We start from the raw sequence: 51,042 nt of genomic DNA on the forward strand, positions 1-51,042 counted from the left end.
CGAAACAATCCGCGAAGTACTCGCGCGGCGTGACTCCCACCTCGGCCTGCCCCCAATCGGCCGCCTTCCCATCCCAGAACCAGCCGTCGAACATGGCGCCGGCATTCTCGATCACCGCCGGCTCCGGTGCGGGTGTTTCCAGCCAGCGCTCGAAAGCATCCCGCCCCATGGGAATTCGCGCGGCAACCACGAACGTGTCCGACACAATCGGCTCCTCATCGATCTCTCCGAACCCATCGTCTCGGGCCCTGGGCAATCGTAGATCCCGCGCCCGACACGATCTCGGCATCGGATTCGATCCGAGCGCAACGCCCGGCCTCGAGGGCCGTGCGCGGCGTCCGGCAGCACCCGGTCTAGGATCGATCTCGCGGCGGTGGGGCTCGCCGCTCCGAACCTGGATTCGGAACAACCGCGGGAATCTCCGCCAACAGTCCCTACCCCACATCCGCGTGCGCGGCCATGGAGTAGGAGACGTCATGCCCGGCGAACCAATGCCCATCGATCCCGATTTCGACGCGACCGATGCAGGTCAGAAGCGGGAAATCAGCGGAACACACGGCGCTGTGCTCGCCGTCATCGCAGCCGGGGGAGCACTCGGCGCACTGAGCCGATACGGCCTCACCCTCGCCTGGCCTGCCCCCGCCGAAGGATTCCCGTGGGCGATATTCGTCATCAATGTGGTGGGCAGCTTCCTGCTGGGTGTGCTGATGGTCGTCATCACCGAAATCCGCCCCGCGCACCCCCTGGTCCGCCCATTCCTGGGCGTCGGAATCCTCGGGGGCTTCACCACGTTCTCCACCTACGCCAACGACATTCGAGCGCTATTGAATCCGGACACGGTCGTCACCGCCGCGGCCTACCTCATCGGCACCCTGACCGCAGCCCTCACGGCCACCGCCTGCGCGCTGATTCTCACCCGCTACGCCGCACGGTCCATCCGGACGGAGACGATCTGATGGACGCACTGCTGGTAATCCTCGGCGCCGCGCTCGGCGCACCTTCCCGCTACCTCCTCGATCGCGCCATCCAATCCCGCCACGAGAGCCGATTCCCCTGGGGCACAGCAATCGTCAACATCTCGGGCTGCCTACTGCTGGGCGCGCTCACCGGCGCGGGTCTCGCGCAATCCTGGATGCTGTTGGCGGGAACCGGATTCTGTGGCGCTTTCACCACCTACAGCACTTTCAGCTACGAGACGATTCGCCTGACCGAGCAGCGCGCCTATCGCCCGGCGGCTATCTATGCCATCGGCAGCGTCGTAGCCGGGCTTATCGCCGCCGTTGCGGGCTACGCCGTCACCCATGCGCTGTGGGGTTAGTCGGCGAGTAAGCCACTCTTACAGACCGGACGGCATTATCTTTGCTGAATGGGCACAACATCCGCTGTACCGCCGCGGGAGCGGCCCGCGCGTCGTCTGACCTACCTGGGTTTCGCGGCGATCGTCGTCGTTTACCTCGCAATCATCCAGGGCGGCGGGATTCTGCTGTCGAAACTCTCCGGGGAAGACGATTTCTTCACCACCCGGGGCGTCTTCTTCGGCATGATCATCCCACTCGGCGTGGCCTTGGCCTTCACCTACGGCATTGCCGCCTATCTGGGCTGGCTGCGGCCGGTGCTGCGGGATGACCGGCCGGTTCAGCCGTGGGTGCGCGTGGTGCCGATCGTATTTCTCATCGCCATCGCCCTCGGCATCGACTACAGCGCTCTCGCGGACAAGGGCTGGGTGTATATCGTCGTTCTTTTGCTGGCGACGCAATTCGTCGGCTGGGGCGAAGAGGGCATGTTCCGGGGCATCGGTGTCACCGTACTGCGCCGGCACGGGCTGACCGAAGGTCGCGTAGCGCTGTGGTCGAGTGTGATATTCGGTGCTGTTCATCTGACGAATGTTGTCGGGCATGGCATCTCCGCGCTGCCGCAGGCTGTGATGGTCAGTCTCGCGGGGTATTTCTTCTATCTGATTCGGCGTGTGTCCGGGGGGAATGCGCTGAACTCGGTCATTCACGGGTTGTTCGATTTCGCGCTGCTCAGTGGGAGTGCTGTGGTGGCGGATCAGCAGTCGTATGTGGGGACGTTGCTGCCGGTGTTGGTTTATCCAGTGTTGGCGATCGTCTTGTTCGTCAAGCGGCGTGACATTGAGGTCGAGAGTGGGGGTGTGTCAGGGGCGGGCAGGTAGGGGGCTGTTCGGTATGCGTGGCTGGGTTTCGGGGGGATCGGAGCGTTGGGTGGGTGGTTGCGGTTCGGGACGACTGGATAGCGAGATACCAGCGTTGTGCGGTAGGGGACTTGCCTGCGGTTCCAGCCCTGCCGGGGCAGAGCAGCCTGGATAACGGGATACCAGCGGGGACCGGTGGGGAGCCTCGACTGCGGTTCCAGCCCTGCCGGGGCAGAGCAGCCTGGATAACGGGATACCAGCGGGGACCGATTGGGAGCTTCGACTACGGTTCCAGCCCTCCCGAGGGAGAGCAGCCTGGATAACGGAATACCAGCCGGGCCCGGGTTGGGAGCCTCGACGGCGGTACCGGCCCTACCGGGCCGATAAACGGAATCCACCACCGGCGGGGGTACAAGCAAGCCTCGAATCAACTATCGCTCACCACAATCACCACCTCGGGCAGAACCAGCATTCAGAGATGACGAGTCTTTGTCTGTAGGTCTCGAGAAGGTTCCCACGGCCATCCAGCCACGCTGGAAGGGCGAAAGCGCTCCCAGCTGGGGAGCCGAAATCGGGTACGGCAGGCGAAGTAACCAGCACTGCCGCGTTGTACTTGCTTGTTCTCCCGAACCCCGCCGGAACGCGAAGGGCGCGTGCGGGTCTCGGCTACGTCGGCCACTGGAGTGAACACCGATGCCGCTCTCAGCCCTTGGGGTTGGGCTTTGAGGTTTGGGGTTTGGGTTCCGGCTGGAGGGCGGCGCTTTAGCAGAGTCGCCGCGCCGGGATACCCGGCACACCCGAAGGACTCGGCACACGCGGGTGATGACTGAAATTCACCCGAGGTCTACGAGCGGGGTCGATATGCGGTGGGGGTATCCACCCCGTTTTGCCCGGATGCTCCGAATCGGGCGGCATGACGATCGTTTTCCAGCCGTTTGGGCCAGTGTTGATCTGTGCGTGGCAGGCATCGCACGCGAAAGTCAGGTTCTCGATGTCGGTGTCGCCGCCATCAGCCCACTCCTTGATGTGGTGGACTGCGGAGCGGGTGGCGGGGGCGTCGCATCCGGGTCGGGTGCACCCGCGCTCGACCGCGGTGAGTGCCAGGCGCTGCTCTACCGATGCCAGGCGTTGACCACGGGAGAGGTGCAGTGGGCGGCCGTTGGCGTCCACGATCACCAGGTACGGGGTCGACCGCGCGGCCAGTTTGATCGCTTCGGTGATCGAGAGCGTGCCACCGGTGTTCGTGGTAGCGAGCCCGGTACGCTGCTCCAGGTCCGTCAGGCGCATGGTCACCACGGTCGAGACCGGCAGCCCCCGGTGATAGCCGAGCTTGGTGGGCCCCATATCGGGCTGCAGGAACCGCAGCAGCGCATCATGATTGCGTTGCGCTTCACTGCGGTGGTCACGCTTGGCAGCAGCCCGCAACACCGCACGCGCGGCGACGGTCGCAGCATCGGCGTCACTGTCATCGGCGTCGATTTCGGTGTCGATCCCGAGTTGCGCGGTGGTGTGCGGGCTCTCGGGATCATCGGGGTTACACATGCCGGGGCGCGCGAACTTGGCGAACATGGGCAGGAACACCGCACCCAACTCCGGGGTGAGCAACCCCGAGATCGGGAACATCCCATCCGCGCGTTGACGCCCGATGTAGATCCCGCGCATGCGTTGCCGGTCCTTGTCCGCGGTCAACACCCCGTCGGGGTCGGTGTATGCCAGGACCCGGACTCCGAGTTGGGTCACGCCTTTGGGGTCGCCGGTGCGTGCGTAGTCGGTCAGGGAGCGTTCGGCGAGTTCCTTGAGCTTCGGTTCCACGCTCGCGGGGATCCGGTCCAGGACCTTCACGATCGCTTGCACGTGCTCGGCGGAGATCTCTCCCGCGCGCTGAGCGTCAGCAATGTGGGGAAACACGGGCGGCCGCTGGAGACTGCCTTCGGACACCGTGGAGAGCCGGTCTGCGTTCCGCACCCGAGCAGCCGCGTCGAAGTGGGAGATCCGGAGGGTCTGTTGCAGGAACACGATCAGACTCTTCACTCCGGCCTGCGTGTTCAACCCCCGCACACCGCATTCGAGGACGAAGCGTTGCTTCACCGCTTCGAGCATGCGGAAACTGGTCTCGAGTTCCTGCATCTTCTCGACGAACTCGGCATCGGGCAACGAGAACAGAGGCGATTCGAGCAGGTTCTCCACAATGGCAGCGTGCGCGGTGACACTCTGCGCGATGGTGGTTTCCCCTCCCGAATTCATACCCCTATTCTACTCCGCGATAGCAGCCCGCAATAGCCCAATTGCATTGTGATACAACAATATTCAGACGCATTCGCAGTTCAGAACCGCACGGATGTTCAGCAGCCGCAAATAAACGCGTCCCCGCGCCCCACTCACCTCACACGCCCGTATCGCAGATAGACCACACGCGAACTGAACGTCCGCGATTCGAGCAATTGCAATTCCAGCGACTGCGGCAGCGGCGGAAAGTACGAGATCCCACTCCCGATGATCACTGGGCACACGAACAACCGATACTCGTCGATCAGATCCTCGGCAATGGCCGCGGCGGTGAGCTGCGCTCCGTCGATGGCCACCACGCCATCTCCCGACCGATTGCACAGCGCGTTCAGCTCGTTCGCGAGATCCGTTGTGGCGAGCCGGGCGTTGCCGCGCACCGCATTCAGCGTGCGGGAGAACACCACTTTGGGAATCGGCTGCCAGATGCGCGCGAACTCGAGGTCGTCGGCCTCGGTCATGGTCTGCTCCGCAGTCTCCCAAACCAGCATGGTCTCGTACAGTTTGCGGCCGCACACGTGCGCGGCCACCTGCCGCGTCTGCTCATTGTGGAAGCGCATGAGCTCGGTATCCGGTGCTGTCCAGCTTATGTCGTCGTGTGGACCGGCGGTAAAACCGTCCAGGGACACACTCATCGAGTAGATCACGGGCAGCATCGGTGGCTCCTCGGCGACTGGCGGTGCGAGTCGGTCGAAGGCGGACGAGACCCCCGGCCGGATCGCGATCATCACGAATGTACGCAGGAGGCGGGGGAAATCGCGCCAGGCGCAGCGAATGTCGTGTTCGCTGTTCGGATTCAGACCGCGACCGCGTGCATCTCCCAGATGAGGATTTCGGCGTCGGTATGTGCGCGTACCTGCTGTCCGCCGGTCGCGGTGAGCCGCACCGCATCACCCTGTTCGAGGATGCCGGATCCTTCGAACTCGACGCTGCCGCGCGCGATGAACACGTGCCCGTGTGGCGCGTCGGGTACCTGAATCGCGGACCCGGCGTCCAGGCGCGCCGCGTGGAAGGCGGCGAACCTGTTGCCGAGACCGATGGCTGTGTCGTTGCGGTAGCGCTCCATGCCGGAGGCGACGGTCAGCAATTCGTTGCGCCGCAGCGCATCACCGATGTCCATCTCCTGGTATCCGGGCACACTCCCCGGTGTGTCCGGCGGCACCCACATCTGCACGACGTGCAGCCGCTGCCGCTCCGCCCGGCCCGCGCCGTTCTTCTCCGAATGCAGGATTCCGGTCCCCGCGCTCATCCGCTGTGCCAGCCCGGGATGGATCAACCCCGAATGCCCCTGCGAGTCCTGGTGTACGACAGTTCCTTCCAGCACCCAGGTAATTATCTCGGTATCCCGGTGCTGATGGGTGTCGAAGCCCTCCCCGGCGTCGACGAAATCCTCGTTGTGAATGAGCAGCATCCCGTGCGCGTACCGCGCATGGTCGAAGTTGCCGGTCGCGGGAAACGACTGCCGTGATTCGAGCCACTCGTTGCGCCACCGTCCCCGCTCGGCGCTGCGCACCACCTGGACCTCGGACATCTGCAACCTTTCGACGTCGGGTGCAATGCCGATCGGTTGCCCGCTATTCCCGGGCCGGCCGCGTCCGCCACCGAAATTGCATTGCGGGCCCCTGAGAGAATCGTTGCGACCGTCCGGGAGGGGCGGTCGTGGGGAGGGGGACTTGTGAGCGGTGTGACCGATCGGGAATCGGATGAGGCGGTGTGGTCGCGGCAGCCGACGCTCAACGTGCTGACAGCGATGACTTTCGTGGCGCTGGTGTTCGTGCAGTATCGGTGGTGGCACGACCACGGCCGGCCGTTCTCGTGGTGGCTGCTGCCGGCGACGCCGTTGCTCGCGTTCCTGCCGGCCGGGATCATCGTGAAATCGCTGCGCAAACGGTGGGCCGAGGGTTGGGCGCGGGGGAACGGGTTCGAGTATCGGCGCACATCGGAGTGGCCGGTGCCCACCTGGGACTTCCCGCCGTTCAATATCGGGCGGGCCCGGCGGTTTCGCGTCCGCGACACCATGCGGGGCACGGTCGGCGACTACCCGGCGAGCTTCTTCCATCTCACCTGGCTGCACAACAACCGCATCAATGTCAGCACGCACTGCCGAAACGTCTTCGTCGTGGAGCTGCCCGCCGCACTGCCTCGGCTGACGATGGGCGCCACGGTGGACATCACCACCGGGGGACGGGTGGAGTTCGAATCGGCGGACTTCAATCGCCGATTCTTCGTCTATTCGAAGAATCCGGCGTTCGCCCACGCGGTCCTCACCCCGCGCACGATCGACACACTGCTCGAGCTGGCCCGCGCCCACGGCGGTGCGGTGACCGTGACCAAGTTCGAGATCGTCGGCAACCTGCTGGTCGCCGTGACCACGCTGGGCAATCGGCCGCACGAGATCACCGGTGTGTACGAGGTGATGCGTGCCCTCGCCGACGGCATTCCGCGTTTCGTCTGGACCGACCACGGCACCCCCGCCACCCACTCGTACCCGGCGCTGTCCGGCTCGCACTCGGAAGGGACCATCGCATGAGCACCACCGTCACCGTCCTGCTGGTGATCGCCGTCGTGGTGATCGCCGTCCTGTGGTACTTCGCCGTGTACAACGATTTCGTCCGGCTGCGGAACCTGGTCGCCGAGTCCTGGCGGCAGGTCGATGTCGAACTGCAGCGCCGCCACGAGCTGATCCCGAATCTGGTCGCCACGGCCGAACGCGCCGCCGCCTTCGAACGCGGCACCCTGGAAGCCGTCACCGCGGCCCGCGTGAACGCCGCCGCCGCATCCGCTGCCGGTTCGGAAGTGACCGGCGTCGTCACCGCCGAAACCGCCCTGACGAACGCCCTGTCCCGTCTGTCGGCCGTGGCCGAGCAGTACCCCGACCTCGGCGCGATCCACAATTACCTGTCCCTGCAATCCGACCTGGGCGACGCGGAGGACCGAATCGCCGCGACCCGCCGCCTCTACAACGCGAACGTCCGAGCCCTGAACACGAAGATCGAGTCGATCCCCGCGACCCTTGTGGCCACCCTCCACCACGTCCTCCCCGCCCAATACTTCGACCTGACGACCCCCGATGCCCGTTCCGCCGTCCCGGTGGCCACCCTGTTCCGCTCACCCGACCACCCATCCCCCCGCCCGGTCTGACCACCCCACCGGTTCGCCACATGCCTCCGGGCAGGGCCTCGTCAACGCGAGATCCAGCTCCCCGCGTGTATGAATTGGTTGTGGCGGAATGCTTTTGGGTGTCCGGGGGAGCGGAGCCACGAGTCGTGGTTTCATCGGGTGGCCGCGGGCATGCGGGAATTGTTTCGGGGTGGGGGGTGTTGCGCAGCGGGGTGAGCATGCTTTCGGAAGAACTGCGCAGGCACATCGACGAGTCCAAGGTCTTCGGGACCGTGGCGACCATCGGGGCGGACGGGCAGCCGCATCTGACCGTGGTGTGGTTGATACGGGACGGGGACGACCTGGTGTACTCGACCGCGGTGACGCGGCAGCAGTACCGCAACCTCGCGCGGGATCCGCGGGCCACCGTCATGATCACCCCGGCGGAGAACCAGTACGTCTACGCCGAGGTGCGCGGCACGGTCAGTTTGGAGCCCGACCCCGATCGTGTGCTGCCCGACCAGGTGTCGCGCAAGTTCACCGGTAAGAGCTTCAACGACTTCAACCCCGCCGCGGCGACCGACACGGCCGAGCGGGTCATCGTCCGCATCACCCCGACGAAGGTGCACAGCCGCTTCTGACACGGCTCAGCGCGGCGGGCGCAACAACCGCATCGCCGCCTTCACTATCGGCTGCGGCATCCGATCCTTCATCGTCAGGGCGGCCGAGGCCGCCTTGGTGCGTATCTCGGTGCCGCGGCCGAACTTCCGGTTCAACGATCCGCCGGAGGGTTCGAGCGAGAAGTGCAGCGGTGGTTTGCCGTCGGCCGCGCCCAGGGCGCCGGAGATCACCATGCGCTGAATCTCGCTGGTTCCCTCGAAGATGGTGTACAGCTTTGCGTCTCGATACCACTTCTCCACGGGATGGTCGGTGATGTATCCCCAGCCGCCCATGGTCTGAATGGCACGCTCGGTGGCGTCCACCGCGACCTCACTGGCCGCCAGCTTCGCCATCGACCCCTCACCGCGCTCGAACGGCACCCCGTTGGCTGCCATCCACGCGGCCCGCCAGGTCAGCAGTCGCGCGGCGTCGATGCGCGTGGCCAGATCGGCGATCGGGAACGCGATGCCCTGATGATGAATGATCGCCGCGCCGAACGCTTCCCGCCGATTGGCGTAGTCGGTCATGTATTCCAGTGCCGCCCTGGCGATGCCGAGCGCCTGCGCGGCGACCATCGGCCGGGTCTGGTTGAACGTGCCCAGCGTCGCCGAGCTCGTCCGCCCGCCATCCCCGTTGGCCGCGTGCGCTTTCGCCAGTTTGTGCTCGAGCTTGTCGGCTCCGCCGAGCAGGTGATCGGCGGGCACCCGCACCCGGTCGAACCGCAGTTCCGCGGTGTGCGAGGCCCGGCACCCCAGCTTGTCCAGCTTGCGGACCAGCTCCAGCCCCGGCGTCCCGCCCGGCACCACGAACAGCGCTTGACCGCGATGCCCCAGCTCCTCGTCGACCACCGCGTTCACCACGTGCACGTCGGCGATGCCGCCGTTGCCGATCCACATCTTGTGCCCGTCGATCACCCAGTCGTCGCCGTCGCGCACAGCGCGCGTCCGCAGATTGCGCACATCGCTGCCCCCTTCGGGCTCCGAGATCGCGAGCGCGGCCAGCTTCAGATTCCCGGGTGTGCCGAAACATTCGGGCGCCCACCGCAACATCTGCTCGGGTGTGGCGGCCTGCCCGATCGCCGACAGCGCCAGCGCGGGCATGACGATCGCCAATCCGATTCCCGCGCAACCCCAGAACAGCTCTTCCATGAACATCGGCAGCGACAACCCGGTGGGATCACCGATGAGATCGCGATAGAACAGCGGACTGTAGAACCCCCGCTCGGCCGCCTCCTTGAGAACCGGCCAGGGAAACTCCTGGGCACGGTCGTAGTGCGCGGCCACCGGCCGCACACATTCCTGCGTGAAATCCCGCACTCTGCGCACCAGATCCTGCTGCGCGGCGGTGGGCGTCAAGTCGAAGGTCACGAGTGGGCGATACCCAGTCGGCACGGTCTGATTCACGGCCGGCGCGGATCTCTCGGGTACGCCTGCTCGCCGTGCGGCAGCGTCAGAGCGGGAATTCACCCGGTTAGGGTGGTCGGCATGTGGCTGTCCTCCTCGCGAACCCGCGCTCACGCCGCCCTGGCCGCGCTGACGGTCACCGCCGCGATCGTGTCCGGCTGCTCGTCCGAACCGTCACCCTCCGACGAGCCGGGGGTGAACAGCGCGCTGCTGGGGGAGTACGTGGCACTGGGCGACTCCTTCGCGGCCGGCCCCGGGATATCGCCGCCGAGTATGGGCGATCCCTGCTTTCGCAGCGCTGTCAACTACCCCCGGCTGGTCGCGAACGAACTGGGCGTCAAGACGTTTCGCGACGTCACCTGCAGCGGCGCGCGCACCGAGAACATCCTGACCACACCGCAGACCGGCAGGTCGGCCGAGGCGAAGGTCCCGATCCAACTCGACGCCCTGACCCCCGACACCACCCTGGTCACCCTCACCATCGGCGGCAACGACGCCGGCCTGCTCACCATCGCGAACCAGTGCGTGAACAACACTCCCGAGCCGGCCGGCGAATCCTGCCGAGACCGCCTCACCGCGGACGGCATCGACCGCGGCGCCCAGGCGATCGACGCCACCGGCCCGCAGATCGCCGCGGTGCTGGACGCGATCCACGCGAAAGCCCCGAAGGCCCGCATCCTGATCACCAGCTACGCCCTCTACACCCGCGACGGCGGCTGCCCCACCCAGCCGGTCTGGCCCCGCGATGCCACCTACCTGCAGGACCTCATCGACCGCATGGCGGACCTCACCCGCACCCTGGCGGCCGAACACCACGCCGAGTTCGTCGACTTCATCGGCCCGGGAGTGGGCCACGACGGCTGCGAGCCCCTCGAGAACTGGGTGAACGGAATCGTGGCCCGCCGCCCCCAGGACGGCTTGGTGCCGCTGCACCCGACGGGGCTGGGAGAGGCGAACTTCGCGCGCATCATCGTGGAGCAGCTGAAGGGTGCGGGGTCGTAGGGCGAGCGAGCAGCTCGAGCGCGGTCGCCGCGGCACTGCCCGCGGCCGCGGAATACACGATGACGGTTTGATCGGCGTCCGGGATCACCAGCGCCTCGCAGTCGAGCTCGAGCGGGCCGAGGGCCGGGTGCGCGATGGTGGCCGAACGGCTGCGCAGCCGGCCCGATCGACCGGAAAGCCACAGCGTCTCGAACAGTGCGCTGCGCGAGCGCAACTCGGTGATCAGACTCGACAACCCGGGATCATTCGGATACCGCGACTGGACGGTGCGCAAGCAGCCCACGCAGTCGGCCGCATCCGACGCCTCGGTGTCGGTGACCGTCGGGCCGGGCCCGGCGCCGAGGAATCGCTGCCACAGCAGATTTCGCTCGCCGACCGGATACACCGAGAAATCCCCGAACAGTGCCGCCGCGAGCGGATTCCACGCCAGCACATCGGATTTGGCGGACAGCACGAGCGCGGGCAGGTCCGCCATCCGATCCAGCAGCCGCATGACGCTGGGCCGGATGGTCATGGGGATCCGCCCCGCCTGCGGCGGCTCACCACCCGCGAGCCGGAAGATCAGATCCCGGTCCGAGTCGTTCACCCGCAGCGCGCGGGTCAGCGCGTGCAACACCTGCTCGGAGGGTCGCGGCCCGCGCCCCTGTTCGAGCCGGACGATGTAATCCACACTGAGCCCGGCGATCTGCGCGACCTCCTCGCGCCGCAACCCCGGCACCTGTCGTCGAAATCCGCCCGCCAGCCCGACTTCCGCGGGTGTGAGGCGCGAGCGCGCGGTCCGCAGCACGCCCGCCAGTTCAGCCCTGTCCACCCCGTCCATCGTGCCGCAGGATCGCCGCGCGGGGGTGGTATCGGCGGTCCCATGCCGATCAGGCCCTGGTGACGCCGGCCGGCGGGCGCGAGGGTGACATCCATGACGACAACGACGATCGCCCTGGTGACCGGGGCGAACAAGGGTCTCGGACGCGAAACCGCGCGCCGCTTGGCGGTATCCGGGTGGCATGTCTTCCTCGCCGCCCGCGACGAGGCGCTCGGATCGTCCGCGGCCGCCGAACTGTCCGCCGATGGCGCGCAGGTCAGCTACATCCCGCTCGATGTGACCTCGCAGGATTCTGCGGATGCGGCAGCCGGGATCGTTCGCGCCGCGGCGGGCCGCCTCGACGTGCTGATCAACAACGCCGCTGTCGCGGGCCCGGACGCGCACCCCGCCGACACCCGCGCCGCGGACCTGCGAGCGGTCTTCGACACCAACGTGTTCGGCCCGATCCGGGTGATCACGGCCTTCCTGCCGCTGCTGCGCGCCGCCGCCAACCCGCGCATCGTCATGGTCTCCAGTGGTATGGGCTCGATCGCGACGACCACGGACCCGCGCTGGAAGGACCTGGTGCGGCCCACACTCGGCTACCCCGCCACGAAAGCCGCCCTGAACATGCTCACGACCCAGTACGCCCTGGCCCTGGGTGATATTCGCGTGAACGCGGTGGATCCGGGCTACACCGCGACGGATCTCAACGGGCACAGCGGGTTTCAGTCCCTGCGGGAGGGCACCGACGCCATCGTCGAACTGGCGGGCATCGGGCCGGACGGCCCCACCGGCGGCTTCTTCGATCGGAACGGACCCGTCCCGTGGTGAGGGCCGTGATCACGCTATTTGTGCTGTCCGCCCTGGGCCTGGCACTGTTCACCATCTCGACCACACCGGAGGACCCTCCCATGGCACAACACGATTCGAGCGACGCCGTGCTGTCGATCGGCCTGCATCCCGGAGCCGTCGACTACAGCCGCTATCCCGGTCTGACCGAGGACGCGCTGGCGGCGCGAATCGCGGCCGGTGAAGCCGCGTTGCGCGACGCCGGCTTCAACCTGGTCTCCTGCCTGCTTCCGGCCGATCCCGCCGCGGCCGAGGTGACGCTGCGGGAGTGCCTGTCCCGGGGACAGTTCCGGGCCGCGATGATCGGCGCCGGGGTGCGCATGGCGGCCGAGCACACGGTGCTCTTCGAACGCCTGGTCAACGCGCTCGTCGAGGTCGCACCCGGAACCCGCCTGTGCTTCAACACCTCTCCGGAGACGACCATCGACGCCCTGCGCCGTTGGGTCGAGCCCGCTCCCCGGCGCTGATTCCGCGGGGTCAGCGCCTGCTCGTCCGCCGCGCGCCGAGCGACAGCGCGGCGGCCCCCGGCCCGAAGAACGCGATCAACAACAGCCCGACCCCGAACGCCGAGGCCGCCTGCCCGCCATTGCCGTACGCGTCCCACCACCGGTCCGGACTCCCCTTGGCGTGCACGAAAATATAGGCGTAGGCCATCATCCCGGCCCCGAACAGCCCCGCGAAGAACGTGTAGGCCCCGAGGATCAGCAGCACGCCCACGATGAGCTCGAAGAGTCCCGCCCACCACCACGGCCACTCACCCGGGGTGGCCTGCGGACTTGCGTTGGGCCACCCGGCCAGCGCGGACGTGCCCGACAGTACGAAGTTCACCCCCAGCACCAGCCGTGCCAGCAACACCACGTAGGGCCGCAACTCCGGTGCATACCCGCCGTCACCCGCCATCAGCTACCTCCCAGCGTCACCTATGCACGATAGCGCGAGTTGCGGATTCGGCCGGGAGGGCGAATATGGCAATCCTGTCGTGAACGATGGTGACGCCGGCAATCGTCATCCGAGACGCAAGCGGGTCCGCTCCTAGGGAACGGGGACCATGTCCGGGTGCAGCAGATCGCCCGGCGCCTGCAACAGCCGGTCGTATCGTCCCAGCGCCGTGTTGAAGAAGCTGCGCAGGTACACGTTCTGCAGGGCCAGCGAAACCTGCGGGTCGATCGTGCCGACCAGTTCCGCCGCGGCGGCGGCGGGAAGGCGCTGGGCCGCGACGAGCGGTGCGGCCACGAACTGGTTGTCGCAGAACGAATGATGTTGCGCGCCGACGAGGCGGAAGTGGAACTTCGGGCCGCGCGTGGCATCCCAGAACTGCTGCCACCCCGGGACATCGGCCCGGCTCGCGGCATTCCCGGAGATGAGCATGAACGGCCGGTCCACGCCGTCTCGGGCCACCGAACCCCACAGGCCCCCATCGAGATCGGCCGCCGCCGCGATCCGCGGGTCGTCGTGCATGGCCTGCGCCGCGGTGGCGCCACCGAGTGAATGGCCGTACATCACGATCTTGGACATATCGAGCACCCGCGCGAGATTCGCCGGGAGCGGCTGTTCCGCCGCGTCCGGGTTCTTTCCCGCCGCGATGTCGCCGAGTTCGTCCAGCACGAACCGCGTATCGGCCACCCGCGTCGCCAGCGCGGCCGCGACCTGGCTCTCGGCCTCGGCCGCGTCCTTCGCCACCGGCAGCGCGTTGCGCTCGATCCGCCCACCCGGGAATTCCGTGGCGGCCGACTCGTAGGTATGGCTCATGGTGACGACGACGAATCCATGACTGGCAAGATCTTCCGCCTGCGCGGTGCTGAGCTCGCGCGGCATTCCCAGCCCCGGCGAGAACATCACGATCGGCCGCCGTCCCCCGGTGGCCTCCGCGTCCGCCCCGACCCCGCCGTGCCCGGGCGTGAACACCCACTGTCCGTCCGTCGAAGCGCCGACCCGAGCCAGGCTGCCGGCGTAGATCCGCGCCATGTTCGGCGAGAGCCACGCCCGCCGTGGACTTCTCGCCTCCGGCGCGGCCGGATACCACACGCTGACCATCAGCTCGCGGGCCCCGCCCGCCCCGTACGAATCCCGCCGCGAGCCGTCCACCAGATGCAGATCGACCACCCCGACGGCGTCTTCACCCGTCGGCTCCGGCAGGGTCAGCACCATTTGCTGCGAGACATCCGGTTCGGCCCGCGCGACCACGCCGGTGAAGCCCCATACCAGCACGACAAGAACCGCGACGATCCGAAATGTCCTGTTCAGCAAGGTAATTCCCTCCCAGGTTCCCGATGGTGAAGTCTTCGTCCGTGTCCGCAGACAGCTACGCGAGCCACCATAGCGGGAACGTGTGCCACCGCCCCGGACCGCCGCCAATCTGAGATCTGGCCGTCGATTTCGGGCCGCCCTTGTCCGGAGACTCTTTCCGCGACGACGTTCGGCCGCGTCGTTCCAACCGACGTCGGTCGGGAGGCTGCCCGGTGCCGCTCAATCGGCGTTCGGGATGAAAAGCGCGTGGCGGCTCGCTGCGTGCGTAGGATCTCGGTCAGGGAGGATCGGATGGGATTCATTGCGCGGCAAAATGGTTCGCCCTCCGCTGGCGCGAGCAAGCGTTCCAAGGCTGCTGCATTGATGCTGCTGGGCTTGGCATCGCTGAGCGCGGTGGTCGTCGCGATCCTCGTTCTGGTCTGGAGCCGCTTCGCGGGTTTGGCCGACTCGCTGATCGTCCCCGAGGTCGTCAAGACGAACCTCACCGACAGCGACGCCAGGGACAAGATGGCCCGGGAGTTCCACATCCACATCCCCGACAACTGGCGCCTGATATCGATGACCTCGACCTGCGAAGGCGACGCGATCAAGAGCTGCGCCTTCAATGGTTCGTTCACCGGCCCGCCGTCCGAGTTCGAGCGCTACCCAACACTTTTCCGCGCCCGCCCACCCCAAACGGTGGATCAGCCCGCGGCTCGGCCGGTGACCTGCGCCGAACTGACGGAGCGAAACCTGACGGAGCTGGCGTCCGGCATCGACTGCGCCATTCGGCAGGAGTTGGTGCTCAGCGATCTGACCGGCCGCGGCAACACGGGGTTCCGCGGGAATGTACTGGTCGCGGGAACCGCCACGGAGACCATCGTGCGAATAAGCGCGTGGACGGCCTGATCGCCGGGCCCGATCGGCGGCATCCGCCTACCGGGCGATCCTGCGCACGCCGTAACCGATCGCGAACAGCGCCAGCGCCGCCCCTTCGAGCGCTGCCATCACAATCGTCCCCGCCACCATGATGAACGGCCCGTACTCGGCGACCCGGCCCCAGTAGTCGCAGGGTCCGACGGAGTCCGGGATCATCGCGCACTCGGGGTGCCGCAGGGTCGCGAACAACAGCGTCGCGATCGCCGGCATCGCCAGGGCCAGCCCGAAGAAGAGCGCGACAGCGGAAACGAACCGCGGCAGGGTTGGCATGTGGCCAGACACTAGCGTGAGATGCGCCCGCTCGTATGCCGATTCGGACGGCTGTTCAGCCAATCACCGCGCCATTGCACGGGTCAGTTCCGCGACGCGATCACCGAGCCCGGACGGACCGCGGGTTTCGATCTCGACCGAAACACCGGCGCGCTCGGTGATGACCAGGCATATTGCCAGAATCGTCTCGACCATCCCGCGATAGACCATGTTCTGCGTCGTCCCGTACGCGTCGGCCAGTGCCACGGTGAACTCGCGAAATTGCTCGATATCAACGTCGATGGTGCCCGGGTCGAATTCCTGCGGCCGTAGCCCGGTCGGCTTCTCCACAATCGGGCTCATGGCCTCGGCGAGCGAAACGAACATCGTCCCGGATCGGTTACCGGGATTCCATAGGTCGATGTCGCCCAGCTGGAAATACATGCTCATGGCCACTCCGTTCGGATGCTCGGTCCGACAGCCATTTCGCTCGCGGCGGCGGGCGTCACCGAGCCTGACATACGGGAGTCTTCCGATTGATCGAAAGATTGCAAACAGCTTGCTAAACCCAAGGCGGGGTTCGGCTTTCGTCGGCTCGTGTAACAGTCGAGATCCGCGGGCCGACGGACCGGTCGAAGACGCTGACGCGGCAGGGGGCCGACATGCCGGACGATTCCGAACCGACAATGCGTGCGAGACTCGGTAGCCATCTGAGGCTGGTCAAGCCGATCGCCGGCGCGGCCGTCGCAGTGACGCTGGTAGCCGTCGGCGCGACGCTGTTCTTCCACAAACCCGATCCGGCCCCGGTCGGCAACTATCGGCTGATCCAGCCGGTGGTCATCAAGCCCCTGCCGACGGACTATCACCCCGTAATCCCGACCAGCGCCCCTGCCGCGCCACCGAAGTGACCGGCGCAAAGCCTCTTTCGTGATTCGGTCCCTACTGCGTGGGGAAACCGAACGGCTTCCGATTGCGCCCGCGCATGATCACGACCGTCACGATGATGGCAAGGCCGACAACGAATCCGGCCGCCACGATCCCCAGCGCGATTCCGATGGTTCCGAAGGCGGCCGAGGGCGACCCCTCGGTGACCGCCAGGGTGATCCGTGCGGAACTCTCGCCGGTCAGCAGGTAGGTGCCGGCCTGCTCGGTGTGAAAGGTGAACCCGGCCCGGCCTTCGACGGCGTTGACCTGGTAGGTCGTGGTTCCCTTGGGGTCCGTCAGGTGAACAGTGTCGCCCGAGGGGTCGGTGAGGGTGACGTACACATCGCCCTGCGGGCCGTACTCGCTCGCACCGGAGTATTCGAGGTAGATCGTGTAGTCGGTGTCGGCGGTCAGACTGACCTCGCCCGATCCGGGGGACTGCACCCGCTGATAGTCGTCGACCTCGTCCAGGGCCTGGAACAGCGCGCTGAAACCGAACACGGCGGCGCCGACGATGCCCGCGATGATCGCGACGATGCCCGGCACGATCCACCACAGCGACGGCTTGACCGGCTGTTGCGGCTGCCCCCAGTGCTGCGGCTGCCCCCACTGCGGCTGGGGGTTGGGTGGATATCCCGGGTAGCCCATGGATAGATTCCTTTGCGGTGGCGCTGAACTCGGTCCAGCGCGCACGCCCCCGCCGGTATGGCGCTGAGCGCGACCTTCGTACCAATACACCCAGACCGTACAGTGCGGTGACGACATTTCGGCGGATGTTCGATGCCGGGTCGAAACGCCGATCGGAGTGGGAGCCGTAAGGCCGCCAGAGGGTGGGCGAGGGGTGCGGCAACTCGGTTCTTCGCGCACACGATCCTCACAATTCCCCCGCATTCCTTGCACATCGCCGCCGTAGGTTTCGGTGATGCTCGTCAACGCATTGCGAAACCCCGTCCCCGCGTGTGCTTTTGTCCTCGCCGTGTTCATGCTCGGGGTGACGCTTCATCGTGGCTGGTTCTTCACCCGGTTCTGGATTCTCGCCATTCCGCTGCTGCTGGGAGTTTTCATGTCGGTCGTGGCCGGCTTCGTGCTCATGCTGTTCCTGGCCGGCCGTGACCAGCGGCTGTGGCCGCGGATATCAACCGCGGTGCTCGCGCTGATCGGGGTCGGCGGCTCGGTCCTGCTCTACTTCGACTCGGAAGCCACCGCCCGGATCAGGTTTTGGGTCGAGCGACCGGCGTTCTCCGCTGCCGCGCAGATCGACCTTCCCGCAGACCGCGAAATCGACTACTACGGTGTCGATCTGCCCGCACACCTGTGCTTCGTGTCGGCGAACTGCAAGGTGGCCGTGATCGGAACCAGCGGCGGACAGCCGGTGCGGTTCGTACCCGACTACATCGGGATCCCGGACGATGCTCACGGTTACGGGCATTTCGTGGGCAAACCGGAGCCCGGACCGTACAACGGATTCGGCGAACCCATTTGCCCCACAATGGAGTTGGATGGCGGCTGGTGGTGGCTCGACTTTTGCTAGCGTGCAGTCTTGCGGCTGAACGACATCGACACCCTCACGGCTCGAAAGTAGCGAGAAGCTGTTCGAGGGCCTCCTGGTCGGGACCAACGAACGGCCTCTCATCGGGCGCGGCGGCGAGCATGTCGAGGAACTCCGCTGTGCGGCCGGGCGCGGGCGGCAGGTGGGTGCCCAGGATCAGTGCGGGGTCGAATCCTGCCAGGGCGGTGAGGGTGTCGAGGTAACGCGGCTTGTCGACGTTGTGCACCCACGGGCTGTCCACGGTCGCCCAGAGCAGTTGCCGCTCGCGCAGTTCGGCCCGGTCGAGGTAGCCGACATCGGGGCAGCCGGCCAGCTCGGCGGACGGCATGGGCGCGCCGAAGCAGTCCGAGGTGAAGCAGGCGCCGGTGAGCTCGTCGAAGGAGCCGGTGGTCGACGGGTTGTCGAACAGCGGCGGCCGGAACGCGGTGAGCCGCCGGTCGCCCACATCGAGCGACTGGCCCGGATTGAGCAGGTAGATCCGGTCCATCGGCAGGGGAGCCTCCATCGACATCAGACCCATTCCCAGGAACGTGGTGATCAGCCGTGCGCGCGGTGCGAGGTCGAGCAGCTCGCGCAGCGCACCGGTGTGGTCACGGTCCGGGTGCGTGATCCAGATCCACTCGATGTCGCTCGGGTGCAGGACGGAACCGAGCGCGGTCGTGAAATCGCGGCCGGGTAGCCCGGTGTCGATGAGAACGGGCTCGGCCGAGTGCAGTACGAAGGCGTTGACCGGAATGAACCCGATGCCCGGCACCGGCTGGCAATCGCTCAGGACGCTGATGTCACGTCCTATCCTGTTGATCTCCATGGGATTTCACTCCTGATCGAAATCGACGCGGATCATGGACCGCGTGATGGCCGACAGATCCTCGACCGTCGGTTCGTGACCGCGACTGACTTTGAGCCCGAGCTCGAACGGCGTCGCGCCGTGATCGAGGGCCTGTCGCAGCGCCGCGCCCAGCTCGAGCGGGGTCGGGTGCAGCAGGACGGCGTGACCCGCCCGGACCTGTCCGTGCCGGGTGATGGTGACGGGTGCGGGGTCGGTGAAGTTCAGCCGCCACGGGCGTTCGGTGAACACGGTCGGCACGCCGTCGATGGTGTGCAGGCATACCGGTATCCGCAGTGTCCTGCCGGTGATCCGGCCGGTGCATTCCAGCAGTACCTGCAGGTCGATGCGACGGCCGAGCCGGGGATCCGCAAGTATCCGCCGGACGAACGGGTTGATCATGCGCATGAGGGCCGGGGGTGGCGGAGCCAACCGGACCTTGGGTGTGGTTGTCGTCATCGCGGGCTCCTGGATGGTTCGGATACCGCTGACGGTAGGGATCCGCCGGTCACCGGGTAATACCAGAAATGTGGCATTTCGCGGCGGCCGCGGGGGTCGTACCGTTGTCTGATGAGCGCGGATACCTGGCAGCGTGCCGCGGACAAGATCAGTCGGCTGTGCGCCGAGCCCCGTGATCTGGTGTCGCTGTGGCAGGCCTCGACCGAGGTGCTCGCGGTCGTCGTCCCGCACTACTGGACGCCCTGCTTCTACACCCTGGACCCGGCTTCGCTGCTGATCACCAGTCACTTCCACCGCGGTCTCGACGAGTTCCCGGGCGACTGGCTGGTCAGCGAGTACTACACCGAGGACGTCAATCAGCTTGTCGACGTGGCCCGTTCGAAGTCGGGCATGTCGACCCTGCACGAGGCGACCGGCGGTGAACCCGCAAGCAGTCCGAGGTGGCATCGGAACATGGAGATGGGCGGGGATCAGGAGCTCGTGACCGGCCTGCGCACGCGGTCCGGCGAGGTGTGGGGCGCGCTGGCGCTCTACCGCGAACCCGGCGCGCCGATGTTCGACGAGGCCGAGAAGAACTTCGTGCGATCGGTGGCGTCCGTGCTCGCCGAGGGCGCCCGGTCGGCGTTGCTCCTGGGCCAGGCCCGCGAGCCCGAGTCGGTCGATTCTCCCGGCCTGCTCATTCTCGACAGCGCCGGCAACGTCGAGTCCACCACGCCCGGCGTCGATCGCTGGCTCGCCGACCTCCCCGACGGCGACTGGCCGACCGGCCGCCTGCCGTCCGCGGTCCTCACCCTCGCCGGCCGGACTCTCCGGGCAGCCGACCATCCCGAGCGGGGTGAGATCACGGTGGTGCGGGTGCTGTCCCACTCCGGAACCTGGGTGGTGCTACACGGCGCGTGCCTGAACTCGACCGGCGACCGCCGGATAGCGGTGATCATCGAGCCCGCCGCTCCCGGCCGCCTGTACCCGCTCCTGATGTCCGCCTACGGCCTGACCGAACGCGAGAAGGACGTCACCCGCCTGGTCCTGCAGGGCGCTTCGACCTCCCAGATTGCCGCGGATCTGGTGCTGTCCGCCCACACGGTCCAGCAACACCTCAAAAGCGTGTTCGACAAGACCGGGGTACACAGCCGCCGAGATCTGGTCGGGAAGGTGTTCTTCGCGTTCTACGAGCCGAGGTTGCGCGACAACGAGCGCCGGGTGCTCGACGATCGCCCGGTGCGGGGGGAGCCTTGGCTGTCGCCGGGTCACGCCGGGTGAGGGTGCTGGTCGCAATCTCCGTTCGACAGGGCGAGCCCTCGAGCGGCTAGGCGCGCCGACCGACGCGCTGGTCTCGCCGGTACGGACCCGATTGCGCGGGGCCGCGACCGGCCCGTCGCGTCGCTGGCGGGCGTGGCGGCTCGTCACCGAGTTCGGCGAGCAGCTCCTTGCGTCTGGCGGCGGAGACATTCCGCCGATCGCGATAGGTCAGCGCGCCTTCCATCGCCCAGAGCATCTCGCGGTCGAGGCCCGGCACCCCGGCCGCGCGCATGCGGCGGTACGCCTCCGCCGGACCGACCGTCGCCAGGTCCTCGAGATTCGACACATCGGCGTGGGCGAGTTTCGCGGCGGCAGCTTCGCCGAGTTGGTAACCGCCAGAACCTGATTCACGAACTCGGAGGTGGGCGTCGCCGCGGACGTGTTCCGCCCGATGCCACACCGCCGGGCGGAGAGCGTCGGGGTCGGTCGGCGGGTTGGGGCCGTCGAGTACCTGTGCGCGGGCCGTGGAGGCGACACTCACCATCTGGCGGAAGCGGCGGAAGATCTGCACCTCGCCCTCGTAGCCGTAATCCCAGTCGCCGAGGTAGGTGTAGTCCGAACCCCATCCGCCGCTCGGGTCGAGACCGGCCGCCTGCAGCGCCCAGTCGCGGGCTTCGTCCGGGGTATGGGGAGTCAGTACGAGCAGCCCGGACCGGCGGGAGATCCTGCCCTTGTCCTTGCGGAATCGTCGACGATCCCAATAGCTTTCGCTTGCTTCGGGTTCGAGCGCCCGATCCAGGCCGAACGTGTGCCATCGCACCGTGCCGTCCGGTTGGCGCAGGGGTAGTCGGCTCTGCATGTGGCGCGCGGCGTGATCGTCGAATTTCGTGCACCAGCCGGGCACGATCACGATCGGGTCGGCGGGATCGGCATCGAACGGGTTCGGGGTGAGGAACGAGCGGTCGATGAGCACAACGGTGCCGGGCCGGGCCTGGTACGACAGCCCCCACAGCAGTCGTGCCAGCAGCTGCGCGCCGTGGTCGTCCGAGAGCACATGCCAGGTGTCGTGAAAACGGTTGGTGCTGAATCTGGCTCGCGTGCCGGGCCGGAGGGTGATGATCGTGCGGACACGATCCGATCGCTGCACCGAATGCCGGTGCAGCTTCATTCCGTCCGTGACGGCCCGGGCGGTAGCCGGTCTCTGCTGCTTCATAGGGCTTCAAAAGACCACGCCGGCCGACGGCCTCGCAACCGAAATTAATGCCCCCGATCGCCCCGCGGAATCGGCCGCATCAAAGTTCGGCGCGGAGCCGGTCGAACGCGCGCTGAGCCGACAGCGAGCCGGCACATCGCCGAATCTCGTCCGAACACTCGGCGAGAGTGATTGCGCTCGTATCGATCTCGCAGTCGTAGATGCCGTGCCCATGCGTAACGGCCAACTGCGCCACGGCGGTGCCGACGGCGCGGTCGCCCCTGCGCTTCTCCCGTCGCGCCAATTCGCCGGGCGCGCAATGAACGCCGACGAACACCACGTCGATTCCGGTCATGACTTCCAAGCAGTCCAGCAAACGCCATGGCTCACTGAAGACGTGATCCACCACTATGTCGTTGCCGGCCAACGCCATTCCGGCGACGGCACGGTGGAAACCCGCCCGTGTCCGGCGCAGCACCTGCCGTAGCGCATTCTGCTCGAGCAGGTGAGTCTGCGGTTCGGAGCGCATCGCCCCGACCATATCCACCCCGATATGGAAGAACGGCCGGTCGAGGTCAAGAAGAAGCTGCCGAGCCAGGCTCGTCTTCCCAGAACTCGATACGCCGTTGAGCAGAATGATTTGCCCGGGCGATGCACCCTCGAAGCTCGAGATCACGAACCAACCGTAGCCCCGGTGCCGCGCCGGGTGACGTCCACAGGTTCGCAGTACCGCAGCTGTCGTAGGCCGCCGCTAGTTTGGACCCGTGACTAGGTTCGTCGACTTCAATCTCAAACTGGCAGTTATCGAAGCACTCATGTACGAGGGCTCACCCAAGCTCGAACCGTGGTCCCTCGAAACCACGCTGAGCGCCCAGGGCTTCGACGGCGACCTGTGGGAATACTCCGCCGACAACTACTGGGACCAGGTTGTCCCCGAGGCGAAAACCTACTTCGAGGAGCTCGAACTCCCCGCTGAACTGCTCGCCGAGGTCGAACAGCTCATCTTCGACGGCGGCTGCCAGATCTACTTCGAATGCTGCCCGCACTGGGATGGGGAAGGCTCGCAGTTCGACGTAGCCAACCTCGACGACCTCCACCTCCTCCCGAATCTGAAGCGCGTACTGGGTGCGGAGTGGCTCGACTCCGAGCTTCAAGCGGTGTTGCGTGCCCGAGGCATCGAGCTGATCGACTGAGCTGGGCACTCGACAACCCTGCGCATTACACCGAAAGCCACGCGCGCCTGTTTCGGCCCGTCCGCGCTCGCCTCGTGCGTCGTCCCCTCACAGCGACTCGGGCGCGACATGAATCGGCAATGCACCGGTCCGCCAGACGATCCGCAGTCGCAACTCGGACAGCCGCCAACCCGCACCGGTCCGCTGCGCGACGCCTTCGAATACTCCTCCCGCCAGAAAGTGCGATTCGAGTGCGGCGGGATCGCCGGCCTCCACGCCCCACAGGTGCATAGCGGTCAGATTTGCACGCAGCCGAGCCGAATTGCCCTCGACGTCGACCAGATGGTCGGAGGTGACATGGTGGGTGGCACGGAACATGGCCACCGCTGCGATCTGTTGATCGGCGATCGCCTCATGCCCGACTCGGGCTATCCCGGTCGGACTGACCCACCTTCCCTCGGGCGTGAACACCGCTTCGACAAGGGCTCTGTCGACGGCTTTCTCGTCGACCGCGCTGTAATAGCGGCACACGAGATTACTGATCCGTGTGCGATCTTCGAATTCGGTTTCAAAGGAGGAAGCCATAGCAGCCACTATCCGCACTCATCCTTGCGCGGATCTTGCGTGGCACATGCGTTGTCATGCAAGCGATTTCGATGACGTCACTGCAAGCCGTCGGAGTGCTTCGCTCGGAGCGCCGCTCGTTGCTCGGCGACGCGCGCCTTGCGGCGTTCGAGAGTTCGGGCGCTGCGGTTCGGGTGTGACGGCCGCTCGGGTTGCTCATCGGGTTCGTGGTCTCTTCGGAAGAAGCTCGAGACCCAGTAGACCGCCGCGGCGACCGCTTCCCAGGCGAAGGCGGCTACCAACAGCAGAACGAGGCCACCGATCATGATCCACATCAGGTCGCCGAAGAAGAGATTGAAGACGAACTTCATCAAGCCACCCACGAGAATCCCCCAAGACAGGTACGAACGCGCCGAACCGGGCTGATGTTAGTGGCCACGACCCGGTATGCGGCAGTTGACTATTCGGATGCCGTCGCGGCCACCGATCGGCGGACGCTACCCGGCCCAGAAGCCGATGAGATCTTTCTTGTCGGATGTGGATTGCCGGAACCACTCGACGATCGAATCCGCGTAGCCGCCGTGATCGTCCGGCCCGGCGGCGATGGTCTCCCACTCGGCCAACTGGTCCGCGCAGCCCTGCTTGCCGATATGGCCCCAGCCGTTGTCCTCGGTGTACGGGAACGGGTCCCTTCCATCCATGCTGCTGGCCAAAGTCAGGATCACGTCCGGAAGACCGTCGTAGCCGAACCAGAAATTCACCTCGCCCGCCGACGTGCCGAGCTCCTGGCAAATCGATTCCAACGCCGCAACGTAGGCGTGAGCGTAAACCTCGTTGAAGGGTCCGCCGGCGAAAATTGTCCGCAGCGCGTGCGGCAGTTGCGCGTCCTCGCAGTACTCGCATTCCTCGCAGTCGGGACCCTCGCAGTCCGATGACTCGCACGGCTCGCAGAAGCCGCACTCCGGATCATGATCGGGCGCTTCGGCCAGCAGCCGGCCGAGGAACTCCTCGTTCCCGGACCCGATGACGGCCTCGAGCTCGATCAGATCGAGGAGGTATACGTTCAAGAAATGTGACACGTCGCGAATCGTAGCCAGCCACAACGACACTCGGCCGAGAGTGCGCGACGACTCAGGTGATGCGGCAGGTCAGCGCATCCGGTCCACGCCACTGTCGTGGCGGCCCGGTGTTGTCCCGGTCGCGCATCGACAGTGGCCCAGCACCGTGGTCACCCTTCGACCGCCCGGGCGAGGCGGGGCAGCTGGCGGAGCGGATTGTGGCGCTCGACCTCCATGCGCTGTGCGCTGTCGAAGACGTCGCTGAGACCGGGCGCGGGGTCGCGGTCGCCGGTTTGGGGGAGGGTCGCGGCGCTGAAGGGCCAGTCAGAACCGAAGACTATGTGGTCGCGTGCGGTGACCGCCAGCACGCTGGCCATGGCGGCGGGTGAGGCGCTCAGGGCGGTGTCGTAGTAGAAGCGCGAAATCTGATTCTTCGTGTCCAGCACCGAAGGCCTGGGCAGACTCTCGGGCCACAGCTCACCGAGCACGGTTTGCGAGGCGACACTGATCCGGTGCGACAGGAACGGCACCGTGCCGCCGGCGTGGGACAGCTGGAAGCGAATGTCGGGATAGCGCTGGGTCATGCCGGTGGCCATCATCAGCGTGGCGGCGCGGGTGGTGTCGAAGGTGAACTCTTCCAGGAAATCCGGCAGGGGCAGTTCGGGTTTGGCGTCGGCGGGGATGGCCGCGGGGTGCACGAACACGAACGCTTTGCGCTGGTTGAGCGCGATCATCAGCGGTTCGAACCGCGGGTCGCCGAGGTAGATGCCGTTGTAGGCGGTCAGCAGGACCACCCCGTCCAGACCCAGCGTATCCAGGGCGTAGATCGCCTCGGCGATGGAGGCGGCGACGTCGGGCATGGGCAGAACGGCGAAGGCACCGAACCGGGTGGGGTGCGCGCGGAACAGGTCGGCGGCGTAGGTGTTGCAGTAGCGGGCCATGTCGATGGCCTCCGGCCCGGGCAGGTAGGACACGCCGGGGTCGGAGATCGACAGCGCCTGAGCCTGGATTCCGTAGTAGTCCATGAACGCGATCGCTTCCTCCGGCGACCAGTTCGGGGTCGGATAACCGCCGATGGTGAGGTGACCGTGCTCGAGCAGCGAGGCTCGATAGTCCGGCGGCAGGCAGTGCGCGTGCAGATCGATCCGGTATGTGCCCGAGGGCGGGGACTGGCGGCGCACGGGCGCGGCCTGGGCGGAGCCGAGCCCGGTGGCGGCCAGCGCGGTGGCGCCGAGTGCGCCGGCGGCCCCGCCGAGCAGGCGGCGTCGGCTGGTGGGCGCGGGGGAGAACGGACGGAACGGCATGCGGAATCTCACTAACTCTCTATGTGCGAAGGCGTCGAAGGGAACTCAGCCGCGCGCGGACATCAGATCCAGGGCGATGTCGACGATCATGTCTTCCTGACCACCGACGAGACCGCGACGACCGGCTTCGGTGAGCAGCGTACGAACGTCGAGCCCGTAGGTCGCCGAGGCGTTTTCGGCGTGGCGCAGAAAGCTGGAATACACACCCGCGAAGCCGAGCGTCAGCGTTTCGCGGTCCACCTGGACGGGCCGGTCCAGCAGCGGGCGAATCAGGTCGTCGGCGGCGTCGGTGAGGGCGTTCAGGTCCGCGCCGTGCTGCCATCCGGTCAGCTCGGCGACGGCCGTGAACGCCTCCAGGGGCGTATTGCCCGCGCCCGCACCCAGACCCGCCAGCGACGCGTCCACCCGGGTGGCGCCCTCCTCGACGGCGACGACGCTGTTGGCGACCGCCAGCGACAGGTTCTGGTGGGCGTGGATTCCGATCTCGGTGCCCGGTTCGAGGACGTCGCGGTATGCCCGGACCCGTTCGCGCACACCGTCCATGGTCAGTCGGCCACCGGAGTCGGTGACGTAAACGCAGTGCGCGCCATAGGATTCCATCAGCCTGGCTTGCCCGGCCAGCCCGGCGGGCGTGTTCATATGGCTCATCATCAGGAAACCGGACACGTCCATGCCGAGTTCGCGGGCACAGTCGATGTGCTGGGCGGCGATATCGGCTTCGGTGCAGTGGGTGGCTACGCGCACCGAACGGACCCCGAGTTCGAAGGCGCGGCGCAGATCGGCGCGGGTGCCGATGCCGGGTAGCAGCAGCGTGGTGAGCCGGGCGCGGGGCAGTGCGGCTGCGGCGGCCTCGATCCACTCCCAGTCGGTGTGACTGCCGGGGCCGTAGGTGAGGCTGCCTCCGGAAAGCCCGTCGCCGTGCGCGATTTCGACGGCGTCGACACCGGCGGCGTCGAGCGCGGCGGCGATGGCGCCCACCCGCTCGGGGGTGATGCGGTGGCGCAGGGCGTGCATGCCGTCGCGCAGGGTGACGTCCTGGAGATAGACGCTGGTCATCGGGTCAGCTCCCGGGCGGTAGCGATCTGTTCGGCGACGCGCACGGCCGCGGAGGTCATGATGTCGAGGTTGCCGGCGTAGGCGGGCAGGTAGTGAGCCGCGCCCTCGACCTCGAGGAACACCGAGACCTGATGGGTCACCGGCTCGGCGGTCAGGGTATGCACCGGAGTTCCCGGCGGCACGGGTGTGATTTGTACGTCCTGTTTGAGCCGATAGCCCGGCACATAGGCCGCGACCGAGTCGACCATCCGCGCGATCGAGTCGCGAATCGATTGGGCCGCGGTGTTTTCCGGGTCGTTGATCAGCACGAGCACGGTATCGCGCATGATCAGGGGCGGTTCGGCCGGGTTCAGCACGATGATCGCGCGCCCGCGGCGGGCGCCGCCGACGACACGCAGGGCTGCGCCGGTGGTCTCGGTGAACTCGTCGATATTGGCCCGGGTGCCGGGGCCGGCGGATTTCGAGGCGATGGCGGCGACGATCTCGGCGTAGGGCACCTCGGTGACGCGGCTGATGGCGGCGACGATCGGAATGGTGGCCTGGCCGCCGCAGGTGACCATGTTGAGGTTGCTCGCGTTCAGGTGCTGCTCGAGATCGACCGCCGGAACCACGAACGGGCCGATCGCGGCGGGCGTCAGATCGATGAGGCGTTTGCCGTGCGGCGCGAGCGCGGCGGCGTTGGCTCGGTGGGCCGCGGCGGAGGTGGCATCGAAGATGATCTCGATATCGGCGAAGTCCGGCATGGCGATCAGGCCTCGCACCCCGTCCGAGGTGACCGGCACGCCCAGCCGGGCGGCGCGGGCGAGGCCGTCGGAGTCCGGGTCGATGCCGACCATGGCGGCCGGCTCCAGGTGCCGGGAAAGCCGCAGGACCTTGATCAACAGGTCCGTGCCGATGTTTCCGGAGCCGATGACGGCGACTTTGGTGCGGCTCATGCGCGGGGCTCCCAACTGAAATCGACGGTACTGACCAGGGTGTCGAGGTAGAACTCGGCGCGGACTCGCGCGCCGGGCGCCAAAGGCGCCATAGGGCCGAGCGCACCCGAGAGCACGATGTCCCCGGCGCGCAACGGATCTCCGAACTCACGGGCGGTACGGGCCAGCCACGCCAGGGCTTCGAGCGGGTCGCCCAGGCAGTCCGCGCCACTGCCCTCGGAGACGAGCGCGTCGTCGACGGTCATGCGCATGGTGAGGTCGCGGGGTTCGAAGTCGGTGAGCGCGAGCCGCTCCCGGCCGAGAGTGAACCAGCCGCCGGAGGCATTGTCGGCGACGGTATCGGCGAAGCTGATGTCCCAGTGGGCGATTCGACTATCGACGATCTCGAGCGCCGGCACCGCGTGACCGACGGCGGCCCGCACGGTCCGCGCGTCCAGCGCGTCGTGGTCGAGGTCGTGGTCCAGGACGAAGGCGAGTTCGGCCTCGACCTTCGGTTGCAGCAGGGCGGGTCGCCGCCCGGGTGCGGTCTGCGGGACCTGCATGTCGGCGAACAGGACTCCGAAGTCTGGTTGATCCACGCCGAGTTGGCGCTGCACCGCCGGGGATGTCAGGCCGATCTTGCGGCCCACCACGCGCGCACCGGCGGCCTTGCGACGCCGGGTCCCGATGTTCTGGACCGCGTAGGCGGCCGCGACGTCCTCGCGGCCGAGGAGATCGCGTATCGGCGCGCAGGGAATTCCGGTCGTCGTCGCGTTCAGTAGCCGCTGGGCCGCGGTCAGAACGGCCGGAGCGTCGGTGGGGGAGGTCATCGGGTCTCCTGGGCTCGGGTGGCGACCGCGAACTCGGGTCGTAGCTGTCTGGTGACGGCGGCGATCAGCGTCGCCGCCTGTCCCGGCATCGCGGTGCCGAAGACGTACCGGTCGGGGCGCAGCAGGACCACGCCGCCGGGACGCAGCCGTGCGCGGCGGAACCAGCGGGTCAGCACACCGGTGTGGTCCTCGATGTCGGTGATGTCCTCGCGGCCCTGTCCCGGTTTGCCCTGGGGGCGTCCCCCGAGCGGGTAGACGGTGACGAAGCGTGCGCCCAGCGCCCGCAGGGTCTCGAGATCCGCGGCGGAGAAGGCCTGGCGCGGGTCGGCGGCGTAGCCCAGGACGGCGAATCCGGCCCCGAGCGCGTCGTCGAGTCGCAGATGTCGCCCGTGGTAGGTGCGGACCTCGGGTTGGGGCGCGAGCCGGCCTTGGACGCCGCGGATCAGCGGGCGGGGCAGTCCGAGGTAGGACCCGCGCCGGAAGCGCGGCGCGGGCTTGATCTTCGCGGTCCTGATCAACTCACCTAGCACGGGTAACCGCGCCGCCGTACTGATGCCTATGTCGCGTGCCGCGGCCAGCATCGGATTGCCCAGTGAGACAACGTTCTTGTTGAAGACCGAGAGCGCGATCATCGCCTCGGCATGCGGGCGGCGTTCGCGTTCGTAGCTGTCCAGAATCTCGGGGTCCACGCCGTGCCGCAGGATGGCGGCGAGTTTCCAGGACAGGTTGTCGGCGTCGCGGACACCGGAATTCATGCCCTGGCCGATGAATTGCGGGGTCATGTGCGCGGCGTCGCCCGCCAGCAGGATCCGGCGCTCGCGCCAGCGGTCGGCGACCACGGCGTTGAAGGTGTAGACGAGTTTGCGCAGCACCTCGACTTCGTCGGGGTCGACATAGCGGGCGATATGGCGGCGCACGGTGTCCGTGTCCTCCATCTGCTCTTTGGTTTGATCGGCGCGCAGCATGAATTCGAACCGGTGATGGCCGTCGGGCTGCGGACAGGACACGATCGGCAGTTCGGGATCGCAGACGAAATCGAAGTACGGCAGGTGCCGGAACGCATCGACACCGTCGCGGGCCTTCAGGTCGACGACGAGCCAGCGCTCGGGAAAGCTGGTGCCGGACATGTCGATTCCGAGTTCGGTGCGCACGATGCTGCGGCCACCGTCGCAGCCGACGAGAAACTTCGCGCGTACGGTTTCGGTGCTGTCCGGCTCGAGCCGAGCCTCGCGCGTGCCGTAGCCGGTGCCGGAACAGGCGGTATGCCGGACCCGCACCACCGCGGTGTCCTGGTCGAATCCGACGACGGCGCGGCCGCGGCGCACGGTGACGTGCGGGTAGCGGCCCAGTGCGCGCTCGAGGCCGTTCTCCAGATAGGGCTGGTACAGGAAGTTCGAGACCGGCCAGCCCAGCGGGCGCTCGATCTGGTTGAACTGGGCCAGGATTCGGCCGTCGCCGCGGACCCATTGGACGGTGGAGTCGATGTTCATGTCGGCGGCCAATTCGTCAGCGACACCGGCGTTCTGGAAGACCCGCAGGCATTCGTCGTCGGTGTAGACCGCCCGGGCGAGGCCGTAGTAGTCGGGCTCGCGCTCGAGGACGAGCACGTCGATGCCGTGCCGGCCCAGCAGGTTGGCCAGGGTCAACCCGGTCGGGCCGAGTCCGACGATGACGACCTCGTGGTCGAATTCGCTCATCTGCCAACGCTTCCGGTGAGTTCGGGGACGGTGATCTCCGGGCTGCGCAGGCGCGCGGCCGCGGTGCGGAGCTGGGCGAGTTTGTCCAGCGGGGATTCCGCGACGGTGTGGTGACCCCAGATGCTGATGCCCCGATAGGTCGTCGCCGTCCAGGCGGCGTCCAGTTCCGGGGTGACCACAACGGGGTTCCAGCCGACTTCGAGTTCGAAGCCGGAGGGGGTGACGCAGTAGAAGGACAGCTCGCGGTCGTTGGTGTGCTGTCCGACCGACCACGCCATCCGGAATCCGAGATCGGTCACCCGGCCGTAGGCGGCGAGCATGTCCTCGAGGGTCGCGGACTGGATATTGACGTGCTGAACGCGGGTGCGAACGGGGTCGATTCTGATGCCGCGGATGTTGGCGATCGCGATCGAGTGGTGGCGTTCGTTGACACGCAGGAATCGGATCTTCATCCGCAGCCCGGAGATGTTCTCGTCGATGAAGTCCGAGAGCCGGGAATCGAAAAGTGTCCGGTAGTAGGCGTGCATCGCCTCCGGTTCCCGGGAAGTGATAGCGACGTGGCCCAGGCCGGCCTCGCCGGTGACCCAGCCGGAGCTGAGCATTCGCAAGGGCTCGCCGGCGCTGAGCGGGGTGGTGAATATTTCGGTGGCCAGTCCTTTCGGTCCCGGAAAGCGCCACAGCCGTTCGACCCCGCGCAGGGCGCTCTCCTCGGCTGTGCCCTCCTGGATCGGCACGCCGCGATCGCTGACGCGCGCCAGGATTCGGTCGAAGGTGGTGTGGTCATCGACATGCCAGCCCAGCGCGGTCACGTCTTCGGCGGGTCCGCGCCGGATCAGGAATCGGCATGCGCGGTCGTCCAGGCGCAGGCGCAGGGTGTCGGCGTCGAGACGATCGGTGTGCATGCCGATGGCCAGCGCGCTGAAGCGCTCCCAGTCGGCCAGCCGCCGCGACTGCACGGCCAGGTAGCCCAGATGCACTGCGCCGTAGACGGATATCCCGTCGTCTCGGTGCTCGGTCATCGTGACTCGTCCAGGAACGCACCGACGAGATCGTTGAACAGTTCGGCGCGTTCCCACTGCACCCAGTGCCCGGTGCGCGCGGCCAGGTACAGGTCGCAGTTGGGCATTCGCTCGGCCAGCATGCGCCCGCCGGCGGGCCGGTTGACCCGGTCGGCTTCGCCCCAGATCACCAGGGTCCGATGCGCGACGGAGCGCAGTCGCGGGTCACGGGTGAAATCCATCCGCCACAGCGTGCGCAGCGCGGCCGGGCCCGAGGGGCGGCGGAGCGGAGGGTTGGCCGTCACCTCCGGATCCAGGCTCGCCCGATAGCGGGCGTCGATCATGTCTTCGGTGATCGTGGCGGCGTCGTACACCAGGTGCTCGCGCAGGAACCGGGCGAGTTTCTCGCGGCTGGGCCCGGTCCCGGTGTAGTAGGACAGCAGGGCCCGCAGACCCTCGGTCGGCAGCGAGCGGGTGGTGCCGATTCCCCCGGGCCCCATCAGGATCAGCCGCTCGGCCTGCTCGGGGCGATCCATCGCGAGTCGCAACGCGGCGGCTCCGCCGTAGGAGTTGCCGATCAGGTGGGCGCGGGGCACCTCGAGCACGTCGAGCAGGCCGCCGACCGCAGCGGCCAGGTCGCCGAACGGGTCGCCCTGGTCGACGCGCTTGCTCGAACGGCCGTAACCGGGCAGGTCGGGCACGATCACCCGGAACCGCCGCGCCAGGACCTCGATGTTGCGCGAGTAGTTCGACAATCCCGACGCGCCCGGGCCGCCGCCGTGCAGCAGCACGACGGCCGGACCCGAGCCCGCCTCGGTGTAGAAGATGTCTCGGTCGCCGACCCGGACCGTTCGCCCGGCTTCGACTCCGCTGTCAGTGCTTGTCACGGCCACCTCCACGAGTTGTTGATGAAATCATCAGCGAAGATGAAGTTCGCTGTCAAGACGATTTTGATGATTTGATCAGAATGAGTGGTCGCTCACGATCGCAACTGACTGTTTCCTCAGATATGATTCGTCCGGACAACGAGGGGAAGGGCCGATGGCAGCCGAATCAGTGGTGCCCACTCGCACCGACCGCCGGCGCGAGCGCACCCGCAACGCGCTGCTCGGCGCGGCGCGCAAGTTCCTGTCCGAAGGCAGGTCGGCGGTCAGCATTCAGGACATCACCGACGCCGCCGATGTCGGCTTCGGGTCCTTCTATAACCACTTCGATTCCAAAGAGCAGCTTTTCGACGAAGCGGTGCGCTCGGCGCTCCAGGTCTACAGCGAGATGCGCGACGGCATCGTCGCGCTCTACGACGACCCCGCCGAGGTGTTCGCGGTGAGCTTCCGGATGACCGGGCGGCTCCAGCGCCGCCTCCCGGAAATGGTCAAGGTGGTGTTGAACTCCGGCATGGCCGTGATGCTGCGCGACGAGGGCCTCGCCCCCCGCGCTCGCCGCGACATCCGCGCCGCCCAGGAGGCGGGCCGGTTCGAGCCGATGGATGCCGATCTGGCGGTCATGGCGGCCGGTGGCGCGCTGCTCGGGTTGCTCCAGTTGCTCGATGCCGACCCCGCCGCCGATGCGGACGCTCTCTCCGACGAGATGACTTTCCGCGTGCTGCGGATGTTCGGCATGAACAGCCGGACCGCCCGGCGACTGAGCTCGGGGGATCTGCCGGAAATTCCGGAAATCTGAGACGGCCCGCGCTGATCGCTGTCGGGAGATCCTGGATAGTCCCGACGTCGCGGCGATGGCCGATCGCTACGGGGTCACGTTCCGCAGCTGTGCATCCGATACGCCGTCATGGCAGGTCGCAGTAGCTGTCGGCAAGGGTGAGCTCGTCGTTGTAGAACTGGTCGGCCAGCTCGTGGCGGCGCCAGCGCGCGCGGTCGACCCTCGGCACGTCCACTTCGGGGTAGTCGACCTAGGCGCCTGAATGCGCGGGCAAGTTTAGTAAGTGAACAGTCCGCGGCCTCTTACGGACCGCGCGGCTCAGGCCGGGTCCAGAATGGGCACACACGAAAACGGTCATCGCCGCCAGCTGCTGCGCAACCCGTTATCCGCAAGCGGTTTTCGGGTTCTTCGGAATCGCGGACCTCGGCGGTGACCTCGAATGGGGCATGAGCTTTCATGACTCCGGCGAATGCTCCCGGCCGCGGTGGGGCTCGCCGCCCGCCGGGCCGCGCCGACCGGTTCGGTCAGCGCACCGCGGCATTTGTGAATACTTGATCAGAACCGGCCGGACCGGTCCGCTAGCTCCAATTCCCGGCGAGCGTCAGGCAGAACGGGTGGCCGCTCGGGTCCAGCAGCACCCGCCAGGTTTCGCCCGGTTGAAACTCCGGCACGGTAGCGCCCAACTCGACCAGCTGCTTGCTGGCCACCTCGATGTCTTCGACCGCCAAATCCAGATGGAACTGCTTGGTTCCGTTCTCGTTCGGCCAAGTGGGCGGCTGATAGTCCGCGATCGTGCCGAAGCCCAGCGCATGGTCCGGGCCGGTGAGCATGGCGTACTCGTCCTGCGCGTGGGCAATCTCCCAGCCGAGCGCGGCGGCCCAGAACTCCGCGTCCCGCCGCGCGTCGGCACTGTCCAGTGTGAGCATCTTCAGCGTGGCAACCGACATGTGATTTCCTTTCGCAACAACGTTCCTGTCAGCCCAAGTCTGCAACGCAGATGTCGCCGGCGATTGTAAGAACACGACACCGGTCGGGGACCCTCCGGCGGCTCGAAGAACCCGGCTGGCCAGCACCCGGCGGTCCGGAAACGCTCGGGTCCGACGGTCTGGTGGTCCGTCGCTCGCGTTCGAGAGAAACGAGCTTCCGCGCCGGCCGGGCTCTGTCTTCACGCACAGCACTGTGGGGGTCGCGGTCTGCGCGGTTGTAGGCGCCCGAGGTGATCCCGGGCGGTTCGCCCGGCACAGGCCGACGGGCGGGTGTGGGTGACCACTTGGGGCTGTGCGGCGGGCGCTGCCCGGCGTGCAGGACGGTGCCAACCCTGACCGGTCGAATGCGAACCGGCGCGAGGACTATTCGGGTGGATCGAGACGAAAGAAGCGGCTGCGCCGTGTACTTCCGTCCCGGCGGACGATCGTGTCCTGACGCACGCCGAGGTCGGTCGCGCCGAGCTTGCGGATGGCGGCCGCCGACCGAAGGTTCCGCTCGTCGGTGCGGAACCTGATCCATTCGGCCCCGTTCGCGAACACCTCACGGATCAACAGCGTCTTGGCTCGCCCGTTGATCCCGGTGCCCCATACCGCGGGCGTGAACTGGGTCCCCCCGATCTCGACACCCCCTGGTTCGGCGGGATCCCAGATCAGCGATGTCCTGCCGACCACGGTTCGCTCCCGGCGGATGGTGAATGTCAACCACGTCCCCGACGCGACGGCGGCCCCGATGTCCGCGTCGAGTGTGCCGAAATCCGTTGGCGCCGTGCGCGGTATGTGCTCCCACACGCGGTCGTCGCGCAGCGCCGAGTACAGCTCTTCGGCGTCGCCGGGTTCGTAAGACCGCAACGACACCGCACCGTCGTCGAGGCGGTCGTTAGACAGGAGGAGCGGCCACTTCACCGCCCCATCCTGCCAGCTCGAATCGTCTTGTCCTACCGCGATTTCTCGGCGTCGCCGTGTAGTCGGTAGAAGCGGATGTCGTTGGGGAGCGATCGATCTCGCCGCCTCAGGCCCGTTCGGTCAGCACGCCGCCCGGCATGTCGGTGCGTTCGGTTACAAAGTGGCTCGAGAATCGATGCGCTGGTACAGGTGAAGGCGAGATGCGTTGAGCTACATGATTGATCGTTATTCGGCAGCGCTGGTGGCGGAGCTTGCTCCGCAGCTGGCCGAGCGAGGCTTGCAGTACTCGCCCGAACTCTCCGACGAGGAATGTCAATGGTTCGTCGGTCCGGTGTCCGCGGGCTCGGACCTGACCAAGGCGGTGGTCTTCTCGATCAGCCAGCTAAAGGAGGGACACGGGCTGTTCGTAGTCGCCGACCTGATCTCGACAGGTGTCGCTCAGGTGGTCCGGGACCTACCACGTGCCGGGTGGATCAGCGAGGCGCCGGCAGCCGGCGAACCCGATCTCGGCAGGGTCGACTTCACCAGGTTCGCCGAACATATTCCCGCGGGCGAGTACGACCTGTACGGACTGCATGAGATGGCCCATGTCGCCAAGGCGGCCGCGTGGATCATGCGGTGCCTCGATGGGCCGGTGAGCGAGTGGTTCTCCCAACGGGACTGCCTCGACAAGCTGATACCGCTGGCCGGGCACCCGAGACCGAACATGGTGAATCGTCCGAATCCGAGCCCGTTTGCCAGGCGGCTGCGCACGACAGTGATCCTGTGCGTCCTCAATGGGCGTCTGACCGCTGCGTCCGACCTCATGGGCTGGTATCTGGAGAGCGGCAGATTCGCGAAGGTCGATTCCTTCGACCGCGCAACAGCATTCGACGCAGCCCTGTGTGAACGGTTCCCCGGCTACGCGGAAGCTCGAACACTGACGGCATGAGCAGAGCGTGCGGTGGGTGCGGTAGCGAGACCGGAGGGGTGGATATTGACGGGCGAGGAGCAAGTCGTGCAAGGCCGTAGCGGGCAGGGGTGGTTGCGCTGGAGGCGGGGGCTGTTCGGTGTGGGGGCGGGTGTTTTGATCGTGGGATCAGGGTTCGGATGCGTGCTTTTCCTGACCTTTCACCGTGCTGGCCATCTCCTGCGGGAGATGCGATCACGAGGTCGCTTCTGCTGGTCGAGGCCGCGGTGGGGGCGGCGTTGGTGCTGGCGGTGATCGTCACCGAGGCGGACGTGCCCCGCACTCGCCGCAGCAGTTCTCCGGCTGGGCGGGTTCGGCCTGGAGTGAGGTCGGCAGTGGTGTTGTGGCTGTTGTTCGGTGCGCTTGTGTTGCAGCACACCGGAATCGCGACGTTCACTCCGTACCTCGACGTGGACCGGATCCCGCCGGTGGCCGAAGGTCTTGCGGTCGGCGCGGTGTGGACCGCGACAGCAGCACTCGGGGCCGGAGCACTTGTTCACACCGCCGGGGTCGCATGGATGCAGAACCGCTCCGGGCCAGTGGATCCGGTGTCGAGGTCGAGTGGAAAGCGAGCGTCGAGTCTGCTGGCCGGCGCGGTGATGGGCATGGCTGTGACAGGGGCGGTGTGCGCGTACGCCTGGCATTCTCCAGCGTTCTGCATCGTCAACTGATTGCCTCGCAGCCGCGAGCTGTTGGTCGGACCTTCGAGGTACACGCAACCCGCAGCTGCGGACGTCAGGTCGGCCGCAGCTTGCTGTTCCGAACCATTTGAGCAGGCAGACTGTTCGAGTGACCTTCCGATTGCTCCCCGGCACCGGCCTTGCCCTCCCGGCGAACGCGGGCGTCCTGCGATTCGGCATGACCGAGCATTCGGCGCAGTGGACGGCGTCAACCCTGGCGGACGTCCACGTCGGCGGGTGGATGTGCGGAACACACTGGACTTTGTCCTTCGTCCACGACGGCATCCTGGTCACGGCCTACTCCTGCATCGAGTGCGCCGAGCAGACTTTGGGACACCTGATCATCGAGCGGCAGTACGGACTGGACCGGGCCGCCGACGTTCCGGTCGCTCTCGGCGACTACGACCTCTTCGGCTACCCGATCCACGAACTTGCCGAGGTTCTAAGCCCGCCGGACCGCAACCTCCTACTGCCCGCGGGCATCAACCTCCGAAGCACGCACTACCTGTCCGCCGTACGCCTCGACTTTTGCGCAGAGAAGGGCACGGACGCTCACGGAACCCAGACGCACACCGCCGGTTAACCTTCGACGCTGAACATCGCCTCGAGCCGCCACATCGGCATCTCGACGGACTCGGCCAACACCCTTCCGGCGGAATGAAATAGTTGGTGGACAGCGACTTCTGATCGCCTCATACTCAGCGTTATGGGGCGGAAACGTTGGCGGGCACCAATTCTGGGTGCGCTGTTTATCGGAGTATTCGCGAGCGGCTGTTCGGTGGCACCGAACCCGGATGAGGCGGGGCTGGAATACGACGCCGGGGCCTTCAGCGCGACCACGTTCTCCAATTGCGTCTCTCCCGGCAGCCGGGAGTATCACGGTCCCGGCGATCAGGTCTACCTCTACCCGGCCGGGCAGCGCACCTTCGAGTTCGCCGCCAACGAGGACGCGGAGATCGGCCAGGCGACCGTGGTGTCCAAGGACGATCTCGAGCTTCAGGTCACCGGCCTGGTGACCTTCAGCCTCAAGACCGACTGCGACACATTGCAGCAGTTTCACGAACGCATCGGCATCAAATACGAGGCATACGAGTACGACGGCTGGGTCCGCATGCTGCGCGATTACATCGGCCATCCGCTCGAACGGGCACTCGACGACGCCACCAAGGCGTTTGCCTGGCGCGATTTGTACACCAGCGCCGAGACCAAGGGCACTTGGGAGCGCGCGGTTGGCGAGTTGCTCGCGAAGTACATCGCCGAGCAGGGCGGCGAAGCGTTCTTCTGCAGTCCGGTCTACACCCCCGGCTCCACCGGCGACTGCGGCGATCCGCAGCTGACTATTCAGCAGCCGGTCCCGCCCGAGCCGGTACGCGCGGCACTGACCGATACCCAGCGCGCCATCGAGGCAACACGCGCCCAGGGCGAGGAGAACGTGCGGGTGACCACCGAGTTGGAGGCGATCCGGAGCCTGGTCGCGGTGCTCGGACCCGACGGCTACGTCCTGTACCAAGCAATAAAAGACGGCAAGGTACAGGTGGTTCCCGTGCCCAACGGTGTCGGTGTGAACATCACCCCGGGTGGCTGACACGACTACCGCCCCTGGCCGCCCCGCATGATGCCGTTCGCGGGATCGCCTCAGAGACAGAGCATCCTGAGATCGGCGGAAGCATACGTTCGACGACCACTGCGCGGTCCCGAACCGAGCAACCGGCGGGGAGCCCGGTGCCTCTCATCCCTGGCAGCAATGACAATCCGCTATCCACCTGTGCGACCGACGATGTGTCCAGCGGAGCCCGGGGTGCGAAGATCAGCCGATGAAACGAGCCTTGGCCGGGATGGCGATAGTCGTGAGTGCCTGTGCGGCAGGGACCAATTCAGCCCACGCGGCCCCCATCGATGACGCGGCGCAAGTGCTGCGGGCCGCGCTCGGTGAGGGCGTGGGCGGACTGGGGTACCCGGGGGCGATCGGGCTGCTTCGGCGCGGGGAGCAGGTCCAGCGGGTGGGTGTGGGGGTGGGTGATCTCGTCGCCGGAACCGCGGCGGATCCGGGTGCGCCGGTGCGCATCGGGAGCATCACGAAAATGTTCGTGGCTACCGTTCTCCTGCAACTGATCTCGGAAGGCACGGTGTCCCTCGATGACACCGTGGAGCGGTGGCTCCCCGGAGTCGTGCGGGGCAACGGCCATGTGGGGGAACGAATTCGAGTGCGGCATTTGCTCGAGAACACCTCCGGAATGGAGACCTACGACCGGGATCCGGCTTTCTCGGCATTGTACGCGGCCGATGCGGACCCCCACCGGGTATGGGAGCCCCGTGAGCTGGTGGAGATCTCCACCGCGTCACCTCCGTATGCGGAGCCGGGAGTCAAGCAGGTGTACTCGAATACCGATTTCGTCCTGGCCGCGATGGTGATCGAAGCGGCCACCGGGCACAGTGCCGAAGCGGAAATCCAGTCGCGGATCGTGACGCCGTTGGGGCTGCGGCACACCTTTTTCCCGCGCTCGGCGGCGGCTGAGCCGAATTGGTTGCGCGGGTACTTTCTCGTGCGAGATGTGACGGTATCGAACCCGACAATCCATGGCGCCGCAGGAGCGATGGTATCCACCCTCGATGATCTGGCGGTGTTCGCGGGAGCGCAGCAGGATGGCCGATTGCTCGCGCCGGCGCAGCTGGCACTGTTGCGCAGCACCTTTCACGAACAGGGCCGTGATACCGGATTCGGGATGGGAATCTATCGCTGGGACAGCGCCTGTGGCCCCGTGTGGGTGAAATACGGTGCGGTACTGGGCTATTTCAGCGGCGTGGCCACTTCGGATTCCGGGGACAAGCAGGTGGTGTTGGTCGCCAACGAGTACCACCTGCTGTCGGATTCGCCGACCGTTGTTCACCTGGCGGCCGCGTTGGAGCGGGTGTTCTGCGCGTTCTGAGCCGGTCAGCACGGAGGATCGTATGCACGGCCCGGCACGTATGCGTCCCAGGCCTCGGGAGTGAGAACATCACGCGTCACCTGACAGATACGCTCTACAGCGGTCGCGGGATTCAGGTCGAGTACCAGCAATTGACTGAGCAGCCCGACGCCCACGACGAACCCGCGGGCGGGGACCATTCCCGCGAACATCATCCCGGTGACGACTCCGGCATCCACGAGCGATGGCCCGATGGCGGTGGGATTCGACCGGTCCTGCGTGTTGTAGAGACGGATGCTGCCATCCGAGCCGCTGATCACCATCAGGCGCCCATCGGGGGTGATATCGGCGTTGGTGACCGTGACGCCATCGGGCGGAGCGATCGCACCGAGCTTGGCGACATTGTCGCGATCGCTGACGTCCCAGAGCTGGATGGCTTTTCGGGTCACCGTGATCGCGGTGCGCTGATCGTAGGGCAGGGCCGCTTTGTAGATGGGTGCGGAGGCATCGCTCGGAATCCGCAGAATTTCCCGCTGCCGAGCCGAATCGGTGACCTCCCATATTTTGGCCACGACCTCGAGATCACCGGCGGGAGTGCGATCTTGCCCGCCGGACAGCAGCAGGCTCCCGTCGCTGTTCGATACCGTGCCGAGGGCTTTCTCGGTGAACAGGGGTTCGGAGACCGGTGTGCCGAGCAGACGTGGATTTTCGGGGCTCGCGATGTCCCAGTACTGCACCTTGGTCACGTTGAATATCGCGTCGTCGCGAAACCGGATGTCGACGGTGACCAGGCGGGAGCCTTCGATGAAACTCGCCGACGAAGCCTCGGGGAATTCATGCAGGACCCGGTATCTGGCCGGGTCGGAGATATCGATGAGCTGCACGGGTCGTTGGCGGCCCTGTGGCGTGGCCACGATCATGCGGCCGTCGGTACTGATTTCTCCGGAACCGCCCGGCATGGTTCCGAGCTGGCGCGGCACGGTGGGATCCGACATATCCCAGACGCGGAGTTCGTTGCCGTCCCAGCCGGTGATCATGCGCTGTCCCGCGGAATCGAACATGGAGGGAATCAGATCCGTGGTCAGGCCGCCGACGAAACCCGGTGGGGGTGACCAATATTGGACGATGCCGCTGGCATCTCCGGCGATCAGGTGCCGCCCGTCGGCGGTGAACTTCAGCGACCGCGATCCGCTGAGACAGATTCCGGAAGGGTCCGGGCAGGTGTTCAAGCCGTTGCGCAGGGCAGGCCCGAGTGCGACCGGCCGGGCCGGATCGGCGACGTTCCAGAGCCGGGCGCCATCGTCGGCGCCGATCGCGAGCGTGCGCGCGTCGGGGCTGAAGGCGAGCGACCACAGACCCGAGCGCACCGACAGTGAGACGGAGGGTCCCAACGCTTTTGCTTCGGTATCGGTTAGGGACCACAACCGCACGCCGGCCTCGGTGAGCATGCCCATATCGACGGGCGTTCCACCGTGTCCGAGTGCCACCGTGGAACCGTCGGGGCTGAAGGCGACCGCGTCGACGCGGTGCGCGGAGTCCTCGACGGGAATCGCGACGGGCGCGGCCGGGCGGTCGAGCCGCCACACCAGCACGGAGGAGCTGACGCCCGCGGCTGTTGTCGGTATGAACAGGGTCGGGCCGCCGGCGTCATTGCTCGCGGTGACGAGGCGATTCCCGTTGGGAGAGAACGCGAGTGCGCGGACCGGGGCGGGAGTGGTCAGGACCTCCCGCCGGATCGGAGTGGTCGGGTTCGTGAGGTTCCACAGGGTGACGGTGTGGTCGGCGCCGGCGGCGGCCAGGGTGCGCCGGTCGTGGCTGTAGGCCAGGCGCAGGTTCGCTGTTCCGCTCGCGAAGGCCGCGCCGAGCGGTTCGGGCCGGGCCGGATCGCTGATGTTCCAGAGCCGAACGAGTCCCGAATCCGTTCCCACCGCCAGGATTTCACTACTGATGAAGGTGACCGCGGTGATGGCGGCGTCGTCCTTCGGGAAGGACGCCAACTCTCGCGGTTGCTGTGCGGCAGTCCAGAGCTTGACGATGTGGTCCGCGCCCGCCGAGGCGATCAGTGTCCCACTCGGATCGATCGCGACATCGTTGACCACGTCCTGGTGCCCGCGTAGGGGAGTGGCCAGGGGCAAGGTTTGCGTGCGCAGTATTCGTGTTTCGATGGCGGGATCATGGGGGCGTAGCCGGTCAGCGACCAGGATCAGCTGGGCGGCGAGCGACGGGTTGGAGGTGTTCAAGCCGTCGGCGGTGGTGAGGATGTCCGCGACGAGCCTGTCGGTTTCGCGTTGGACGGTGAGTCTGCTCTGGAAGTAGGCGAGTGAGGACAACGCGAGCAGCACCACCACCGCTGCTACCGCGGATCCGCGCAGCAGCAGTTCACGTCGCCTGCTTCGCTGATGGGCGGTAGCGGACGCGGTCAGGAATTCGCGGGCCGCAGGGGTGATCGGTGCGTTCTCGGTGTGTTCGAGCAGCAGGGCCAGCCGCGGCCGGGGATACAGGAGGAAGGGATCGCGTTGGGCCTCAGCCCATTCCGTGGCATCGATTTCGAGCCGCTGGCGGTCGAGATGGGCGGCGCGGTCCTTGTCGATCAGCTCACGCAGCAGCGGCCAGACTTCGAGCACGATCTCATGGGTGAACGACACCGAGGTCTCGTCCATGACGATCAGGCGGCTGTGCACCAGCGTGTCGAGTGCGGCGCGAACTTCGGCCCGGTCGATGTCGGGGATCTCGGTGATCGCCCGGACTCGACGGGTGTCCCTGCCGTCGTGTCCGACATTGACCAGCGAGTACAGAATCGCCGTCGCGGCCTGGTGCTGTGCGGGGTCGAGTGACTGCCAGGCGCGGTTGGCGGTCGCGGTGACCGATCCGGAGATGCCACCGACCGCGCGGTACCCGGTGAAGGTGAGTACCCGGCCCTTTCGCTGTTCCCAGGTGGCGGCCATGACGTGGGACAGCAGTGGTAGCAGGCCCGCGCTGTACTGGTGATCGGCGCGCCCGTAGTTCATGTTGCCGAGTTCACGGATAACCAGCTCGCGCAGTCCGGGTTCGAGGGTGAGCCCGTGAACCTCGGCCGGCCGGTCGATCGCCTGCTCGAGTTCGTCTCGGGTCATCGGTCCCAGTGGATAGCTTCGTGTACCCAGTGCGGTGAGCAGGATCGGGTGTTCCATGCAGTTGGCGTAGAAGTCGGCGCGGATCGCGAGCAGAACCGTGATCGGCGGTGTTCCGGCGGTGGGCTCGGTGAGTGCGCGCAGGGCCTCGATGTAGGCGACGCGGTCGGGTTCAGTGGTGAGCGCGCTGAAAAGCTCCTCGAATTGGTCGATGACCAGCAGCCGGTGCTCACCTTCCCAGGCCAGCGTGAGCAGGGTTTCGCGGGTGGACCGTGCCGGGCTCAGGACCTGTGTCTGCCAGCTCTCAGCGGTGAGTGCCGGGATCAGGCCCGCCTGGATCAAAGAGGACTTGCCGGCGCCGGACGCTCCGACCAACGCCACGATTCCGGGGCTCGCCGTGACGAGTTCGGCCAGCTCGACGGTCGCGGCGCTGCGTCCAGCGAACAGCGCGGTGTCCGCGACGGTGTACTGCGTCAGACCCGGGTAGGGGCATTTGTCCGTGTCTGCGGAAGGGGTGACTGCTCGTTCGGCCACACACGATTTCCACAGGTCTCGCCATCGGCCGATCTGCAGCAGGCTCGCGTCGACCCCCGCCCCGCGGGGCACCTTGTCGATCAGGACCAACAGCACGCGATACAGCGGATCCCATTTGGCAGGAACGCTTTTCCCCGACCGCCAGTCACTGATCCGCTGCTTGGAGACCTCGTACTGGCGCGAATCCTTCGGAAAGCGAGTGTTGGCCGCTGCTGCCAGCTGTTCGAGCGTCGGGTTGCCCGCCGCGGTATAGAGCTGGCGGAGCCGTTCGGCGAACAATACCCGCGAGGACCGCCCGGCCCCTGTGGTCGTGGAACCCACTACACCCCTTGGTTTTACGAAGTGCCAAGCCTAGAACATTCGCGTCCGATCCGGCTCGAGCGGGACCCATTTTTCCGTTCCGGATAACTCACACCACGTCCGTGACCTGCGCATTCGATCGCTTCCGGTGGGCTGCTGCTCGATCGCGAAGCGGACTCATTCATACAGTTCGCGCATGCCTTCCAGGCCTAGAAATCGAGTTCTCCGCCGGTTCGTGACCGGTGGAACGGAGCCAGGAAAGAGGTTGTGCGCGTGAACGCTTCGATGACTCCACGACACCGGGATGCCCTGTGCAGTGAGGCGGGGACTCGGCTGTTCGTTCCACCGGCCCCGCTGGGGTGGGAATTCATTCCCCCCGCGCCGCCGTCGGCTTCGCCGCTGTTGAACGACCGCCCACAGTTGATTCCGTCGCGGGTCCCCATCGCGGGGGCCGCGGCGGGCTGGATTGTCGCCGTTGTGATGACGTGGTTCTGCTGGCCTCCGGCGTGGGGCAGGCACGCCTATCCCGCGGACCCCGGGGAACCGGGCTACGAAGGGCTGTTCGTCGCCCTGCCGGCCGTGCCGCTGGTCCTGATGTACAGCATCTACCTGATCCGTCTCGAGCTTTTCCGGCGGCGGAGGAAGGCGAACGAGGCATCGTTCGAGTCCGCGCACGAGCGCTGGGTGGCGCAGGTTGCCGCCCATGATCGCGCCGAATATCAGCGCGTTCTGCGTGCACGGGTGTGGTTCCCGGTGTCTCCGGCGAACGGCACGGCACGGCTCGATGTGTTCGGTGGGACCCAGCGGGGTTGGTCGGCGATGGTGACGACCATGTGCGCTTCGTTGCTCACCGCGGGTGGACGGGCACTGGTGCTGGACTTCAGCAAAAATCACGTCGCGAACGACCTCGGGTCGCATGCCAGCGCTCGCGGGCACTCGGTGCGAGCATTCGCGTTCTCGGACAACACCGCTCGCACGGACAACGGTGCTCCCGACACGTGGACGCCGCGGACCGGCGAAGACTGCCTGCTGCATGGACTGTCGGGTAAGGAGGTCGCGGAACTGGTGTCGGCCGCGGTGCATTCGCTGCGCGAATCGGTCCCGAACCCGGGAATCGGAACCCGCAGTTCGGGTTTGCGCTCGGTCGCTGCGGTGTGTGCACACCTCGAATTCCCGATCACCTTCGCACGGATCGAAGCCGGACTCGGTGTGCTGCGCGGGACCTACGATCCGCACGCGCAGGACCTGCTCTCGGACAACGAATTCGCGCACCTGACCACCTACAGGCACACATCCGGCGGAAAACGGATCACCACCGATGAACTGGATCTCCAGGCCGAACTAACCGGGCTCGCCGCCGGCCGATCGTCGGCCGCGGAGCCTGCGGCCGCGACGTTCGCGCCGCTGTGGCCACCGGCTGGGCTCACGATCGTGGCGAACGAGGTCACCGATGGCCGCCGGAAGGAGTTCCTCGACCTGCTGGTGTTCCATCGGTTGCTCCACGACATGCGACTCCAGGACACCCCGGTCTCATACCTGGGCATACGGGCCACCGTGGACCCCGATGTCATCGTCGTCGCGGGTGTGGCGGGCCTTGGGCTGAGCGACCTCGATGCCTTGTCCCGGCAGGCTCGTCGTCTCGGAGTGCGGCTGATGTTGCTGATCGAGCACCTACGCGAGGATCTACGCGACTTCCTCGGCGGATCGGGCGTCACCTGTTTCATGCGATTGGCCGACCCACACGAGGCCGCGATCGCCGCCGAATTCGTCGGTGTGGGGTTCAAGTTCGTGCTGTCCGAGCTCACCGAGCAGGTCGGCACGTCCCGAGGTACGAGCGCCGACGTGTCCGACAGCCGGGGCGGGTCAGTACCGACACTGACAAAGAATCCGTACGAACCTTCGCCGACAGTCTGGGGCAGGTCGGTGTCGACAGGCTCATCCTCGGCGGAGTCCAACAGCACCGGCTGGACCGCCCGCCCCGTCCACGGGTATCGGGTCGAACCTCCCGTCGTGCAGAACCTTCCACCGACGGTGTTCGTAATGGTGGAATCGGGCTCGCGGGGACGGCGGGTCGTCGTCGCGGATTGCGACCCGTCGACGGTTCTGCGCGATGGCGTCGCGCTGAGTCCGCGTCGGCCGTTGCCCAATGAGCGCCGTCACTGAACGCTCCGGAAACGGATCCGGCAGCGCAAGAAAAGCGGATGTCCGCCGACCTCGAATCGACTCGGACCGTCGCTCTTTCGTCGAGTAAGCATCGGGATGTTCGGTGATGAACCGCACCGTCCATTGGTCGGCAGTGGCAACGAAGTTCCTCGGCCCAGGGTTCGATCATGACGCCGATCTGCCACATCGCGGACAGTATGTCGCCGAGCTGCATTGGTTCGGGTATCACCGCATCGGTGGCGTGGTCCGGCTCGTGCCGTCGAGCGCGGCCCGCATAGCGCGCCGAACCCGCCCGCTGATTCCAGTTCTGAAGGGCAAGACATCTAACTTCGCAAACCTTTCGGAAGTCCCTGCTCGATCGTGACAGCACGTCCAGATGACATGGTCGGTTCGGTCAGCGGTCCATGACGCGCGCAGAGTTCAGAGGCCGCTCGACTGCTGTGCTCCGCTGACGCCTCGGTACTGATCAAGCAGCCTGAAGAATGAGTCCATCGCGGTCTCGCCCTCAGCCAGGTTGTCCTCGATGGCCCACGCCCATCCGCAGGCCATGCCCCACCTGAACTCCTTGAACAGCCAACGGCAGAAGGGGCCATTCGGACCGAAAGCGAACTCCTCAGACACGGAATGCATTTGGAGCGCGACGCTGTAGCCGAACAGCATCGTCTCGAGTTCTCGCAGTGAACCGCCGCGAACCCACATCAACGGCCGTGGCCGCACAAGGTCGTCGAGGAACTCGTACACATCACGGCAATCGGCCACAGACTTGATCGAGGGGGCCGTCGTTGACCCGTCCGGACCGTAGTAGTTAGGTGGGGGGCTCTGGCTCATCACATCCTCACTTCACCACGGGTCCACCTCACCTGCCACCTCCGAGAGCGCACAGATCTCGGCGGTCCAGTGCGTTCGTTCGGCCTGCTTCTCACCGGTCCGAACACGACGCAATGTGTTGTGTCAGTGCGTGTTCTGGCCGATCGCCCGTGTGTGTAGCCCTGAATGAACTCGCCACGTTGATCTTCGGGAGTGCCGCGTGGCCGTTCCGAACAGCCCGACATGCGGCAATAGCGGATGATTGCGTCGCCGTCCCGCTTCGTTGAAAAATGGTTCGCCGCCCTGGCCGACTATGTGGTGGTGTGCTCAGATGGCCAAAGAGCGTGCACCTCAGGAACTATGGGATCAGATGTCGGCTGAGGCCCAGGCTCAGTTCGACGCACTACTTACATCCGGCGCTGCCATTCAGGCCGTCGCTCTGGTGCGTGACCACCTGGGGGAGCCCCTCCCACACCTTCACGATTGCATGGACCTGCTCGTCGTGCGCGCCGACGAAATCGGCCACCATCTCCCCGGTAGACCCGGCCCCGGCGCCGACTGAGGGAAGATCGAACACCAATGTGTCACACCGGCCGGTTCGCTCAATGCTCCATGCGGCATTTCAGGGTGCCTGCGGGTGCGGGATGAGGCCGGCGTGGAGCCGCCCGAAGGCAAGGTTGGTCAGTGGCGCTGTCGGAGAGTGGGAATCACCAGAACCGCCACCACGATCGAGCGGTAGGCGCAGACCGAAGTCGATCCAGCGGTGCGGGTTCCTCCCACCTCAATCCATCGCGATCGATTCCCAATCCCGTCCACTCCTGCTCGTCGTAGAACCTCAGTCGTCCAACCGGAATCGAACCGTCGGCGTTTCGAACGGACGGCTCGATCCACGATGTCAGCCAGTCGAGGAACGGACACAACGACCAGAGTTCTTCCTCGTCCGCCTCCTGGCGTGCGGTCAACCGCCATCCGTCGCCGTCATGACGACGGGCGAGTGCCGCGAACAGGTCTTCGTCGGATTCGAAGTACGCCCCGCCGTGTCTGAAAGGCAGCGGCAGACCCTGCTCTATGGCTACCGGGCTTGACGGGCGCGATCCCAGTCCCAGATGCCATCGCAGTTCGCTGATCTCGTCATCTGTCATCTGATCGGTGAGATCGAATGCGAACTCGACGTGGTAGAAGGCGGTGACCATTGTCGAACCCTACGGGCGTATCAGCGGCTACACCTGTGCCCTTCCGACCCGCATCGACAAAGCCAGCCAACTCGGTGACCGTGCGATCCGACATCGGCCAACCGGCTGCGCCGCCGCTGGACGGATCGGTCAGCGCGAACAGCGGCATGAGCGCGCGTGTCCTAGGGTCGTGCATTTCGTGTTCGTAGCTGGTGCCGATGAGCCCGAATTATTGGTCCGCTGAATCGGCATGGCGCTCGATAACCAGCATCCCGCCGCCTGTTCCGAGGAACCACCAGCCCGACGGTGGGTCAGGCTGGAATCGGCCGTCCACCAATGCGATGAAACCGTCGGCGACTTCGAGGATCCGATGCAGCCCTATCCCGCCTTCGGTTCGCGAATAGCCCTGCGACACAGCCATATCCGGCAGGATCATCCACTTCCACAACTGTTCCTCGGCAACATCGCCAACAGCGACGGCCGCATCACGCGCAGAATTGGCGTACTCGCTGATCCATCCACGCTGCTGATCGGTCTCGAACGTCAAGCTCAAGCCGAAGTCCGTGATGGCCGCAGCAACACGCCAGTCTTCAACCATCGAAGCGAGCCACGCATCGGGTAGTCGGTCGTTGCCGTCGATCTGTTCGACCAGGTAGGCGAGCCACGCACCGAATGCGTCATCCAAGGCCCAGAAACCACGGCCGTCGATGTTCACGAAGGTGGTCCGGCTCATGGCCAAACCATCTCACGATCACGGACCCATCGCCGGCTTCCGCGCCGCGGTACCGACTGCGCCCTGCTGACCGGTTCGGTCGGCGCGGCATGCGGCATGTCAGGACGACCGACCTGTCGACTCCGCGGTGAACGGCAGCGACCGGCATGATGCTCAGCATGCAGTTGTCTCGCGACTTCGTTCATACCGGCTGGGTCGCCATCTTCACGGGCACCGACACCCAAATCGGTCGACAACGTGAGGTCGACGGGTGGGATCCTGCCACTGGAACCGCATTGGTAGTCGATCCCGAAATGGGTGTGCGGCGGCCGGTTACGGACTACTCCGACTTCTCACATCTCGAAAAGGCCAGCCAGGTTGTGGCGGTCCTTCCCGGTGGTGGATGGCACGCCAGTCAGCGAGGACGCGGACGGCACGACCCCGACTCCGCAACCGAACCAGTTCTCGCATGGCTGGTGACTTCGATCGGCGGTCTCATACCGGTCACCATGGACCACGACGGATGGATCGGCACCGATCACGACATGAATCGATTCTCTCCTCCGGATCGATAGGCCCATTCCCTCAAGCGCTCATCGGCAGATCAGTGAGTTCGGCCGGCCGCGGCCTGACCGGTTCGAACAGCCTTGTAAGCGGCATTTCCGGATGGGTTGTCGATCGTCCAATCAGCTTGCCCGGAATCGGTCTGAGTCCTACGGCCAAGCTGGAGCTGAACGGCGATCTAGTGTCTGAGCCTGTCCGTTGCTGCGCGGTAGGGTGTTTGGGTGATCAACAACCGAAAGGGCAATGCCGCGTAGGCGCCCCTCAGCGGTCCGGGCCGAGTATCCGCTTCGCCCACCCGACCGCTACCTCACGATCGACCGTCTGTCGGGATCATGTACCGCTCACATTCGCCGATTGGACCGAATCCGTTTCGGTCCCAACGCCACTGCGATGGCATACCGATCCTGGCGTGAACTCGCGGGCCGCTCAACCCGCGAGATCGTCAGCGAACTCGTTGACCACGACTGTGACCTTCGCGAATGCTACCCGGCATCGATCGGTTATCGCGATCATCTCGAACAGGTCATGCACGCACTTCCCGCTCGCAGTTCCCGTGAGCTACATCTGCTCGTCAGCGAACTCGACGCCCGGATTGTGGAAGCCGCCCAGGGCTTTCGCTCTGACACCGACTGGCGATGGTGGCGGGCGCCGTTGTGAATCTACAACGGCGCTGAAGTCCGAATCCGCAGCGCTCTGTTGCCCCGGATCGGCACGGCCGGTAGAGCTTCCACCGTGCGACCCGGTCAGCGCGCCACGCGGCATGTGCGGACATTCCCAACCGCACGGCCGAGTGTCGAGATCCGATCCTGGCTTGAGCGGTCATCACAACCAGGCGATACCCTGTGTCAGCACAACCGAGGAGATCAACTATGGGGTTCCCGCTGCACGGCGTCAGCATCGATCACATCGAGGCGGCCTTGGACGGCATAGTCGGACGAATTCTGGATTCCTGGTACGAAATTAGATACTTCACCGAGGACCCGGTGGCGGAGCTATGGAGAATGATCGACACGCTCCGGGACTACCTCGGCGCCGCCCTGCTATCGGATCTCGATCTAGGTTCCGACTCCGCACGCATCGCGATTCGTACCGCCGCAGAAGCAGCGTTCGGTGCGATCGGGCTCGAGAGCTGGCCCCATGGGGACCACGATATTCAACTGCCCATGATCGACGAGGCCATCACCTCGGAAGACTGGGACTTCCACTACCTACAGGAGAAAACGCCGCCCGTACACCGGTGGCTGGACGCGTATTGGCTGATGATCATGGGTGGCGCGGTAGCCCGATGCGGTGGCGTGCTCGCGGAGGACTCAGCGCCGGAGGTCTACGCGATCTGTGGTGACAGTGCGGACGGGCTCGTCATGAACGCGTTGAGCGACTACGTGGACGGCGACTATCCGGAATGGTGGTTGCGTCGACCACCGACTGAAATTCGGCAGCACCATCTTTCGTGCTTGGCGAGCGTTCCCACGTATCCAGGCTCGGTTGCAGGGATGCTGCGCGCGCTGCTGGCCGACGACGAATCCGCGTTCGAGCATGAGCGTCAGATGTGGCTGGCCTGGTATCGGGAACAGTCCGGCGACAATCCACAGCCTCGCGTCCTGCTCCCACTACCGGCGATCGGATTGACGGCCCTCGCGGTGCACGCGCACGGTTGGCACACCCAAGCTGGATCCGGATATCTGCCCGCAGGGCTTCCGATTTAAGTCGGTCACCTCAGCATCACGTGAGCGCTGACAGTCCGCCGATCCCGAACGAGGCAGCGAAATGGACAGCGTTCACGCAACGCTCGAATTCCCCTGCAAACACGTCTCCACCGATGCATGGCCTGCTAGGACTCTGTCTGCGAAACATGAGGGACGTGCAGACGAACTTAGCCCGTGGTTCGGCAATCACAGGAAGAGCTTCTTCAACACTCTGTATAGCCGATTCGGAATCCATCCCCGTACTGAGTTCCCTGATCCAACCTCTGGATATGTGGTCCCTTGCCGCACGATATTCGGTGTGGTCTCAATGGGTTAGCGCAACACTGGTTTTGTTCAGTTGAACGAGGTGGTGTGTGATGACCAGAACTCCGTTGTCCGAGGCCGAGGTGGAGGAAGTCTGGCGGCGATGGAAGTCCGGTCAGGCAGTGAAGGTCCTGGCCAGACA

General features: G+C 66.3%; 56 protein-coding genes (1 of these 56 only partly in view). 25 read left to right on the top strand and 31 right to left on the bottom strand.

Going from position 1 to position 51,042, the window contains the following annotated elements; all coding sequences use genetic code 11:
- On the bottom strand, positions 1-205 hold the 5' end (the start) of the coding sequence (locus ABZ319_RS11010; RefSeq protein ID WP_354986187.1) for a hypothetical protein. The gene continues 428 nt to the left of window position 1, outside the view; the window shows 205 of its 633 coding nt (coding positions 1-205); its start codon is at positions 203-205; its stop codon lies beyond the left edge, outside the window.
- A gap of 271 nt (positions 206-476) precedes the next feature.
- Between ABZ319_RS11010 and crcB (ABZ319_RS11015) the strand changes: the two genes are divergently transcribed.
- Genes crcB (ABZ319_RS11015) through ABZ319_RS11025 form a run of 3 tightly spaced genes read left to right on the top strand, consistent with a single transcriptional unit; the run spans position 477 to position 2,173 of the window.
- Positions 477-956: a fluoride efflux transporter CrcB gene (crcB, locus tag ABZ319_RS11015; protein WP_354986188.1), complete on the top strand. Its 480-nt coding sequence runs from the start codon at positions 477-479 to the stop codon at positions 954-956.
- Positions 956-1,318: a fluoride efflux transporter CrcB gene (crcB, locus tag ABZ319_RS11020; RefSeq protein ID WP_354986189.1), complete on the top strand. Its 363-nt coding sequence runs from the start codon at positions 956-958 to the stop codon at positions 1,316-1,318. Before crcB (ABZ319_RS11015) ends, crcB (ABZ319_RS11020) begins: the two co-directional genes overlap by 1 nt.
- A gap of 48 nt (positions 1,319-1,366) precedes the next feature.
- A complete protein-coding gene (locus ABZ319_RS11025; protein ID WP_354986190.1) occupies positions 1,367-2,173 on the top strand; it encodes a CPBP family intramembrane glutamic endopeptidase in 807 nt (268 codons plus the stop codon).
- Between the two features lie 741 nt (positions 2,174-2,914).
- Here the strand turns inward: ABZ319_RS11025 and ABZ319_RS11030 are convergent.
- From ABZ319_RS11030 to ABZ319_RS11040, 3 genes are all read right to left on the bottom strand, one after another.
- Positions 2,915-4,396 carry a DUF222 domain-containing protein gene (locus tag ABZ319_RS11030; RefSeq protein WP_354986191.1) on the bottom strand — a complete coding sequence of 494 codons (1,482 nt, stop codon included), beginning with the start codon at positions 4,394-4,396 and terminating at the stop codon, positions 2,915-2,917.
- Between the two features lie 134 nt (positions 4,397-4,530).
- Positions 4,531-5,091, bottom strand: coding sequence for a dihydrofolate reductase family protein (locus tag ABZ319_RS11035; protein WP_354986192.1), 561 nt, complete (start codon positions 5,089-5,091; stop codon positions 4,531-4,533).
- Positions 5,092-5,231: 140 nt separating this feature from the next.
- A complete protein-coding gene (locus ABZ319_RS11040) occupies positions 5,232-5,966 on the bottom strand; it encodes a pirin family protein (protein WP_354986193.1) in 735 nt (244 codons plus the stop codon).
- 144 nt (positions 5,967-6,110) lie between these two features.
- On the opposite strand from ABZ319_RS11040, the gene ABZ319_RS11045 reads away from it, so the two are divergent.
- The 3 genes from ABZ319_RS11045 (at position 6,111) to ABZ319_RS11055 (ending at position 8,175) form a co-directional block, all read left to right on the top strand.
- Complete coding sequence (locus tag ABZ319_RS11045; protein ID WP_354986194.1) at positions 6,111-6,965, top strand: DUF3137 domain-containing protein; 855 nt, start codon at positions 6,111-6,113, stop codon at positions 6,963-6,965.
- Positions 6,962-7,576 (top strand): LemA family protein, encoded by a 615-nt coding sequence (locus ABZ319_RS11050; protein ID WP_354986195.1) that lies wholly within the window; start codon positions 6,962-6,964, stop codon positions 7,574-7,576. Before ABZ319_RS11045 ends, ABZ319_RS11050 begins: the two co-directional genes overlap by 4 nt.
- Positions 7,577-7,773: 197 nt before the next feature.
- The gene (locus tag ABZ319_RS11055; RefSeq protein ID WP_354986242.1) at positions 7,774-8,175 is read left to right on the top strand and encodes a PPOX class F420-dependent oxidoreductase; all 402 of its coding nucleotides are present in this window, start codon (positions 7,774-7,776) and stop codon (positions 8,173-8,175) included.
- Between the two features lie 6 nt (positions 8,176-8,181).
- Here ABZ319_RS11055 and ABZ319_RS11060 read toward each other — a convergent pair whose 3' ends face one another.
- Entirely contained in the window at positions 8,182-9,561 is a 1,380-nt protein-coding gene (locus tag ABZ319_RS11060) for an acyl-CoA dehydrogenase family protein (RefSeq protein WP_354986196.1), read from the bottom strand.
- 117 nt (positions 9,562-9,678) lie between these two features.
- Here ABZ319_RS11060 and ABZ319_RS11065 point away from each other — a divergent pair, with 117 nt between their 5' ends.
- Positions 9,679-10,599 carry an SGNH/GDSL hydrolase family protein gene (locus ABZ319_RS11065; RefSeq protein ID WP_354986197.1) on the top strand — a complete coding sequence of 307 codons (921 nt, stop codon included), beginning with the start codon at positions 9,679-9,681 and terminating at the stop codon, positions 10,597-10,599.
- On the opposite strand, the gene ABZ319_RS11070 is transcribed toward ABZ319_RS11065, so the two are convergent.
- Positions 10,565-11,410 (bottom strand): helix-turn-helix transcriptional regulator, encoded by an 846-nt coding sequence (locus ABZ319_RS11070; RefSeq protein WP_354986198.1) that lies wholly within the window; start codon positions 11,408-11,410, stop codon positions 10,565-10,567. The two genes, ABZ319_RS11065 and ABZ319_RS11070, sit on opposite strands and share 35 nt — an antisense overlap.
- A 102-nt stretch (positions 11,411-11,512) precedes the next feature.
- Here ABZ319_RS11070 and ABZ319_RS11075 point away from each other — a divergent pair, with 102 nt between their 5' ends.
- Both ABZ319_RS11075 and ABZ319_RS11080 read left to right on the top strand, forming a co-directional pair.
- Entirely contained in the window at positions 11,513-12,232 is a 720-nt protein-coding gene (locus ABZ319_RS11075; protein WP_354986199.1) for an SDR family NAD(P)-dependent oxidoreductase, read from the top strand.
- A 5-nt stretch (positions 12,233-12,237) separates the two neighbouring features.
- Positions 12,238-12,717, top strand: coding sequence for a hypothetical protein (locus ABZ319_RS11080; protein ID WP_354986200.1), 480 nt, complete (start codon positions 12,238-12,240; stop codon positions 12,715-12,717).
- 10 nt (positions 12,718-12,727) lie between these two features.
- On the opposite strand, the gene ABZ319_RS11085 is transcribed toward ABZ319_RS11080, so the two are convergent.
- Together ABZ319_RS11085 and ABZ319_RS11090 are read right to left on the bottom strand one after the other, a co-directional pair.
- Complete coding sequence (locus ABZ319_RS11085; RefSeq protein ID WP_354986201.1) at positions 12,728-13,150, bottom strand: DoxX family protein; 423 nt, start codon at positions 13,148-13,150, stop codon at positions 12,728-12,730.
- Positions 13,151-13,282: 132 nt separating this feature from the next.
- Complete coding sequence (locus ABZ319_RS11090; RefSeq protein ID WP_354986202.1) at positions 13,283-14,458, bottom strand: hypothetical protein; 1,176 nt, start codon at positions 14,456-14,458, stop codon at positions 13,283-13,285.
- 330 nt (positions 14,459-14,788) lie between these two features.
- Between ABZ319_RS11090 and ABZ319_RS11095 the strand changes: the two genes are divergently transcribed.
- A complete protein-coding gene (locus ABZ319_RS11095) occupies positions 14,789-15,385 on the top strand; it encodes a hypothetical protein (RefSeq protein ID WP_354986203.1) in 597 nt (198 codons plus the stop codon).
- Between the two features lie 27 nt (positions 15,386-15,412).
- Here the strand turns inward: ABZ319_RS11095 and ABZ319_RS11100 are convergent, their stop codons facing one another.
- Together ABZ319_RS11100 and ABZ319_RS11105 are read right to left on the bottom strand one after the other, a co-directional pair.
- Positions 15,413-15,685 carry a hypothetical protein gene (locus tag ABZ319_RS11100; protein WP_354986204.1) on the bottom strand — a complete coding sequence of 91 codons (273 nt, stop codon included), beginning with the start codon at positions 15,683-15,685 and terminating at the stop codon, positions 15,413-15,415.
- A gap of 63 nt (positions 15,686-15,748) precedes the next feature.
- Positions 15,749-16,114: a DUF6086 family protein gene (locus tag ABZ319_RS11105; RefSeq protein WP_354986205.1), complete on the bottom strand. Its 366-nt coding sequence runs from the start codon at positions 16,112-16,114 to the stop codon at positions 15,749-15,751.
- Between the two features lie 212 nt (positions 16,115-16,326).
- Here ABZ319_RS11105 and ABZ319_RS11110 point away from each other — a divergent pair, with 212 nt between their 5' ends.
- Positions 16,327-16,572, top strand: a complete 246-nt coding sequence (locus ABZ319_RS11110; protein WP_354986206.1) for a hypothetical protein — start codon at positions 16,327-16,329, stop codon at positions 16,570-16,572.
- Between the two features lie 31 nt (positions 16,573-16,603).
- Here ABZ319_RS11110 and ABZ319_RS11115 read toward each other — a convergent pair whose 3' ends face one another.
- Positions 16,604-17,236, bottom strand: coding sequence for a hypothetical protein (locus ABZ319_RS11115; protein WP_354986207.1), 633 nt, complete (start codon positions 17,234-17,236; stop codon positions 16,604-16,606).
- Positions 17,237-17,579: 343 nt separating this feature from the next.
- On the opposite strand from ABZ319_RS11115, the gene ABZ319_RS11120 reads away from it, so the two are divergent.
- Positions 17,580-18,119 carry a hypothetical protein gene (locus ABZ319_RS11120; RefSeq protein WP_354986208.1) on the top strand — a complete coding sequence of 180 codons (540 nt, stop codon included), beginning with the start codon at positions 17,580-17,582 and terminating at the stop codon, positions 18,117-18,119.
- A gap of 34 nt (positions 18,120-18,153) precedes the next feature.
- Here ABZ319_RS11120 and ABZ319_RS11125 read toward each other — a convergent pair whose 3' ends face one another.
- Together ABZ319_RS11125 and ABZ319_RS11130 are read right to left on the bottom strand one after the other, a co-directional pair.
- A complete protein-coding gene (locus tag ABZ319_RS11125; RefSeq protein ID WP_354986209.1) occupies positions 18,154-18,945 on the bottom strand; it encodes an MBL fold metallo-hydrolase in 792 nt (263 codons plus the stop codon).
- A gap of 6 nt (positions 18,946-18,951) precedes the next feature.
- Positions 18,952-19,422: a grhN gene (locus tag ABZ319_RS11130; RefSeq protein WP_354986210.1), complete on the bottom strand. Its 471-nt coding sequence runs from the start codon at positions 19,420-19,422 to the stop codon at positions 18,952-18,954.
- A 111-nt stretch (positions 19,423-19,533) separates the two neighbouring features.
- Between ABZ319_RS11130 and ABZ319_RS11135 the strand changes: the two genes are divergently transcribed.
- The gene (locus ABZ319_RS11135) at positions 19,534-20,682 is read left to right on the top strand and encodes a helix-turn-helix transcriptional regulator (protein ID WP_354986211.1); all 1,149 of its coding nucleotides are present in this window, start codon (positions 19,534-19,536) and stop codon (positions 20,680-20,682) included.
- A 46-nt stretch (positions 20,683-20,728) separates the two neighbouring features.
- Here ABZ319_RS11135 and ABZ319_RS11140 read toward each other — a convergent pair whose 3' ends face one another.
- Complete coding sequence (locus tag ABZ319_RS11140; RefSeq protein WP_354986212.1) at positions 20,729-21,874, bottom strand: TfoX/Sxy family DNA transformation protein; 1,146 nt, start codon at positions 21,872-21,874, stop codon at positions 20,729-20,731.
- Between the two features lie 79 nt (positions 21,875-21,953).
- Positions 21,954-22,529 carry an AAA family ATPase gene (locus ABZ319_RS11145; RefSeq protein WP_354986213.1) on the bottom strand — a complete coding sequence of 192 codons (576 nt, stop codon included), beginning with the start codon at positions 22,527-22,529 and terminating at the stop codon, positions 21,954-21,956.
- 88 nt (positions 22,530-22,617) lie between these two features.
- On the opposite strand from ABZ319_RS11145, the gene ABZ319_RS11150 reads away from it, so the two are divergent.
- Positions 22,618-23,046, top strand: coding sequence for a hypothetical protein (locus ABZ319_RS11150; protein ID WP_354986214.1), 429 nt, complete (start codon positions 22,618-22,620; stop codon positions 23,044-23,046).
- An 87-nt stretch (positions 23,047-23,133) separates the two neighbouring features.
- Here ABZ319_RS11150 and ABZ319_RS11155 read toward each other — a convergent pair whose 3' ends face one another.
- The 10 genes from ABZ319_RS11155 to ABZ319_RS11200 all read right to left on the bottom strand — a co-directional run bounded on the left by ABZ319_RS11155 (position 23,134) and on the right by ABZ319_RS11200 (position 32,333).
- On the bottom strand, positions 23,134-23,610 hold the full coding sequence (locus tag ABZ319_RS11155; RefSeq protein ID WP_354986243.1) for a nuclear transport factor 2 family protein: 477 nt from the start codon (positions 23,608-23,610) through the stop codon (positions 23,134-23,136).
- 77 nt (positions 23,611-23,687) lie between these two features.
- A complete protein-coding gene (locus ABZ319_RS11160) occupies positions 23,688-23,960 on the bottom strand; it encodes a hypothetical protein (protein ID WP_354986215.1) in 273 nt (90 codons plus the stop codon).
- 126 nt (positions 23,961-24,086) lie between these two features.
- Positions 24,087-24,668 (bottom strand): hypothetical protein, encoded by a 582-nt coding sequence (locus ABZ319_RS11165; protein WP_354986216.1) that lies wholly within the window; start codon positions 24,666-24,668, stop codon positions 24,087-24,089.
- 149 nt (positions 24,669-24,817) lie between these two features.
- Complete coding sequence (locus ABZ319_RS11170; protein WP_354986217.1) at positions 24,818-25,951, bottom strand: amidohydrolase family protein; 1,134 nt, start codon at positions 25,949-25,951, stop codon at positions 24,818-24,820.
- 45 nt (positions 25,952-25,996) lie between these two features.
- The gene (gene dmpG / locus ABZ319_RS11175) at positions 25,997-27,007 is read right to left on the bottom strand and encodes a 4-hydroxy-2-oxovalerate aldolase (protein ID WP_354986218.1); all 1,011 of its coding nucleotides are present in this window, start codon (positions 27,005-27,007) and stop codon (positions 25,997-25,999) included.
- A complete protein-coding gene (locus tag ABZ319_RS11180; RefSeq protein WP_354986219.1) occupies positions 27,004-27,942 on the bottom strand; it encodes an acetaldehyde dehydrogenase (acetylating) in 939 nt (312 codons plus the stop codon). The genes dmpG and ABZ319_RS11180 overlap by 4 nt, the downstream gene beginning before the upstream one ends.
- A complete protein-coding gene (locus tag ABZ319_RS11185; protein WP_354986220.1) occupies positions 27,939-28,751 on the bottom strand; it encodes a fumarylacetoacetate hydrolase family protein in 813 nt (270 codons plus the stop codon). The genes ABZ319_RS11180 and ABZ319_RS11185 overlap by 4 nt, the downstream gene beginning before the upstream one ends.
- On the bottom strand, positions 28,748-30,448 hold the full coding sequence (locus ABZ319_RS11190; RefSeq protein ID WP_354986221.1) for a bifunctional 3-(3-hydroxy-phenyl)propionate/3-hydroxycinnamic acid hydroxylase: 1,701 nt from the start codon (positions 30,446-30,448) through the stop codon (positions 28,748-28,750). Before ABZ319_RS11190 ends, ABZ319_RS11185 begins: the two co-directional genes overlap by 4 nt.
- Positions 30,445-31,467, bottom strand: a complete 1,023-nt coding sequence (locus ABZ319_RS11195; RefSeq protein WP_354986222.1) for a VOC family protein — start codon at positions 31,465-31,467, stop codon at positions 30,445-30,447. The genes ABZ319_RS11190 and ABZ319_RS11195 overlap by 4 nt, the downstream gene beginning before the upstream one ends.
- Positions 31,464-32,333, bottom strand: coding sequence for an alpha/beta fold hydrolase (locus ABZ319_RS11200; protein WP_354986223.1), 870 nt, complete (start codon positions 32,331-32,333; stop codon positions 31,464-31,466). The genes ABZ319_RS11195 and ABZ319_RS11200 overlap by 4 nt, the downstream gene beginning before the upstream one ends.
- A 154-nt stretch (positions 32,334-32,487) precedes the next feature.
- Between ABZ319_RS11200 and ABZ319_RS11205 the strand changes: the two genes are divergently transcribed.
- Positions 32,488-33,126 carry a helix-turn-helix domain-containing protein gene (locus tag ABZ319_RS11205; RefSeq protein WP_354986224.1) on the top strand — a complete coding sequence of 213 codons (639 nt, stop codon included), beginning with the start codon at positions 32,488-32,490 and terminating at the stop codon, positions 33,124-33,126.
- Between the two features lie 557 nt (positions 33,127-33,683).
- On the opposite strand, the gene ABZ319_RS11210 is transcribed toward ABZ319_RS11205, so the two are convergent.
- Both ABZ319_RS11210 and ABZ319_RS11215 read right to left on the bottom strand, forming a co-directional pair.
- Positions 33,684-34,052: a VOC family protein gene (locus ABZ319_RS11210; RefSeq protein WP_354986225.1), complete on the bottom strand. Its 369-nt coding sequence runs from the start codon at positions 34,050-34,052 to the stop codon at positions 33,684-33,686.
- A gap of 402 nt (positions 34,053-34,454) precedes the next feature.
- Positions 34,455-34,994, bottom strand: coding sequence for a GNAT family N-acetyltransferase (locus tag ABZ319_RS11215; protein ID WP_354986226.1), 540 nt, complete (start codon positions 34,992-34,994; stop codon positions 34,455-34,457).
- A gap of 205 nt (positions 34,995-35,199) precedes the next feature.
- Here ABZ319_RS11215 and ABZ319_RS11220 point away from each other — a divergent pair, with 205 nt between their 5' ends.
- The 5 genes from ABZ319_RS11220 (at position 35,200) to ABZ319_RS11240 (ending at position 39,550) form a co-directional block, all read left to right on the top strand.
- Complete coding sequence (locus ABZ319_RS11220) at positions 35,200-35,925, top strand: hypothetical protein (RefSeq protein ID WP_354986227.1); 726 nt, start codon at positions 35,200-35,202, stop codon at positions 35,923-35,925.
- Between the two features lie 353 nt (positions 35,926-36,278).
- Positions 36,279-36,614: a hypothetical protein gene (locus ABZ319_RS11225; RefSeq protein WP_354986228.1), complete on the top strand. Its 336-nt coding sequence runs from the start codon at positions 36,279-36,281 to the stop codon at positions 36,612-36,614.
- A gap of 118 nt (positions 36,615-36,732) precedes the next feature.
- Positions 36,733-37,206 (top strand): hypothetical protein, encoded by a 474-nt coding sequence (locus ABZ319_RS11230; RefSeq protein ID WP_354986229.1) that lies wholly within the window; start codon positions 36,733-36,735, stop codon positions 37,204-37,206.
- Positions 37,207-37,401: 195 nt separating this feature from the next.
- On the top strand, positions 37,402-38,208 hold the full coding sequence (locus ABZ319_RS11235) for an SPFH domain-containing protein (RefSeq protein ID WP_354986230.1): 807 nt from the start codon (positions 37,402-37,404) through the stop codon (positions 38,206-38,208).
- Positions 38,209-38,458: 250 nt separating this feature from the next.
- Positions 38,459-39,550, top strand: coding sequence for a serine hydrolase domain-containing protein (locus ABZ319_RS11240; RefSeq protein ID WP_354986244.1), 1,092 nt, complete (start codon positions 38,459-38,461; stop codon positions 39,548-39,550).
- Between the two features lie 5 nt (positions 39,551-39,555).
- Here ABZ319_RS11240 and ABZ319_RS11245 read toward each other — a convergent pair whose 3' ends face one another.
- Positions 39,556-43,494 (bottom strand): hypothetical protein, encoded by a 3,939-nt coding sequence (locus ABZ319_RS11245; protein WP_354986231.1) that lies wholly within the window; start codon positions 43,492-43,494, stop codon positions 39,556-39,558.
- A 456-nt stretch (positions 43,495-43,950) separates the two neighbouring features.
- Between ABZ319_RS11245 and ABZ319_RS11250 the strand changes: the two genes are divergently transcribed.
- Together ABZ319_RS11250 and ABZ319_RS11255 are read left to right on the top strand one after the other, a co-directional pair.
- Positions 43,951-45,636: a hypothetical protein gene (locus ABZ319_RS11250; protein ID WP_354986232.1), complete on the top strand. Its 1,686-nt coding sequence runs from the start codon at positions 43,951-43,953 to the stop codon at positions 45,634-45,636.
- A gap of 106 nt (positions 45,637-45,742) precedes the next feature.
- The gene (locus ABZ319_RS11255; protein WP_354986233.1) at positions 45,743-46,000 is read left to right on the top strand and encodes a hypothetical protein; all 258 of its coding nucleotides are present in this window, start codon (positions 45,743-45,745) and stop codon (positions 45,998-46,000) included.
- A 56-nt stretch (positions 46,001-46,056) separates the two neighbouring features.
- Here the strand turns inward: ABZ319_RS11255 and ABZ319_RS11260 are convergent, their stop codons facing one another.
- From ABZ319_RS11260 to ABZ319_RS11270, 3 genes are all read right to left on the bottom strand, one after another.
- Positions 46,057-46,464: a hypothetical protein gene (locus ABZ319_RS11260; protein ID WP_354986234.1), complete on the bottom strand. Its 408-nt coding sequence runs from the start codon at positions 46,462-46,464 to the stop codon at positions 46,057-46,059.
- Between the two features lie 686 nt (positions 46,465-47,150).
- Positions 47,151-47,636 carry a hypothetical protein gene (locus ABZ319_RS11265; protein ID WP_354986235.1) on the bottom strand — a complete coding sequence of 162 codons (486 nt, stop codon included), beginning with the start codon at positions 47,634-47,636 and terminating at the stop codon, positions 47,151-47,153.
- Between the two features lie 208 nt (positions 47,637-47,844).
- Positions 47,845-48,348 carry a hypothetical protein gene (locus tag ABZ319_RS11270; RefSeq protein ID WP_354986236.1) on the bottom strand — a complete coding sequence of 168 codons (504 nt, stop codon included), beginning with the start codon at positions 48,346-48,348 and terminating at the stop codon, positions 47,845-47,847.
- A gap of 158 nt (positions 48,349-48,506) precedes the next feature.
- Between ABZ319_RS11270 and ABZ319_RS11275 the strand changes: the two genes are divergently transcribed.
- The 3 genes from ABZ319_RS11275 (at position 48,507) to ABZ319_RS11285 (ending at position 50,597) form a co-directional block, all read left to right on the top strand.
- A complete protein-coding gene (locus ABZ319_RS11275; RefSeq protein ID WP_354986237.1) occupies positions 48,507-48,902 on the top strand; it encodes a hypothetical protein in 396 nt (131 codons plus the stop codon).
- 343 nt (positions 48,903-49,245) lie between these two features.
- Positions 49,246-49,548 carry a hypothetical protein gene (locus ABZ319_RS11280; protein WP_354986238.1) on the top strand — a complete coding sequence of 101 codons (303 nt, stop codon included), beginning with the start codon at positions 49,246-49,248 and terminating at the stop codon, positions 49,546-49,548.
- 212 nt (positions 49,549-49,760) lie between these two features.
- The gene (locus tag ABZ319_RS11285) at positions 49,761-50,597 is read left to right on the top strand and encodes an Imm49 family immunity protein (RefSeq protein ID WP_354986239.1); all 837 of its coding nucleotides are present in this window, start codon (positions 49,761-49,763) and stop codon (positions 50,595-50,597) included.
- The last annotated feature ends 445 nt before the right edge of the window (positions 50,598-51,042 follow it).

It is taken from the genome of Nocardia sp. NPDC005978, from assembly GCF_040614455.1.
Taxonomy (GTDB): domain Bacteria; phylum Actinomycetota; class Actinomycetes; order Mycobacteriales; family Mycobacteriaceae; genus Nocardia.

Excerpts from the sequence above, each read along its gene's own strand:
- crcB (WP_354986188.1), top strand. The coding sequence starts at position 477 with ATGCCCGGCGAACCAATGCCCATCGATCCCGATTTCGACGCGACCGAT.
- crcB (WP_354986189.1), top strand. The coding sequence starts at position 956 with ATGGACGCACTGCTGGTAATCCTCGGCGCCGCGCTCGGCGCACCTTCC.
- ABZ319_RS11025 (WP_354986190.1), top strand. The coding sequence starts at position 1,367 with ATGGGCACAACATCCGCTGTACCGCCGCGGGAGCGGCCCGCGCGTCGT.
- ABZ319_RS11030 (WP_354986191.1), bottom strand. The coding sequence starts at position 4,396 with ATGAATTCGGGAGGGGAAACCACCATCGCGCAGAGTGTCACCGCGCAC.
- ABZ319_RS11035 (WP_354986192.1), bottom strand. The coding sequence starts at position 5,091 with ATGCTGCCCGTGATCTACTCGATGAGTGTGTCCCTGGACGGTTTTACC.
- ABZ319_RS11040 (WP_354986193.1), bottom strand. The coding sequence starts at position 5,966 with ATGTCCGAGGTCCAGGTGGTGCGCAGCGCCGAGCGGGGACGGTGGCGC.
- ABZ319_RS11050 (WP_354986195.1), top strand. The coding sequence starts at position 6,962 with ATGAGCACCACCGTCACCGTCCTGCTGGTGATCGCCGTCGTGGTGATC.
- ABZ319_RS11055 (WP_354986242.1), top strand. The coding sequence starts at position 7,774 with ATGCTTTCGGAAGAACTGCGCAGGCACATCGACGAGTCCAAGGTCTTC.
- ABZ319_RS11065 (WP_354986197.1), top strand. The coding sequence starts at position 9,679 with ATGTGGCTGTCCTCCTCGCGAACCCGCGCTCACGCCGCCCTGGCCGCG.
- ABZ319_RS11075 (WP_354986199.1), top strand. The coding sequence starts at position 11,513 with ATGACGACAACGACGATCGCCCTGGTGACCGGGGCGAACAAGGGTCTC.
- ABZ319_RS11085 (WP_354986201.1), bottom strand. The coding sequence starts at position 13,150 with ATGGCGGGTGACGGCGGGTATGCACCGGAGTTGCGGCCCTACGTGGTG.
- ABZ319_RS11095 (WP_354986203.1), top strand. The coding sequence starts at position 14,789 with ATGGGATTCATTGCGCGGCAAAATGGTTCGCCCTCCGCTGGCGCGAGC.
- ABZ319_RS11100 (WP_354986204.1), bottom strand. The coding sequence starts at position 15,685 with ATGCCAACCCTGCCGCGGTTCGTTTCCGCTGTCGCGCTCTTCTTCGGG.
- ABZ319_RS11105 (WP_354986205.1), bottom strand. The coding sequence starts at position 16,114 with ATGAGCATGTATTTCCAGCTGGGCGACATCGACCTATGGAATCCCGGT.
- ABZ319_RS11110 (WP_354986206.1), top strand. The coding sequence starts at position 16,327 with ATGCCGGACGATTCCGAACCGACAATGCGTGCGAGACTCGGTAGCCAT.
- ABZ319_RS11115 (WP_354986207.1), bottom strand. The coding sequence starts at position 17,236 with ATGGGCTACCCGGGATATCCACCCAACCCCCAGCCGCAGTGGGGGCAG.
- ABZ319_RS11125 (WP_354986209.1), bottom strand. The coding sequence starts at position 18,945 with ATGGAGATCAACAGGATAGGACGTGACATCAGCGTCCTGAGCGATTGC.
- ABZ319_RS11130 (WP_354986210.1), bottom strand. The coding sequence starts at position 19,422 with ATGACGACAACCACACCCAAGGTCCGGTTGGCTCCGCCACCCCCGGCC.
- ABZ319_RS11135 (WP_354986211.1), top strand. The coding sequence starts at position 19,534 with ATGAGCGCGGATACCTGGCAGCGTGCCGCGGACAAGATCAGTCGGCTG.
- ABZ319_RS11140 (WP_354986212.1), bottom strand. The coding sequence starts at position 21,874 with ATGAAGCAGCAGAGACCGGCTACCGCCCGGGCCGTCACGGACGGAATG.
- ABZ319_RS11155 (WP_354986243.1), bottom strand. The coding sequence starts at position 23,610 with ATGGCTTCCTCCTTTGAAACCGAATTCGAAGATCGCACACGGATCAGT.
- ABZ319_RS11160 (WP_354986215.1), bottom strand. The coding sequence starts at position 23,960 with ATGAAGTTCGTCTTCAATCTCTTCTTCGGCGACCTGATGTGGATCATG.
- ABZ319_RS11170 (WP_354986217.1), bottom strand. The coding sequence starts at position 25,951 with ATGCCGTTCCGTCCGTTCTCCCCCGCGCCCACCAGCCGACGCCGCCTG.
- dmpG (WP_354986218.1), bottom strand. The coding sequence starts at position 27,007 with ATGACCAGCGTCTATCTCCAGGACGTCACCCTGCGCGACGGCATGCAC.
- ABZ319_RS11180 (WP_354986219.1), bottom strand. The coding sequence starts at position 27,942 with ATGAGCCGCACCAAAGTCGCCGTCATCGGCTCCGGAAACATCGGCACG.
- ABZ319_RS11185 (WP_354986220.1), bottom strand. The coding sequence starts at position 28,751 with ATGACCTCCCCCACCGACGCTCCGGCCGTTCTGACCGCGGCCCAGCGG.
- ABZ319_RS11190 (WP_354986221.1), bottom strand. The coding sequence starts at position 30,448 with ATGAGCGAATTCGACCACGAGGTCGTCATCGTCGGACTCGGCCCGACC.
- ABZ319_RS11195 (WP_354986222.1), bottom strand. The coding sequence starts at position 31,467 with ATGACCGAGCACCGAGACGACGGGATATCCGTCTACGGCGCAGTGCAT.
- ABZ319_RS11205 (WP_354986224.1), top strand. The coding sequence starts at position 32,488 with ATGGCAGCCGAATCAGTGGTGCCCACTCGCACCGACCGCCGGCGCGAG.
- ABZ319_RS11210 (WP_354986225.1), bottom strand. The coding sequence starts at position 34,052 with ATGTCGGTTGCCACGCTGAAGATGCTCACACTGGACAGTGCCGACGCG.
- ABZ319_RS11240 (WP_354986244.1), top strand. The coding sequence starts at position 38,459 with ATGGCGATAGTCGTGAGTGCCTGTGCGGCAGGGACCAATTCAGCCCAC.
- ABZ319_RS11255 (WP_354986233.1), top strand. The coding sequence starts at position 45,743 with ATGAACCGCACCGTCCATTGGTCGGCAGTGGCAACGAAGTTCCTCGGC.
- ABZ319_RS11260 (WP_354986234.1), bottom strand. The coding sequence starts at position 46,464 with ATGAGCCAGAGCCCCCCACCTAACTACTACGGTCCGGACGGGTCAACG.
- ABZ319_RS11265 (WP_354986235.1), bottom strand. The coding sequence starts at position 47,636 with ATGGTCACCGCCTTCTACCACGTCGAGTTCGCATTCGATCTCACCGAT.
- ABZ319_RS11270 (WP_354986236.1), bottom strand. The coding sequence starts at position 48,348 with ATGAGCCGGACCACCTTCGTGAACATCGACGGCCGTGGTTTCTGGGCC.
- ABZ319_RS11275 (WP_354986237.1), top strand. The coding sequence starts at position 48,507 with ATGCAGTTGTCTCGCGACTTCGTTCATACCGGCTGGGTCGCCATCTTC.
- ABZ319_RS11285 (WP_354986239.1), top strand. The coding sequence starts at position 49,761 with ATGGGGTTCCCGCTGCACGGCGTCAGCATCGATCACATCGAGGCGGCC.